At 61.2% G+C, this 55,526-nt stretch carries 55 protein-coding genes (2 of these 55 only partly in view); 20 read left to right on the top strand and 35 right to left on the bottom strand.

The features are described from left to right. From ispF to rpoS, 6 genes are all read left to right on the top strand, one after another. A protein-coding gene (gene ispF / locus CI807_RS13355; RefSeq protein WP_012722614.1) for a 2-C-methyl-D-erythritol 2,4-cyclodiphosphate synthase crosses the window boundary here: on the top strand, positions 1–458 show its 3' portion. It extends 16 nt beyond the left edge of the window; only the last 458 of its 474 coding nucleotides appear in the window; its start codon lies beyond the left edge, outside the window; it ends in the stop codon at positions 456–458. Continuing rightward, a complete protein-coding gene (gene truD / locus CI807_RS13360) occupies positions 455–1,513 on the top strand; it encodes a tRNA pseudouridine(13) synthase TruD (protein WP_095014970.1) in 1,059 nt (352 codons plus the stop codon). Before ispF ends, truD begins: the two co-directional genes overlap by 4 nt. Continuing rightward, on the top strand, positions 1,501–2,250 hold the full coding sequence (surE, locus tag CI807_RS13365) for a 5'/3'-nucleotidase SurE (protein WP_016976879.1): 750 nt from the start codon (positions 1,501–1,503) through the stop codon (positions 2,248–2,250). The genes truD and surE overlap by 13 nt, the downstream gene beginning before the upstream one ends. A gap of 41 nt (positions 2,251–2,291) precedes the next feature. Beyond that, on the top strand, positions 2,292–2,927 hold the full coding sequence (locus tag CI807_RS13370) for a protein-L-isoaspartate(D-aspartate) O-methyltransferase (protein WP_010212427.1): 636 nt from the start codon (positions 2,292–2,294) through the stop codon (positions 2,925–2,927). 209 nt (positions 2,928–3,136) lie between these two features. Beyond that, the gene (locus CI807_RS13375; RefSeq protein ID WP_095014971.1) at positions 3,137–3,973 is read left to right on the top strand and encodes a peptidoglycan DD-metalloendopeptidase family protein; all 837 of its coding nucleotides are present in this window, start codon (positions 3,137–3,139) and stop codon (positions 3,971–3,973) included. Between the two features lie 106 nt (positions 3,974–4,079). Then, positions 4,080–5,084, top strand: coding sequence for an RNA polymerase sigma factor RpoS (rpoS, locus tag CI807_RS13380; RefSeq protein WP_016976882.1), 1,005 nt, complete (start codon positions 4,080–4,082; stop codon positions 5,082–5,084). A 242-nt stretch (positions 5,085–5,326) separates the two neighbouring features. Here rpoS and CI807_RS13385 read toward each other — a convergent pair whose 3' ends face one another. Further along, positions 5,327–5,536: a cold-shock protein gene (locus CI807_RS13385; protein ID WP_002554837.1), complete on the bottom strand. Its 210-nt coding sequence runs from the start codon at positions 5,534–5,536 to the stop codon at positions 5,327–5,329. Between the two features lie 389 nt (positions 5,537–5,925). Here CI807_RS13385 and dcd point away from each other — a divergent pair, with 389 nt between their 5' ends. Both dcd and CI807_RS13395 read left to right on the top strand, forming a co-directional pair. Beyond that, a complete protein-coding gene (gene dcd, locus CI807_RS13390; RefSeq protein ID WP_010212421.1) occupies positions 5,926–6,492 on the top strand; it encodes a dCTP deaminase in 567 nt (188 codons plus the stop codon). Positions 6,493–6,600: 108 nt separating this feature from the next. Further along, positions 6,601–6,798, top strand: coding sequence for a hypothetical protein (locus CI807_RS13395; protein WP_095014972.1), 198 nt, complete (start codon positions 6,601–6,603; stop codon positions 6,796–6,798). A gap of 3 nt (positions 6,799–6,801) precedes the next feature. On the opposite strand, the gene pdeM is transcribed toward CI807_RS13395, so the two are convergent. The 16 genes from pdeM to CI807_RS13475 form a co-directional block, all read right to left on the bottom strand. After that, entirely contained in the window at positions 6,802–7,452 is a 651-nt protein-coding gene (gene pdeM, locus CI807_RS13400; RefSeq protein WP_095014973.1) for a ligase-associated DNA damage response endonuclease PdeM, read from the bottom strand. Further along, positions 7,452–9,932, bottom strand: a complete 2,481-nt coding sequence (locus CI807_RS13405) for a ligase-associated DNA damage response DEXH box helicase (protein WP_095014974.1) — start codon at positions 9,930–9,932, stop codon at positions 7,452–7,454. The genes pdeM and CI807_RS13405 overlap by 1 nt, the downstream gene beginning before the upstream one ends. Before the next feature lie 57 nt (positions 9,933–9,989). Beyond that, positions 9,990–10,754 carry an ABC transporter ATP-binding protein gene (locus CI807_RS13410; RefSeq protein WP_061435558.1) on the bottom strand — a complete coding sequence of 255 codons (765 nt, stop codon included), beginning with the start codon at positions 10,752–10,754 and terminating at the stop codon, positions 9,990–9,992. A 13-nt stretch (positions 10,755–10,767) separates the two neighbouring features. Further along, positions 10,768–11,886 (bottom strand): succinylglutamate desuccinylase/aspartoacylase family protein, encoded by a 1,119-nt coding sequence (locus CI807_RS13415; RefSeq protein ID WP_095014975.1) that lies wholly within the window; start codon positions 11,884–11,886, stop codon positions 10,768–10,770. Positions 11,887–11,895: 9 nt separating this feature from the next. Then, positions 11,896–12,606 (bottom strand): ABC transporter permease, encoded by a 711-nt coding sequence (locus CI807_RS13420; protein WP_028619222.1) that lies wholly within the window; start codon positions 12,604–12,606, stop codon positions 11,896–11,898. Next, positions 12,603–13,331, bottom strand: coding sequence for an ABC transporter permease (locus CI807_RS13425; RefSeq protein WP_010212412.1), 729 nt, complete (start codon positions 13,329–13,331; stop codon positions 12,603–12,605). The genes CI807_RS13420 and CI807_RS13425 overlap by 4 nt, the downstream gene beginning before the upstream one ends. Before the next feature lie 57 nt (positions 13,332–13,388). Further along, positions 13,389–14,168: a transporter substrate-binding domain-containing protein gene (locus CI807_RS13430; RefSeq protein ID WP_016975034.1), complete on the bottom strand. Its 780-nt coding sequence runs from the start codon at positions 14,166–14,168 to the stop codon at positions 13,389–13,391. A 200-nt stretch (positions 14,169–14,368) separates the two neighbouring features. Then, the gene (locus CI807_RS13435; RefSeq protein WP_095014976.1) at positions 14,369–16,003 is read right to left on the bottom strand and encodes an ATP-dependent DNA ligase; all 1,635 of its coding nucleotides are present in this window, start codon (positions 16,001–16,003) and stop codon (positions 14,369–14,371) included. Beyond that, entirely contained in the window at positions 16,000–17,004 is a 1,005-nt protein-coding gene (locus CI807_RS13440) for a ligase-associated DNA damage response exonuclease (protein WP_061435563.1), read from the bottom strand. Before CI807_RS13440 ends, CI807_RS13435 begins: the two co-directional genes overlap by 4 nt. Before the next feature lie 134 nt (positions 17,005–17,138). Beyond that, the gene (locus tag CI807_RS13445; protein WP_095014977.1) at positions 17,139–19,580 is read right to left on the bottom strand and encodes a penicillin acylase family protein; all 2,442 of its coding nucleotides are present in this window, start codon (positions 19,578–19,580) and stop codon (positions 17,139–17,141) included. Between the two features lie 102 nt (positions 19,581–19,682). After that, entirely contained in the window at positions 19,683–20,327 is a 645-nt protein-coding gene (locus CI807_RS13450; RefSeq protein WP_095014978.1) for a glutathione S-transferase N-terminal domain-containing protein, read from the bottom strand. 105 nt (positions 20,328–20,432) lie between these two features. After that, positions 20,433–21,218, bottom strand: a complete 786-nt coding sequence (locus CI807_RS13455) for an ABC transporter ATP-binding protein (RefSeq protein ID WP_038849698.1) — start codon at positions 21,216–21,218, stop codon at positions 20,433–20,435. After that, positions 21,215–22,273, bottom strand: coding sequence for an iron ABC transporter permease (locus tag CI807_RS13460; RefSeq protein WP_095014979.1), 1,059 nt, complete (start codon positions 22,271–22,273; stop codon positions 21,215–21,217). Before CI807_RS13460 ends, CI807_RS13455 begins: the two co-directional genes overlap by 4 nt. Beyond that, the gene (locus tag CI807_RS13465) at positions 22,270–23,382 is read right to left on the bottom strand and encodes an ABC transporter substrate-binding protein (protein WP_095014980.1); all 1,113 of its coding nucleotides are present in this window, start codon (positions 23,380–23,382) and stop codon (positions 22,270–22,272) included. Before CI807_RS13465 ends, CI807_RS13460 begins: the two co-directional genes overlap by 4 nt. A gap of 28 nt (positions 23,383–23,410) precedes the next feature. Further along, positions 23,411–24,091 carry a Fe2+-dependent dioxygenase gene (locus CI807_RS13470; protein ID WP_095014981.1) on the bottom strand — a complete coding sequence of 227 codons (681 nt, stop codon included), beginning with the start codon at positions 24,089–24,091 and terminating at the stop codon, positions 23,411–23,413. Positions 24,092–24,094: 3 nt separating this feature from the next. Continuing rightward, complete coding sequence (locus CI807_RS13475; protein WP_095014982.1) at positions 24,095–26,476, bottom strand: TonB-dependent siderophore receptor; 2,382 nt, start codon at positions 26,474–26,476, stop codon at positions 24,095–24,097. 198 nt (positions 26,477–26,674) lie between these two features. Here CI807_RS13475 and CI807_RS13480 point away from each other — a divergent pair, with 198 nt between their 5' ends. Together CI807_RS13480 and CI807_RS13485 are read left to right on the top strand one after the other, a co-directional pair. Further along, complete coding sequence (locus tag CI807_RS13480) at positions 26,675–27,385, top strand: response regulator (protein WP_095014983.1); 711 nt, start codon at positions 26,675–26,677, stop codon at positions 27,383–27,385. After that, entirely contained in the window at positions 27,382–28,767 is a 1,386-nt protein-coding gene (locus CI807_RS13485) for an ATP-binding protein (protein ID WP_095014984.1), read from the top strand. The genes CI807_RS13480 and CI807_RS13485 overlap by 4 nt, the downstream gene beginning before the upstream one ends. Before the next feature lie 92 nt (positions 28,768–28,859). Here CI807_RS13485 and CI807_RS13490 read toward each other — a convergent pair whose 3' ends face one another. The 4 genes from CI807_RS13490 to CI807_RS13505 are packed head-to-tail and all read right to left on the bottom strand — an operon-like array spanning position 28,860 to position 30,532. Then, on the bottom strand, positions 28,860–29,060 hold the full coding sequence (locus CI807_RS13490) for an SEC-C metal-binding domain-containing protein (RefSeq protein ID WP_095014985.1): 201 nt from the start codon (positions 29,058–29,060) through the stop codon (positions 28,860–28,862). Then, a complete protein-coding gene (locus CI807_RS13495) occupies positions 29,057–29,539 on the bottom strand; it encodes an LEA type 2 family protein (RefSeq protein WP_095014986.1) in 483 nt (160 codons plus the stop codon). Before CI807_RS13495 ends, CI807_RS13490 begins: the two co-directional genes overlap by 4 nt. Positions 29,540–29,559: 20 nt before the next feature. Next, positions 29,560–30,030 (bottom strand): YchJ family protein, encoded by a 471-nt coding sequence (locus CI807_RS13500; protein ID WP_095014987.1) that lies wholly within the window; start codon positions 30,028–30,030, stop codon positions 29,560–29,562. A 4-nt stretch (positions 30,031–30,034) separates the two neighbouring features. Then, positions 30,035–30,532, bottom strand: a complete 498-nt coding sequence (locus tag CI807_RS13505; protein WP_095014988.1) for a DUF6231 family protein — start codon at positions 30,530–30,532, stop codon at positions 30,035–30,037. A gap of 190 nt (positions 30,533–30,722) precedes the next feature. On the opposite strand from CI807_RS13505, the gene CI807_RS13510 reads away from it, so the two are divergent. Continuing rightward, positions 30,723–31,418, top strand: a complete 696-nt coding sequence (locus tag CI807_RS13510) for an OmpA family protein (protein WP_095014989.1) — start codon at positions 30,723–30,725, stop codon at positions 31,416–31,418. Positions 31,419–31,578: 160 nt separating this feature from the next. Continuing rightward, a complete protein-coding gene (locus tag CI807_RS13515; RefSeq protein ID WP_016975050.1) occupies positions 31,579–32,337 on the top strand; it encodes a hypothetical protein in 759 nt (252 codons plus the stop codon). Positions 32,338–32,394: 57 nt separating this feature from the next. Here CI807_RS13515 and CI807_RS13520 read toward each other — a convergent pair whose 3' ends face one another. Further along, positions 32,395–32,859, bottom strand: a complete 465-nt coding sequence (locus tag CI807_RS13520; protein ID WP_095014990.1) for a CopD family protein — start codon at positions 32,857–32,859, stop codon at positions 32,395–32,397. Positions 32,860–32,958: 99 nt separating this feature from the next. Between CI807_RS13520 and dinG the strand changes: the two genes are divergently transcribed. From dinG to CI807_RS13550, 6 genes are all read left to right on the top strand, one after another. Continuing rightward, positions 32,959–35,103 (top strand): ATP-dependent DNA helicase DinG, encoded by a 2,145-nt coding sequence (dinG, locus tag CI807_RS13525; protein ID WP_016975052.1) that lies wholly within the window; start codon positions 32,959–32,961, stop codon positions 35,101–35,103. Positions 35,104–35,192: 89 nt separating this feature from the next. Then, positions 35,193–37,490: a beta-galactosidase gene (locus CI807_RS13530; RefSeq protein ID WP_095014991.1), complete on the top strand. Its 2,298-nt coding sequence runs from the start codon at positions 35,193–35,195 to the stop codon at positions 37,488–37,490. Between the two features lie 82 nt (positions 37,491–37,572). After that, positions 37,573–38,718, top strand: a complete 1,146-nt coding sequence (locus CI807_RS13535) for a serine hydrolase domain-containing protein (protein ID WP_095017543.1) — start codon at positions 37,573–37,575, stop codon at positions 38,716–38,718. Positions 38,719–38,857: 139 nt separating this feature from the next. Further along, complete coding sequence (locus CI807_RS13540) at positions 38,858–40,009, top strand: OmpA family protein (RefSeq protein ID WP_095014992.1); 1,152 nt, start codon at positions 38,858–38,860, stop codon at positions 40,007–40,009. A 27-nt stretch (positions 40,010–40,036) separates the two neighbouring features. Next, positions 40,037–40,684: a pyridoxamine 5'-phosphate oxidase gene (pdxH, locus tag CI807_RS13545; protein ID WP_095014993.1), complete on the top strand. Its 648-nt coding sequence runs from the start codon at positions 40,037–40,039 to the stop codon at positions 40,682–40,684. Between the two features lie 269 nt (positions 40,685–40,953). Then, positions 40,954–41,418: a glycine zipper 2TM domain-containing protein gene (locus tag CI807_RS13550; RefSeq protein ID WP_003189251.1), complete on the top strand. Its 465-nt coding sequence runs from the start codon at positions 40,954–40,956 to the stop codon at positions 41,416–41,418. A 722-nt stretch (positions 41,419–42,140) separates the two neighbouring features. Here CI807_RS13550 and nhaA read toward each other — a convergent pair. Beyond that, positions 42,141–43,328 (bottom strand): Na+/H+ antiporter NhaA, encoded by a 1,188-nt coding sequence (nhaA, locus tag CI807_RS13555; protein ID WP_095014994.1) that lies wholly within the window; start codon positions 43,326–43,328, stop codon positions 42,141–42,143. A 216-nt stretch (positions 43,329–43,544) separates the two neighbouring features. On the opposite strand from nhaA, the gene CI807_RS13560 reads away from it, so the two are divergent. Then, the gene (locus tag CI807_RS13560; RefSeq protein WP_095014995.1) at positions 43,545–44,639 is read left to right on the top strand and encodes a PLP-dependent cysteine synthase family protein; all 1,095 of its coding nucleotides are present in this window, start codon (positions 43,545–43,547) and stop codon (positions 44,637–44,639) included. A gap of 94 nt (positions 44,640–44,733) precedes the next feature. Here CI807_RS13560 and CI807_RS13565 read toward each other — a convergent pair whose 3' ends face one another. From CI807_RS13565 to CI807_RS13575, 3 genes are all read right to left on the bottom strand, one after another. Next, positions 44,734–46,347: an NAD(P)/FAD-dependent oxidoreductase gene (locus tag CI807_RS13565; RefSeq protein ID WP_095014996.1), complete on the bottom strand. Its 1,614-nt coding sequence runs from the start codon at positions 46,345–46,347 to the stop codon at positions 44,734–44,736. A gap of 106 nt (positions 46,348–46,453) precedes the next feature. Further along, positions 46,454–47,125 carry a COG3650 family protein gene (locus CI807_RS13570; protein WP_016975060.1) on the bottom strand — a complete coding sequence of 224 codons (672 nt, stop codon included), beginning with the start codon at positions 47,123–47,125 and terminating at the stop codon, positions 46,454–46,456. Between the two features lie 96 nt (positions 47,126–47,221). After that, a complete protein-coding gene (locus CI807_RS13575) occupies positions 47,222–47,821 on the bottom strand; it encodes a short chain dehydrogenase (protein ID WP_095014997.1) in 600 nt (199 codons plus the stop codon). Between the two features lie 103 nt (positions 47,822–47,924). Here CI807_RS13575 and CI807_RS13580 point away from each other — a divergent pair, with 103 nt between their 5' ends. After that, the gene (locus CI807_RS13580; RefSeq protein ID WP_095014998.1) at positions 47,925–48,833 is read left to right on the top strand and encodes a LysR family transcriptional regulator; all 909 of its coding nucleotides are present in this window, start codon (positions 47,925–47,927) and stop codon (positions 48,831–48,833) included. Here CI807_RS13580 and CI807_RS13585 read toward each other — a convergent pair. The 9 genes from CI807_RS13585 to CI807_RS13625 form a co-directional block, all read right to left on the bottom strand. Then, positions 48,830–49,315: a DoxX family protein gene (locus CI807_RS13585; protein ID WP_095014999.1), complete on the bottom strand. Its 486-nt coding sequence runs from the start codon at positions 49,313–49,315 to the stop codon at positions 48,830–48,832. The genes CI807_RS13580 and CI807_RS13585 overlap by 4 nt on opposite strands. Further along, positions 49,312–50,088 (bottom strand): DUF2063 domain-containing protein, encoded by a 777-nt coding sequence (locus CI807_RS13590; protein WP_095015000.1) that lies wholly within the window; start codon positions 50,086–50,088, stop codon positions 49,312–49,314. Before CI807_RS13590 ends, CI807_RS13585 begins: the two co-directional genes overlap by 4 nt. Then, positions 50,085–50,963 (bottom strand): DUF692 domain-containing protein, encoded by an 879-nt coding sequence (locus CI807_RS13595; protein ID WP_095015001.1) that lies wholly within the window; start codon positions 50,961–50,963, stop codon positions 50,085–50,087. Before CI807_RS13595 ends, CI807_RS13590 begins: the two co-directional genes overlap by 4 nt. A 23-nt stretch (positions 50,964–50,986) precedes the next feature. Continuing rightward, a complete protein-coding gene (locus CI807_RS13600; protein ID WP_010212367.1) occupies positions 50,987–51,283 on the bottom strand; it encodes a DUF2282 domain-containing protein in 297 nt (98 codons plus the stop codon). A gap of 161 nt (positions 51,284–51,444) precedes the next feature. Continuing rightward, the gene (locus CI807_RS13605; RefSeq protein ID WP_095015002.1) at positions 51,445–52,146 is read right to left on the bottom strand and encodes an ABC transporter ATP-binding protein; all 702 of its coding nucleotides are present in this window, start codon (positions 52,144–52,146) and stop codon (positions 51,445–51,447) included. A gap of 1 nt (position 52,147) precedes the next feature. Further along, on the bottom strand, positions 52,148–52,915 hold the full coding sequence (gene livG, locus CI807_RS13610) for a high-affinity branched-chain amino acid ABC transporter ATP-binding protein LivG (RefSeq protein WP_016975067.1): 768 nt from the start codon (positions 52,913–52,915) through the stop codon (positions 52,148–52,150). Then, positions 52,912–54,165, bottom strand: coding sequence for a high-affinity branched-chain amino acid ABC transporter permease LivM (locus CI807_RS13615; protein ID WP_095015003.1), 1,254 nt, complete (start codon positions 54,163–54,165; stop codon positions 52,912–52,914). Before CI807_RS13615 ends, livG begins: the two co-directional genes overlap by 4 nt. Beyond that, a complete protein-coding gene (livH, locus tag CI807_RS13620; protein WP_028619257.1) occupies positions 54,162–55,085 on the bottom strand; it encodes a high-affinity branched-chain amino acid ABC transporter permease LivH in 924 nt (307 codons plus the stop codon). Before livH ends, CI807_RS13615 begins: the two co-directional genes overlap by 4 nt. Before the next feature lie 227 nt (positions 55,086–55,312). Next, positions 55,313–55,526: the 3' end of a branched-chain amino acid ABC transporter substrate-binding protein gene (locus CI807_RS13625; RefSeq protein ID WP_095015004.1), read on the bottom strand. It continues 914 nt past the right edge of the window; only the last 214 of its 1,128 coding nucleotides appear in the window; its start codon lies off the right edge, out of view; its stop codon occupies positions 55,313–55,315.

Below are 55,526 nucleotides of genomic sequence, written 5' to 3' on the forward strand. Positions count from 1 at the left end.
GCTACGATGTGCACCGTTTCGCTGAAGGCGATTTCATCACCCTGGGCGGCGTGCGCATTGCACACCACCATGGGTTGCTGGCTCATTCCGACGGCGACGTTGTATTGCATGCCTTGAGCGATGCCTTGCTTGGCGCGGCGGCGTTGGGCGATATCGGCAAGCACTTTCCGGACACCGACCCGACCTTCAAGGGCGCGGACAGCCGTGTACTGCTGCGCCATGTGGTTGGCCTGATCCATGCCAAAGGCTGGAAGGTCGGCAACGTCGACAACACCATCGTGGCCCAGGCGCCGAAGATGGCCCCCCATATCGAGTCGATGCGCGCGCTGATTGCCGCCGACCTGCAAATTGAACTGGATCAAGTGAACGTGAAAGCCACCACCACCGAAAAGCTCGGCTTCACCGGTCGGGAAGAGGGCATTGCGGTGCACTCCGTCGCCTTGTTGCTGCGCGCATGAATGACGTGCAACTGTTGGGGCCGCGGGCCTATGGCGAGGCCTTGGGCAGCGCGGTACTGAAAGCGACGGCTGAAGATTTCCAGGTCGACGAAGTGCTGGATATCCCGCTGACCGGCGAAGGTGAACACCTGTGGCTGTGGGTGGAAAAACGCGGGCTCAACACCGAAGAAGCGGCGCGGCGAATTGCCAAGGCGGCGGGCGTGCCGTTGCGCACCGTCAGCTATGCCGGGCTCAAGGATCGCCAGGCGTTGACGCGACAATGGTTCAGCGTGCAACTGCCCGGCAAGGCCGACCCGGACATGAGCGCAGCCGAAAACGACACCCTCAGGATCCTCAAGACCGCCCGCCACAAGCGCAAGCTGCAACGCGGTGCCCACTCAGCCAATGGTTTCACCTTGCGGCTGACCCAGTTGGCCGGTGACACCGCCGCCATCGACGCGCGGTTGCAACTGATTGCACAACACGGCATCCCCAACTATTTCGGCGCGCAGCGTTTTGGCCACAACGGCGGCAACGTGGTCGACGCCCGTGGGTGGGCCGCGCGCAAGGCCTTGCCGGAACAGCGCAACGTGCGATCGCGGTTGCTGTCCACGGCGCGCAGCTTCCTGTTCAACAAAGTGTTGGCGGCGCGTGTGGCCGACGGTTCATGGCAGCGCGCCCAGGTCGGCGACTTGCTGGCCTTTACCGACAGCCGCAGTTTTTTCCCGGCGGGGGAGGCTGAATGCAGCGACCCACGCTTGGCGATCCTGGACCTGCACCCGACCGGACCACAGTGGGGCGAAGGTGATTCGCCTGCCACGGGGGCAACTTTTGAGCTTGAACAAGCCGTCGCCGCCAGTGAAGCCGACCTGCGTGATTGGCTGGTGAATGCCGGCATGAGCCAGGAACGTCGCATTCTGCGACTGCCCATTGGCGGTTTGACGTGGCATTATCCCTCGCTGGACATTCTGCAATTGGAATTCGTCCTGCCGGCCGGATGCTTCGCCACTGTCTTGGTGCGCGAGCTTGTTGATCTGGTGCCGGTGGGGCAGACGGACAACCCATGCGTATTCTGATATCAAACGATGACGGTGCCACCGCACCCGGTCTTGCCGCGCTCTATGCTGCGCTGGAAGATTACGCCGAGTGCGTGGTGGTCGCCCCCGACCAGGACAAGAGCGGCGCCAGCAGTTCGCTGACGCTCGACCGTCCGCTGCACCCGCACGTCCTGGCCAATGGCTTTATCAGTGTGAACGGCACCCCTACCGACTGCGTCCATTTGGCGATCAACAGCCTGCTGGATCAGGAGCCGGACCTGGTGGTATCGGGTATCAACCTCGGTGCCAACCTGGGCGATGACGTGCTGTATTCCGGCACGGTGGCGGCGGCGCTCGAAGGCCGCTTCCTGGGGCGTACGGCGTTCGCCTTTTCGTTTGCTTCGCGCCAACTGGATAACTTGCCGACTGCTGCGTATTTCGCGCGCAAGCTGGTCGAGGCCCATGGTTCCCTGAGCCTGCCACCGCGCACGGTGCTCAACGTCAATATTCCCAACTTGCCCCTCGACCATATTCGCGGCATCCAGCTGACGCGCCTGGGCCATCGTGCCCGCGCGGCGGCGCCGTTGAAGGTGGTCGACCCGCGTGGCAAGGAAGGCTATTGGATTGCGGCAGCGGGTGATGCGGAAGATGGCGGTGAAGGCACGGACTTTCATGCCGTGATGCAAGGCTATGTGTCGATTACCCCGTTGCAATTTGATCGCACCTTCAGTGATGCCTTCAGTGGTCTCGATGGCTGGCTGGAGGGGCTGCGCTGATGGGCCGTGAACAAGACGACTTGCTGCGCCGGGGCATCGGGATGACGTCCCAGCGTACCCGCGAACGCTTGATCCAACGCCTGTACGAAGAGGGGTTGTCCAACGCTCAGGTGCTGGAAGTGATCCGGCGCACGCCTCGGCATCTGTTTGTCGATGAAGCCCTGGCCCACCGAGCCTACGAAGACACCGCGCTGCCCATCGGCCACAACCAGACCATCTCCCAGCCGTACATGGTGGCGCGCATGAGCGAGCTGCTGTTGGCGGCGGGTCCTTTGGACAAGGTGCTGGAGATCGGCACCGGCTCCGGCTACCAGACTGCCGTGCTGGCGCAACTGGTGGAGCGGGTGTTCTCGGTCGAGCGCATCAAGGTGTTGCAAGACCGTGCCAAGGAGCGCCTGGTGGAGTTGAACCTGCGCAACGTGGTGTTTCGCTGGGGCGATGGCTGGGAAGGTTGGCCGGCCCTGGCGCCGTACAACGGAATCATCGTCACCGCCGTAGCTACCGACGTGCCCCAGGCGTTGCTCGATCAACTCGCTCCAGGCGGACGTCTGGTCATCCCGGTAGGCTCCGGCGAAGTGCAACAATTGATGCTCATTATCCGTGAGGAAGAGGGCTTTTCCCGGCATGTACTCGGCGCCGTGCGCTTCGTGCCATTGCTCAATGGCCCGCTGGCCTGATCATTTGTTCGCGGGCAGTGAATTCTGTTGGCGAGGATGTGTCTTACGGCGGGGTCTATCGAGTCAACATGATCGGGCGTTGGCATTAAACACGATGAATTTTTCGTTTCAGTCGTGTGCCGGTAAAAAGCCAATGCCCAGTTATACTTGCGTCATATTTCAAGCCTGATACAGGCATTCATGTTCAGCCACCACAAAGGGAGCGGCGGGTGAGTCTCACAGGTCTTGCGCAGCGTATGAGTAAAACAAGCTTTCATCGACTGGTGCTTGGCCTCGTCTTCAGTTCCGTGTTGGTCGGGTGCTCCAGCTCGCCAAGCAGCGGCGCGCGCGTGGTTGACCGTAATAACGCCGCCCCGCAAAAGCCGACGGTGACTACCGGGCAATACGTGGTGCGCAAGGGCGATACGATGTTCTCGATCGCCTTCCGTTATGGCTGGGATTACAAGGCGCTCGCAGCTCGTAACAATATTCCTGTGCCATACACGATACATCCGGGTCAGACGATTCGCTTCGACGGACGCACCGGTTCGGCGCCTACGGCAGTTGTGACAAACACTGGATCTTCGCCGTCGTCTTCGAGCAAAACCACCATCATCACCCGGCCTGCAGGCACCGCCACACCGGCCCCTGCGACCAAGCCGGCACCCGCGCCGTTACCACCTGCCGGGCCTGCGCCGACCGGTTGGGGATGGCCCTCAAACGGAGTGTTGATTGGAAAATTCTCTTCAAACGGTAGTTTGAATAAAGGCATTGATATCGCCGGAGATTTGGGACAGCCTGTTTTAGCTGCGTCTGATGGGACAGTGGTGTACGCCGGGAGTGGTTTACGGGGCTACGGCGAGCTGGTCATCATCAAACACAGCGATACCTACGTCAGTGCTTACGGCCATAACCGTAGGCTGTTGGTTCGGGAGGGGCAGCAGGTCAAAGTCGGACAGACAATTGCCGAAATGGGGTCAACTGGTACAGACCGGGTGAAACTGCACTTTGAGATTCGCCGCCAAGGGAAACCTGTAGATCCGCTGCAATTCCTACCCCGTCGTTGATGTGTTGCACAGCCTGTTCCCTCACGTAGAAGGAACAGGCTCCAGCGTTGCCAAGGATAAAGGCGCCGCTTGAGCTTGAGGTCGAACTCACCAAAGGACTATAACAATGGCTCTCAGTAAAGAAGCGCCGGAGTTTGACATCGACGATGAGGTTCTCCTTATGGAGACCGGTATCGATACGGAATCGATGTCGAATGAGGGACCTGCTGTACCTTCAGTTCGCACCAAGTCCAAGAACTCCACCGCGTTAAAGCAACACAAGTACATTGACTACACGCGGGCGCTCGATGCGACCCAGTTGTACCTCAATGAAATCGGCTTTTCCCCGCTGCTTACCCCCGAAGAAGAAGTCCATTTTGCGCGCTTGTCGCAAAAGGGCGATCCGGCTGGGCGCAAGCGCATGATTGAAAGCAACCTGCGCCTGGTGGTGAAAATCGCCCGACGCTACGTCAATCGTGGGCTGTCCCTGTTGGACTTGATCGAGGAAGGTAACCTGGGCCTGATCCGGGCTGTGGAGAAGTTCGACCCCGAGCGGGGCTTCCGCTTTTCGACCTATGCCACCTGGTGGATTCGCCAGACCATCGAACGGGCGATCATGAATCAGACCCGCACGATCCGGTTGCCGATCCATGTGGTCAAGGAGCTCAACGTCTACCTGCGGGCGGCGCGTGAGCTTACCCAAAAACTCGATCATGAACCTTCGCCCGAAGAAATCGCCAACCTGCTGGAAAAACCGGTAGGGGAGGTCAAGCGCATGCTCGGTCTCAATGAGCGCGTCTCTTCGGTCGACGTCTCGCTGGGTCCGGATTCGGATAAAACCCTGCTGGACACCCTGACGGATGATCGTCCTACCGATCCTTGCGAGCTGTTGCAGGACGATGATCTTTCCCAAAGCATTGACCAGTGGTTGTCGGAGCTCACGGACAAGCAGCGTGAGGTGGTGATTCGCCGCTTCGGCCTGCGCGGCCATGAGAGTAGCACCCTGGAGGACGTAGGCCTGGAGATCGGCCTGACCCGTGAGCGGGTGCGGCAGATCCAGGTGGAAGGGCTCAAGCGCTTGCGTGAGATCCTGGAGAAGAATGGCTTGTCGAGTGAGTCGTTGTTTCAGTAACGATTGATTAGGCCGCTATGACAAAACGCCCGGTGCATGGGAATGCACCGGGCGTTTTGCTGTGCGCTGATCATTCGTTGGCAACACTTCCCCTGTAGGAGCCCGGCTTGCCGGCGATGAAGCCCTCAAGACCGCCATCGCCGGCAAGCCGGGCTCCTACAGGGGAGGGTGTAGCACCGAATCCCAGGCATAAAAAAACCCCGCTTTTAAGGGCGGGGTCTTTTCGACTAAGTCAGTACAAGTTAGATAACTTGAACTTCTTCAGCTTGCATGCCTTTCTGACCGCGGGTAGCGATGAAAGAAACCTGTTGGCCTTCTTTCAGGCTTTTGAAGCCGTCGGATTGGATAGCTTTGAAGTGAACGAACAGGTCGTCACCGGATTGTGGAGTGATGAAGCCGAAGCCTTTTTCATCGTTGAACCACTTAACGGTACCAGTTTGGCGATTAGACATGGTGTATCTCCTTGGACAAAGTTAACTGCGACTCAGGAAAAGCCCTGGCCGAGACTGAGTGCAAAGAGCAGGAAAAATTCTTGGAGATGGTTGGATCGAAATTCAACATATCGTGTAGAGATTCTCAGTGACACAAGCAGCACAGTGGCGCCACCTTAACCCTTTTTCCGGGACGTGCCAATGATATTTCCGAAGGTTTCTCCAAATTCGTGACTGGCGGTGGTATTTCCGCTCACTGGGCATGCCAATACAGGTCCCGGCCCCACTGGCTGCGGCTTATAGGAGCAGGCACATTCGTCAAGAAAAGCCCCGCGGCCTTTGAACCCCAACGCCAGCCCCGGTAAGATGCCCCACAGAATTTTTCCACCTCGCTATTCAGGACACCCGCCATGAGCATCAAATCGGACAAGTGGATTCGCCGCATGGCGCAGGAACACGGCATGATCGAACCGTTCGTCGAGCGCCAGATCCGTGGCCAGGGCGATGCGCCGGTGATTTCCTACGGCGTCTCCAGCTACGGCTACGACGTGCGCTGTGCCGATGAATTCAAGGTGTTCACCAACATCAATTCGGCGATCGTCGACCCAAAGAATTTCGACGAAAAGAGCTTCGTCGACGTCAAGAGCGACGTGTGCATCATTCCGCCGAACTCCTTCGCCCTGGCGCGCACCGTGGAGTTCTTCCGCATTCCCCGCGACGTGCTGACCATCTGCCTGGGTAAAAGCACCTACGCGCGTTGCGGCATCATCGTCAACGTGACACCGCTTGAACCCGAGTGGGAAGGCCACGTGACCCTGGAGTTCTCCAACACCACCACGCTGCCGGCGAAAATCTACGCCAACGAAGGCGTGGCGCAGATGCTGTTCCTGCAGTCCGACGAGGCCTGTGAAGTGTCCTACAAAGACCGTGCCGGCAAGTATCAGGGCCAGCGCGGCGTCACCCTCCCACGCGCTTGATCGAAAGCTCCTACGCGTAAAGGGAATTAGTCTGCATAAAGTGACTCTATCTAGGTGTACTGCCCCGGTGCGTGTAAAACGCGCCGGGCCACGCTTGAGGAGTACTTTATGAAGCTCGACCCGCGAATAAGCGCAGAAATTGCCCGGCTTGAACCCAATCAGATTGGCGTTCTGGCCTGGTCCCTGATGGCCGATCCTGCTTATGCGGGCGGCATCCCCGGCCAACCCGAGCCGGATTACCCACAACCGACCGAACCGGGTGAGCCGACCTTGCCGGACGAGCCGCCACCCGCGCCAGTTGCCTGATCCCTAGCCCACCGGCCAGACGTCATGATCGCCAATCACGTAGATTCGGCGGTCATTATCCTGCTCCACCCTATGCCCGCCGGTAAATGCGCCGAACGCCGGCAGCAGGCTGACTCGGGCACCGATCACAAAGCACGGCAGCCTTAAGCTCTGTCGTCCCTTTCCGCGTAACCGATACACCGGATGCACATGCCCCGCCAGCACGTGGTGGCTGGGATGGGCGTGCGGTTCGTGCTGCAGGGCGAAAGGGCCCATCAGCAGCGGCTCCGTGACCACGTCTATCCTCAAGTCCTCGGGCGGGTCGCCCGCGCGTTTATCGTGATTGCCGCGAATCAAGGTCATGGGCAGGTCAGGATTAAGCGCTCGCCAGCTTCTCAATGCGCCCAGCGTGCCACTGGCGTGCGATCCCGGGCCGTGCAGGAAATCGCCGAGAAAGATCACCTGAGCGCAGGGTAGCGCTGAGAGCAACCGGTCCAGGCGCTGCAAGTTCTCGGTGGTGGTGCCTTGCGGCACCGGCTGCCCCAGGCTGCGATACGCCGAGGCTTTGCCGAAATGTGCATCGGCAATCAACAGGCACTCGCGTGCAGGCCAGTAAATAGCCCTGTTCGCCAACAACCACAATTCTTCTCCCTCAAGCAATACCGAGCAAACCATCAGCGCTTCCCGTTATCCGCGACTTTTTCCAGGTCCTTGACCATGCGTGCGATGCGTTCCGAGAGTTTTTCCGAACTCAGGCTTTCGCGCATCCGTTCAACCAACAATGGGAAGGCCAGGGGCGTAGGTCGTTCGATCGGATGCAAGTCCAGTTTCAGCGCGCAAAGATGACGCAATGTCTCTTCCAGCCGACGAATATCCAGCTCATCGCGTAAGACTTCTTCACCTGCCTGAGTCAGCAACAGATTCTGCGGGTCGTACTGCTTGAACACCTCAAAGAACAAACCGCTGGAGGCCTGCACTTGCCGCGTGCTTTTTGGTGCACCCGGATAGCCGGCAAACACCAGCCCGGCAATGCGAGCGATCTCACGGAAGCGGCGCAGGGCCAGCTCCCCGGCATTCAGGCTGGCCGCCACGTCTTCCCGTAAATGTTCAGGGCTCAGTAGCGCATCATTCAGCAATGCCGGCCAGTCCACAGCAGTGGCACTCAATAACTCCAGCCCGTAATCATTGACTGCGATCGAAAATGTCACCGCCTGCTGTTGACTCACACGCCACGCCAGCAGGCTCGCCAAACCCAGGTGCACTTGGCGCCCGGCAAAGGGATAGAGGAACAGGTGCCAGCCTTCCCGTGACTTCAGCGCCTCTGCCAGCAGGTGTGCGCGCGTCGGCAAGCCAGACCAGCGTAACTGCGTTTGCAACAAAGGTTGCACCGACTGCATCTCCGGCCCCTCGAAGCGGCCATGGGCCGCTGCATCAAAGCGTTCCACCACCGCTTGCGCCAGCTCATTGGAGAGCGGCATGCGCCCGCCATTCCAGCGCGGCACGGCGGCTTTCTTGGCCGTGCTGCGACGTACATAGGCGGTCATGTTTTCCACGCGCACCAACTCCAGCAGGCGGCCGGCGAACAGGAAGCCATCTCCCGGCTTTAGCCGCGCAATAAACCCCTCTTCGACACTGCCCAGGTTCTTGCCGCCACCGCCCTTGCTCCAGAATTTCAAGTGGATGCTCGCATCACTGACGATGGTGCCCACGCTCATTCGATGGCGCCGCGCCAGCCGGGCATCCGGGACACGCCAGATGCCGTCTTCGTCCGGTTCCACCCGGCGATAATCCGGATAGGCGGTCAGCGACAGCCCACCATGCCGCACGAAACCCAGGGCCCAGGCCCAGTCTTCCTCCGTCAGGTCGCGGTAAGCCCAGGCACCGCGCACTTCCGTCAGCAAGGCCTCGGGCGTGAAGCCACCCCCCAATGCCATGCTGACCAAGTGCTGTACGAGTACATCCAAAGGCTTGTACGGCGATTCCCGCGCTTCGATACGCCGTTGCGCGATCGCATCCTGGGCGGCGGCGGCTTCAACCAGCTCAAGGCTATGGGTCGGCACCAGCGTTACCCGCGACGGCCGCCCCGGCGCATGCCCCGAGCGGCCGGCGCGTTGCATCAAACGCGCCACGCCTTTGGCCGAACCGATCTGCAGCACCCGCTCCACCGGCAGGAAGTCCACCCCCAGGTCCAGGCTTGAGGTGCACACCACCGCTTTGAGCTGGCCGTCTTTCAAGGCTCGTTCCACCCAGTCACGGGTCTCTCGGGACAGCGAACCATGGTGCAGCGCAATCACTCCAGCCCAATCGGGGCGGGCGTCCAGCAATGCCTGAAACCAAATCTCCGACTGCGCCCGCGTATTGGTAAACACCAGGCAACTGCTGCTGGCGTCCACTTCCGCCACCACCTGGGGCAGCATCTTCAAACCAATATGCCCGGCCCACGGAAAGCGTTCGGTCACGGGGGGCAATAAGGTGTCGATGACCAACTGTTTAGCCGTCTGCCCCTGCACATTGATCCCGTCGCCTTGTGGAACCAACACCTCCAGTGCATGGGATTGGTTACCCAAGGTGGCCGAAATCCCCCACACCATCAATTCGGGATGCCAGCGCCGCAGGCGTGCCAAGGCCAGTTGCAACTGCACGCCGCGCTTGTTGCCGATCAGCTCATGCCATTCATCCACCACCACCATACGCAGGTGCGCCAGGCTCACTTCGCTGTCGGCACGGGCCAGCATCAGCGTCAGGCTTTCCGGGGTGGTGACCAGTGCGGTGGGCTGGCGGCGGGTCTGGCGGGCGCGCTCGCTGTTGCTGGTGTCACCGGTGCGCAGGCCGACACTCCAAGGAATCTGCAACGCCTCAAGCGGGGCTTCAAGGGCGCGAGCAGTGTCGGCGGCCAGTGCACGCATGGGCGTGATCCACAGCACCGTCAGCGGCTCAGCGGGAGGTTTGCGTTTAGCGATTACAGGTGGGCGAGTGATGGCGAAGCGATTGAGGGCGGCGAACCACAGCGCATAGGTTTTACCTGCACCGGTGCTGGCATGCAGCAGCCCCGATTGGCCGCTTTTGACCGCCGCCCACACCTCTTTCTGGAAGGCAAACGGCTTCCAGCCTTTGGCGGCAAACCAGTGTTTGGCGAAATCGGTGGGTTTTGCCATGGGGCGGCTGACACTCTGGAAGGCCTATTCCACAGACCCTCCAGAGCGGCCAAAGGTTTACTTCAAATTGCCACTCAAAAACTGCTGCAAACGCTCGCTCTTCGGATTGCCCAGCACCTCCTCCGGCACACCTTGCTCTTCCACCAGGCCCTGGTGCAGGAACAACACCTGGCTCGACACCTTGCGTGCAAAGCTCATTTCGTGGGTCACCATGATCATGGTGCGGCCTTCCTCGGCCAAACCCTGGATCACCTTCAACACTTCGCCCACCAGCTCCGGGTCGAGGGCCGAGGTGGGCTCGTCGAACAACATCACCTCCGGCTCCATGGCCAAGGCGCGGGCGATGGCGACGCGCTGTTGCTGGCCGCCGGAGAGGAACGCCGGGTACTGATCGGCCACTCGGGCCGGCAAGCCCACCTTGTCTAAGTAACGACGGGCACGGTCTTCGGCGTCCTTCTTGCTGCAGCCCAGCACCCGGCGTGGGGCCATGGTGATGTTCTCCAGCACGCTCATGTGGCTCCACAGGTTGAAGTGCTGGAACACCATCGCCAGGCGCGTGCGCAGGCGCTGTAATTCGGCGTCGTCGGCCACGCGCATGCCGTGGCGGTCGCTAACCATGCGGATCGGCTGGCCGTCGAGGGTCATGGCGCCGTCGTTGGGGGTTTCCAGGAAGTTGATGCAGCGCAAAAAGGTGCTCTTGCCCGAGCCGCTGGCGCCGATCAAGCTGATCACGTCACCGGTCTTGGCCTTGAGCGAAACACCTTTGAGCACCTCATTGTCGCCATAGCTTTTATGCAGGCCTTCAACGGTCAATTTGTACATGGGGCGTGCATCCTCAAGGCGAAAGTAGATAGCCGCTGCGGTAGGCCTCTAAGCCTGCGACATGGGCGATGACCATCCCTGCAGTGGCCATGCGGCGCAGCGAACGGGCGTAAAGCAGGCCGGCATTGCGACAATGCACGGGCGTTACGCGGTCGGAAATGGGGTCGATGATTTCAGCGATCAGTTGTCCGGCTTCCAGGTATTCACCGGGCAGGGCACTGAACACCAGCAGGCCGCCTATGGGCGTCGCTACCGGCTCAACACCTGCCAGCGGTGTGGCCGGGTAGGGCAGGTCGGGCAATGGTGCGACTTCCCCGGCAATGGCGCCGAAGTGGATCAGGTAGTCAATGATCGCCTGGCAGTCGAGGGCGGCCAGGCCGTGGTTGACGTCGCCCTGGCCGCGCAGTTCGACGGTCACCGAAAAACTGCCCATGGGGATTGGGAAGCGCTCGCCGAAGCGTTGCTGCAATTGCCACCACACCAGGGTGAAACACTCATCGAAGGATTGCCCACCGGAGTCGGTCGCCAGCAGATTGGCCTCCGAGCCGATGTAACGCGCCAACGGTTCCACCTGCGGCCAGGCCTCGGGTGTGGTGTACAGGTGCGCCACGGCTTCAAAGTCGCAATGCAGGTCCAGCACCATGTCGGCATCGCACGCCAGGCGTTGCAGCACCAGGCGCTGGGATTGCAGTTGGGTCTCAGCGCTTTGCGCTGCGAGGGCGGTAGACAGCGCGGCGCGGATCAACTCGACGTTGTGCTGGGGATCGTCCCCCAGCAACTCCTCGACTTGATTTCCCACCGCCTCACTGAGGTCGACAAACAGGCGATTGAAGTTCTGCCCGCTTTCCAGCTCGTAGCGGCCCAGCGGGATATCCATCAATACCTGTTCCAGGCCGACCGGATTGGCGATGGGCACCAGCACAATCTCGCTGCGCAGGCGACCGGCTGCCGCCAGTTCAGCCAGCCGCACCTTCAGGTGCCAAGCCACCAGCATGCCGGGCAGTTCATCGGCATGCAGCGACGACTGGATATAGATCTTGCCTTCGGCCTGTTCCGGGCCGAAGTGAAAACTGTGAATCTGCCGCGCCGTCCCTGGCACCGGCGCGATCAGTTCATGAACCTGATGACGCATAAAAACTCCTTAATGACTCGGCCCGAGGAAGGCCAGCCAACGACGCTCCGCCAACCGAAACAGACCGACCAGGGCAAAGGTCACGGTCAGGTAGATCAGCGCAGCGATACCGAATGATTGAAAGGTCATGAAAGTGGCCGAGTTGGCATCCCGCGCCACTTTGAGGATGTCGGGGATCGTCGCGGTGAAGGCCACCGTGGTCGAGTGCAGCATCAGGATCACTTCATTGCTGTAGTAGGGCAGCGAGCGACGCAACGCCGACGGCATGATCACATAGGCGTACAACTTCCAGCCGCTCAAGCCGTAGGCCTTGGCCGCTTCGACTTCGCCATGGGCCATGCTGCGGATCGCCCCGGCGAAAATCTCCGTGGTGTACGCGCAGGTGTTGAGGGCGAAGGCCAGGATGGTGCAGTTCATCGCGTCGCGAAAGAACGCATCCAGCAACGGTTGTTCGCGTACGGCGGCGAGGCTGTAGATGCCGGTGTAGCAGATCAGTAGCTGGATATAGAGCGGCGTGCCCCGGAACAGGTAGGTGTAGAACTGCACCGGCCAACGCACCAGGCGCTTGCGCGACACACGGGCGATGGACAACGGGATCGATACCAGAAAGCCGATGACCAGCGCGGCAGTGAGCAACCACATCGTCATGGCCAGGCCGGTGATGTGTTGGCCGTCGCTATAAAGGAAGGGGCGCCAGTATTCCTGCAAGAGTTCGATCATCGCACGGCCTCCCGGGCACCAGCGGAGTAGCGACGTTCAAGGCGGCGCAAGACGAAGTTGGACGCGCTGGTGATCAACAGGTAGATCAACGCGGCGAGTACCAAAAAGTAAAACAGCTGGTAGGTGCTCTTGCCGGCATCCTGGGCGGCCTTGACCAGGTCGGCCAGGCCGATGATCGACACCAGCGCCGTGGCCTTGAGCATCACCATCCAGTTATTGCCGATTCCCGGCAGGGCAAAGCGCATCATCTGCGGGAAGGTCACGTAGCGAAACCGCTGGCCACGCTTGAGGCCATAGGCCGTGGCGGCTTCCAGTTGGCCACGGGGCACCGCGAGGATCGCGCCGCGAAAGGTCTCGGTGAAGTACGCACCGTAGATAAAACCGAGGGTGATCACCCCAGCGCTGAAGGGGTCGATCTCGATGTATTCCCACTCCATGAAGTCGGTCAAGCCGGTCAGCCAGGTTTGCAGGCTGTAGAAAATCAGCAGCATCAGCACCAGGTCGGGCACGCCGCGAATCAACGTGGTGTAGAGCTGGGCGGGGATGCGCAGGAAGGGCAGGCTGGAGAGTTTGGCGCTGGCGCCGAGCAGGCCCAGCAACACGCTGACGGCCAGGGACAGCACCGACAACTTGATGGTCATCCAGGTGCCTTGCAGCAACAGCGGGCCGAAACCCTTCAGGCTGAGCGCGCTCAACCCGAGGGTTTGCAATAATTCTTCGAACATAAATCAGGACCTATGGCGATAAAAAAGCGCCCCTCCAAAGGAAGGGCGCTCCAGGCATTATTTGCCGCTGTACAGGTTCAGATCGCCAAAGTGTTTCTTCTGGATGGTGGCGTAGGTGCCATCATCGTGTAACGCTTTGATACCTTTATCCAAAAGCGCCTTCAGTTCAGTGTTACCTTTTTTGATACCGACGGCGGTTTTCGACGGCAGCAACGGGTCGTCGATGGCCGCGCTGACTTCATAACCGGCACCGGCCGGCGACTTCAGGAAGCCCAGTTCGGCTTGCAGCATGTCCTGCACGGACGCGTCGAGACGGCCGGAGGTCAGGTCGGCGTACACCTGGTCCTGGTTGGCGTAGGCCTTGGTGGTCACACCGGCTTTATCCAATACGGCCTTGGCGTAGGCTTCCTGGATGGTGCCTTGCTCGTAGCCCACGGACTTGCCCTTGAGGGACTCTGGCGTCGAGTAGCCCGCGCCTTTCTTGAACACCAGCGAAGTCGGGCCGGAGAACAGTTCGCTGGAGAAGTCGATGGCCTTTTCACGCACCGGGGTCACGGTCATGGATGAAATCACGCCGTCGAACTTGTTGGCTTTGAGGCCCGGAATCATGCCGTCGAAGTCACTTTCAACCCACTTGCACTTCACTTTCAGCTCGGCGCAGATCGCATTGCCCAGGTCGATATCGAAACCCACCAGGCTGCCGTCGGCGGCCTTGGATTCGAATGGCGCGTAGGACGGATCGACACCAAAACGCAGTTCCTTGTATTCCTTGGCCAGCGCGGTACCGGCAGCCATGCACAGGGCCAGTGCAGAAAGGGTCAGCAATGCTTTTTTCATTATGTAATCCCTGGAAACCAAGATAAGCGCTTGTGGCGCGTTTAGGACTGTTACTGAACGGTGTCAGACGGATCACAAGTAGCAATTTCTGCACCATAGTTCCGAATGTAGTTCCGAATGAGCGTTTTAAAAGGTAGGGGAAGGGAGAGCTGAGTGTAGGAGATGCCCGAAAATGGGCATCGAAAAATGAGTGCACTGTTTCAGGTCAGAAGGTCTTGCAGGGTGGCGAGGTTGTCGGCGTCCTCGACTTTCTTGTCCTGCCGCCAGCGCAACATCCGTGGAAACCGCACCGCAATCCCACTCTTGTGCCGCTTAGACAAGGCAATGCCCTCGAACCCCAGTTCAAACACCATGCTTGGCGTCACACTGCTGACCGGGCCGAACTTTTCCACGGTGGTCTTGCGCACAATCGCGTCGACCTTGCGCATTTCTTCGTCGGTCAGGCCGGAGTAGGCCTTGGCAAATGGCACCAGCGTGCGTTCGCTGCCAGCCGGGCCGTCCCACACGGCGAAGGTATAGTCGCTGTACAGGCTGGCGCGCCGGCCGTGGCCGCGTTGGGCGTAAATCAACACCGCGTCGACGCTGAACGGGTCGACCTTCCACTTCCACCACACGCCCATGTCCTTGGTGCGGCCGACGCCGTAGAGGCCGCCGCGGGCCTTGAGCATCATGCCTTCTACGCCGAGGCTGCGAGAGGCTTCGCGTTGTTCGGCCAGGTCTTCCCAAGTCGCCCCGGTCAACAGCGGCGACGCCCGTAATACCGGCTGGTTGCACTGGGCGATCACCTGTTCAAGCTGCGTACGCCGCTCAGCCTGGGTGTGGTTGCGCCAATCGTCACCCTGATGTTCCAGCAGGTCATAGGCCAGCACCGCAACGGGAGCGTCCTCCAGCACTTTTTTGCTCAGGGTCTTGCGCCCAATCCGCTGTTGCAGCAGGGCGAAGGGTTGCACCGCGTCTTTCCACACCACGATTTCGCCGTCGATCACCGTGCCATCGGGCAATCCGCTTACCAGGCTGTGCAGTTCGGGGAAACGCTCGGTCACCAATTCTTCGCCACGGGACCAGATCCACAGGCGGCCGTCGCGTTTCACCAGCTGCGCGCGGATGCCATCCCACTTCCATTCCACTTGCCAGTCCGCGGGGGAGCCCAGCAAATCGTTGAATTGTTCCACCGGTTGCGCCAAGCCATGGGCCAGAAAAAACGGATAAGGCTGCCCGCCACGTTGGGCATGTTCGTCAGGCGATTCAGCGGCGATCAGCTTTAGATAGCCTTGGGCCGTAGGACGGTTGGACAGATCGGTGTAGCCCACCAGTCGCTGCGCCACGCGCTTGCTGTCCAGGTCGGCCATCGCAGCGAGAGCGCGGGTGACCAGCAGCTTGGACACGCCCACGCGGAAGCTGCCGGTGATCAACTTGATGCACACCATCAGGCTGGGTTGATTCAGTTGCGCCCATAACGCCGGCAGACGCTCGGCCAATTCCAATGGCGGCAAGCCACGCAGGGACAGGAGTTTTTCCTCCAGCCACACCGCCAGGCCGTCCTGCGAGGTGTAGGTGGATTCCGGCAGCAGCAGGGAAATGGTTTCCGCCAAGTCACCCACCGATTGATAGCTTTCTTCAAACAACCACGGCTCGATGCCGGATGCTTCGGTGGCCATGTCGCGCAACAGGCGCGTCGGCACCAGTTGCCGAGGGCGTCCGCCGGAAAGGAAATACACGGCCCAGGCCGCATCTTCCGGCGCAGCATCGCGGAAGTAGGCTTGCAGTGCGGCCAGCTTGGCATTGCTGGAAGTGGTGGCGTCGAGGTTGGCGTACAGCTCGGCAAAGGCCTTCATGCGCTGGCCTCTTCTTCGTCATCACCATATTCGGTGGTAAAGCCTTGGGCATCCAGGCCCTTTTCCCGCAGGTGACGCACCAGCACGCCGACAGACCCGTGGGTGACCATCACTCGCTCGGCGCCGGTTTGTTCGATGGCCCATAACAGACCCGGCCAATCGGCGTGGTCCGACAGCACAAAACCTCGATCCACGCCGCGCCTGCGCCGGGTGCCGCGCAGGCGCATCCAGCCGCTGGCGAAGGCGTCGCTGTAGTCGCCGAAGCGCTTGATCCAACTGCTGCCGCCGGCCGAAGGTGGGGCAATGATCAAGGCCTGGCGCAGCAGCGGGTCGGTCTTCTTGAAGTCACCGGCATAAAGGGTTTCGGGGATGTAGATGCCGGCCTCGCGGTACACACGGTTCAACGGTTCGACTGCGCCATGGCTGAGGATCGGGCCGATGCTGGCATCGATACCGTGCAGGATGCGTTGGGCCTTGCCGAAGGAATAACAGAACAGCACGCTGGCCTTGCCGGCGGCGATATTCGCCTGCCACCAATCGTTGATCCCGGCGAAGATCTGCGCCTGGGGCTGCCAGCGGTAGATCGGCAGGCCGAAGGTGGATTCGGTGATAAAGGTGTGGCAGCGCACCGGCTCGAAGGGCGCGCAGGTGCCGTCGGGTTCGACTTTATAGTCTCCGGATGCGACCCAGACTTCGCCCTTGTATTCCAGGCGCACCTGGGCCGACCCCAAGACATGCCCGGCGGGGTGAAAACTCAGGGTGACGCCGTGGTGGACCAGTTGCTCGCCGTAGGCCAGGGTTTGCAGGTTGATGTCCTGCCCCAGGCGCGAACGCAAGATACCTTCGCCGGGAGCCGCCGCCAGGTAGTGTTGGTTGCCGGTGCGGGCATGGTCGCCATGGGCGTGGGTGATGACCGAGCGTTCCACCGGGCGCCAGGGGTCGATGTAGAAATCTCCGGCGGGGCAGTAGAGGCCTTCGGGGCGGGCGATGACAAGGTCCATGGACGTGCCGGGGGCGATGGGCTTATCAGGTAGGAGGCGGGCGGGCGAGCAGAAGTTCGATTAACTATTGTAGTGAGCGGGCTTGTTGTGGCGAGCCCGCTCGCCACAGTAAAAGCCAGCCCCACGCTTTCCGGTTATTTGCCCGGCGTCAGGGTCAACCGAGCCTTCCCATACACCTTCTCGAAGTTCTGCGGCTGCATCGGGAAGCTCAGGTATTGCGCCTTGAGCGACGGGTCGATGCCATTGGCATAGTTCGGGCTGGCCGGGTTGCCGGACTGGCCGATGCCGCCCTGGCCCATCATCGGTTCCACCTGGCCGAAGTCGACGATCATGCGCAGCGCCGGCACCTGGATGGTGGCGAAGTCCTGGCCCCAGCTATACGGCGCAGGGTTCAGTGTGTTGTGGTCGCCACCGGACGCCAGCGGACCGCGAATCACCTGGCCGTCGGTGTTTTTCCAGGTGGTGGTATGCAACTTGCCCCACTGCCAGGCCTTGTGATCGGCACCCAATTGACTCTCACCCGCGCTGATCGCGGCGGCCAGGCTGCGGGCGAGGATCGCCGGTTTTTCTTCTTTCTGCGGGGTGCGCACGTCATCCCAGAATGGGCTGTCTTCGCGACCCAGCAAGTGGTCGGCCTGGGCGGCGTAGGACAGGTTGGCATTGCTGACAAACGCCTTCCAGCTAGCACTGTTTTCCGGGCCGAGTTCGTCGAGGAAGATCTGCTGGGTGCTTTCCTGCAGGAACAGTTCATAGATCGCCGCGTCGGCGGAGGTGGACACCAAGCGACCATCAAAGGCCATCAGGCGAGCCAGGGCTTCACGTGCCTTGGCCTGTTCGGCCGCCGGCAGCGCGTCAATCGCCTGTTTCAGCGGCTGGGCCATGCCTGGCGCCTGGAACATGGTCTTGAGCTTGGCGGCGAAGGTGGTGGTCTGGTCGTACTGCATGGTGATCATGCTGCGGCTGTCATGCTTGCCGGCATTGGCCAGTTGCGCCAGACGCTCGCTACGTTCCGGCGCATCCCAAGAGTTGGACAGTTGCATGCCATAACCGCGCGGCGCGGTGCGCTGGTTGGCGGTGCCGATCCAGCCTTGGGCCGGGTCCTGGTCATACGGGTGCAGCATCGCATCGGCGTAACCGTCCCAGTCAAAACGTGTGTCCCAGCCCGGCGACGGCAGCAGGCCCTCACCTTCACGGCGGTTGGGGAAGCGCCCGGTGACTTGCCAGCCAATATTGCTGGCGTCGGCGAAGATCATGTTCAGCGCAATGGCGCGAATTTCGCGGGTGGCGTCCGAGGCCTTGCCTGCGTTTTTCGCACGGGACAGGTCGAAGAACGCATCCAGGCTCTTGTCGTCCTTGAAGTCGGCGGTTTGCAGTGCCAAACCCAGGCCGGTGGTCAGCGCCTGGCTGCTGTTGAGCAGGGCGCCGTGGCGGGTTTCGTACACCACTTCGCGAATGGAGCGTTGGCCTTTGACGAAGAAGGTTTCGTTACGCACCCCGGCGGGTAGCCATTTGCCGTTGTTCTCGTAGTACAACGCGCTGCCCTGGCGTTTGACCTTTTCCAGGAACAGGTCCTGCGTGTCGCCCTTGACCGTGCTCATGCTCCACGCGACGTTACCGTTGAAGCCGGACAACAGTGTCGGCAGGCCGGCAATCGAGGCGCCCACGGCCTGGTATTTCGGTGCGCGGATCTGCACGTAGCTCCACGGCGACGGCGCTTGCGGCTGGGCGGCAAGGTCGCCGGCCAGCAGGCTTTTACCGCTGCGGCTGCGTTGCGGGCCGATGGCCCAGTTGCTTGAAGTGGTCACTGCCAGCGAATTGAGGCTGCTCAGTTGCTGGCTGACCGCGTCCAGCCCGGCCAGACCTGTGATCTGGCCCAGGTTCACGCCCTTGAGCTTCTCGGCCTCGGCCAACGGGATCGCTTCGTCCGGCGCACTAGGCGTGAGCCACGCGAGTTTGTCGACGCCGACTTTCTGCGCCAGCACCAGCGAGGCAATTTCTTCCTGCAGGTTGGCCGACTCGCTGAAATTCAGCAGGCAGAACAGCAGTGCCGAATCTTCCGGCTTCCAGTACTCGGGCTTGTAGCCGGTCTGGGCCAGGTCCGGCGGCAGCTTGTCGCGGTAGCGGAACAGGTAGGCGTTGACGCCACGCGCATACACTTCGAAGAAACGCTTGAGGCGCGGGCTTGAGGCGTTGTACAGCTCGCCGGCGCTTTTCTTCAGGTTGACCGCGCGCATGAACCGGTCGACATCCAGCACCTCGGGGCCGGACATTTCTGCCAGGCGGCCCTGGGCCAGCAGGCGCAGGGTGACCATCTGCGTGATGCGGTCACTGGCGTGCACATAACCGAGGCTGAACAGCGCGTCATGGAAGGTGTTGCTTTCGATCAGCGGCATGCCCTGGGCATTGCGGCGCACGGACACATTCTGTGCCAGGCCTTTGATCGGCTGCACGCCGGCGACCGGGGGCAGGGTGTCCTGGGTGCTCTGGAGCTGGCAACCGGCCAGGCTTAACGCACTGGCCACTGCCGCGGCAACGCCGAACCGGGGAAGAAAATGTGAGAGGGCTGGCGAGGCCATGGCAAAGCTCCTGCGGGGGGTAGCGTCAGTAAAGGCGCTACGTTAGTGAGCGCGGCGAAACGACGCAAGCAGGAGCTATGCCTTATTTTCAGGAATTGCGTATCAAGACTTGGGCGGGTTCACTTTCTGCACCAACTCATACGCGCGCACTGTTGCCGGCCGCTCCTTGATGCTGTTGAACCAGCGGTGCAGGTGTGGGAAATCTTCCAGGCGTTGGCTCTGCCACTTGTGGGAAACAATCCACGGGTAGATCGCCATGTCGGCAATGCTGTAGTCCTCACCCGCCACGAATGCACGGTCCGCCAAACGTCGGTCCAACACGCCGTAAAGGCGGGCGGTTTCGTCCACATAACGCTTGATCGCGTAGGGGATTTTTTCCGGTGCGAACTGGCTGAAGTGATGGTTCTGACCCGCCATCGGCCCCAGGCCGCCCATTTGCCAGAACAGCCATTGCAGCGCTTCCTGGCGACCGCGCAGGTCTTTTGGAAGGAACTGGCCGGTTTTTTCCGCGAGGTACAGCAGGATCGCGCCGGATTCAAACAGCGAAATCGGCGCGCCGCCGTCGGTCGGGTTCTGATCGACGATGGCCGGAATACGGTTGTTGGGAGCGATCTTCAGGAAGTCAGGCTTGAACTGGTCGCCCTGGCCGATGTTGATCGGGTGCACCTTGTAGGGCAGGCCGGCTTCTTCCAGGAACAGCGATACTTTGTGACCGTTAGGGGTAGTCCAGTAATACAGGTCGATCATGAAGCTCTCCAAAAGTGGTGATGCTTGAGCGGATGCCTGTAGGTATAGGTAATGTTGGGCGTGCGAAATTTCAATGAAACATTTGCGCATACCCTTAGAAGCAAATCAAAAAGCGCCATCCACCAACACCTGCAGTGATTGCTGCGAACAGCGCTCGATGCGCGCCCGCACGCGATACACCTCGGCAAATAGCAGTGGGTTGAGCACCTCGTCTGCCGCACCGCTGGCGTACAAACGGCCCTGGCGCAGCACGGCAATATGGTCGGCGAAGCGCGCAGCCAGGTTGATGTCGTGCAGCACCACCACGGCGATCAGGTTGTGTTCGCGCACCAGGCCGCGCACGCAGTCCATCACCTTCAGTTGGTAATTGAGGTCGAGGGCACTGGTGGGTTCGTCCAGCAGCATCACCTGGGGACGACGGGCGATGAGCTGCGCGAGGCTGACCAATTGGCGTTGGCCGCCGGATAGGGTGCTCAGCAACTGATCAGCCAAATGCGCGATGCCAATGCGCTGCAAGGCGTCGAAGGCCTCACGCAGGCAGGCGTCGCTGGACAAGGGAATGCCCTCGACATTCGCTACGCGCAGGGCGGCGATCACACTTTCCATCACACTGAGGCTCAAGCCTGGCGGCAGGTTCTGCGGCATGTAGGTCACGCGCCGCGCGCGCTCGGCGACAGACATGGCCGACAGGTCAAGGTCACCCAATCGCACGACGCCTTGCATCTTTTCCAGCCCGGCGACGGCACGCAGCAGGGTGGATTTACCGGCGCCATTGGGGCCGATCAGGGCAGTGAGGCTGCCGTGGGGCAGGGTGGGCAGGCTCAGGTCGTGCACGATCTGCCGGCGCCCGTAACTCACCTGGGCGTTGTGTACACTCAAACCTTCGCTCATAACTGCCTCCCCCGCTTGAACACCAGCACCACAAAAATCGGCACGCCCACCAACGCGGTGACGATGCCCACCGGCACAATCACGCCGGGCATGATCAACTTGCTGGCAATCGACGACAGCGCCAGCAGCAACGCACCGGTCAAGGCGCTGGCCGGCAGCAGGAAACGTTGGTCTTCGCCCACCAGGATCCGCGCGATATGCGGACCGACCAGGCCGATAAATCCGATGGTGCCTACAAAGGCTACGGCCGTGGCCGACAGCAGGCTGATGCGCAGCAACGAGAAAAACCGCAGCCGCTTCACGTCCACGCCAAAGCTTTGGGCGCGGTCCTCACCCATGCGCAACAGGGTCAGGCGCGGCGCGGCGGCAAAGGAAAACGGCATGACGACGGCGACCACCAGGGCCAGGATGCCAAGCTTGTCCCAGTTGGCGCGGGTCACGCTGCCGAGGGTCCAGAACACCAGTTGTTGCAGCACGTCTTCGGTGGCGACCAGTTGCAGCAAGGCCACCACCGCGTTGCAACTGAACACCAGGGCAATGCCGAACAGCACCAGGCTTTCCACCCCGGCCCCCCGCAGGCGCGACATGGCTTGCAGCAAAAACACCGAGGCCGCCGCGAAGATGAAGGCCGAGAGGGAAATCGCCGTGTTGGCCGACACCCACAGGGTTGTCACCGGAAACACAATCACCAGGGACGCACCCAACGCCGCCGCCGACGACACGCCCAAGGTAAATGGGCTGGCCAGCGGATTGTTCAGGATCGCCTGCATCTCGGCCCCGGCCAGCGATAACGCGCAACCCACCAGCACCGCCATCAGTGCGTAGGGGAGGCGCACGTTCCAGATGATCACCTGGTCGGTGGCGCTCAGATGCGACGGGTGCAGGATACCGTCGAGCAAGGCCAGCAGGCCCATGCCCGACGGGCCGCTGGCCAGGTCCACCAGAATGGCGCAAACCAGTGCGGTGCCGAGCAGGCCCAGCAGCCAGGTACGCCGCGCCAGCAGGCGGCGGTAGCCGTGTGTGGCGCTGGCGAGGTCGAGGGATTGGGTGGTCATTTAGGGGCGTCGATCCAATAGGCGCCCTGCAACGGCATCCCCAGGAACTGCGCGTTGATCTGGTCCATGGTCGCCTTCGGATCCAGCTTGGTGAACAGTTCTGGATGCACCCATTTGGCCAGCGACTCAATCGCCAGCAGGTTGTACGGCGAGTTGTAGAAGTCATGCCACAAACCGTGGGCATTGCCTTCGCGGATGGCACGAAGATTGGCGAATTCCGGGCGCGCCAGCACACGGTCGAAGGCTTCACGCGCCTCGTCGTTGCTGACGCCAGCCCCCAGGATCAGCCCAGGCTTGTGGTTACCGGTGGCCACATAAATATCCGGATCCGCTTTCAGCGCGTACTCCACACTGATATCCCCCAGCGCCCCCGGCACCACGTCGGCGGCGATGTTGCGCCCGCCCACCAGCTTGATCACTTCACCCATGCCGCTTTTGCCGGTGGTGTGCCCCGGCGCTTGCCAGGCACCGGCCAGCAGTTCAAGGAACACACTCGGGCGCGGCCCCGCCGGCAAAGTGGCGACCGCATCGGTGATGACTTTGATGTGCTGGTCATAGAAACCCAGGAACGCCTTGGCCTGGGCTTCACGCCCCAATGCCTGGCCCAGCGCAGTCATGCTGGTGTGAGTGCCTTGCACCGGATTGATACGGAAGTCGACGAACAGCACCGGAATGCCCGCCTTGGCCAGCACATCGGCGACCGGGCTGTGTTCGGTCGGGCCGTGACCGGAAATGCTGAACACCGCCAGGTCAGGTTTCAACGAGAGGATTTCCTCGGCGCTGACGCTTTGTTCCGACGCTTGCCCGATCAGCGGGATGTCTTTCACTGTGGGAAATTTCGCCACGTAGGCGTTGTAGGTGTGTTGGTCGAGCAGGCGCAAATCGTTCTGCCAGCCGACGATGCGCTGGAAGGGCGCGTCCTTGTCCAGCAACGCAAACGCCGAAATCAACCGGCCTTCACCTAGGACAACGCGCTTTACGGTGTCAGCCACTTCGACCTTGCGGCCCAGCACGTCGGTGACTTCATGGGCGGCAGCGGTTTCAGCGTGGCCGAGGACCAGGGCGCCGAACAGCACGCCCAGCTTGAGCAGGTGACGGGGTTTCAACATGGCAGGGGCTCCAGGTGAGGGCGGCGCATCAGACATCGCTCCAGCGCCGCAACAGGTTGTGATAGGCGCCGCTCAGTTGCAGCAGCGCGTGGTGGTCGGCGTCTTGGGCGGTGAGGGTCTGGATCGCCACATCCATGTCCAATAGCAACTGGCGCTGGCTGTCTTCGCGCACCAGGCTTTCGATCCAGAAGAAACTCGCGATGCGTTCACCGCGGGTCACTGGGTTGATCTTGTGCAAGCTGCTGCCGGGGTAGATCAGCACGTGGCCGGCGGGCAGCTTCACCGCGTGCTCGCCGAAGGTGTCGCGGATCACCAGTTCACCGCCGTCGTAGCTGGCCGGGTCGGCCAGGAACAGCGTGGCGGAGATGTCGGTGCGCACCCGCTCGCGCACGCCCTTGATGCCGCGAATAGCGTTGTCGATATGCCAGTCGAACGCTTCACCGCCGCTGTAGCGGTTGAACAGCGGCGGGTAGATGCGCTTGGGCAAGGCGGCCGACATGAACAGCGCGTTGTCCGACAGCCGCGCCAGAATCTGCTCACCGATGCGCAGGGCCATTGGCGAATTTTCCGACAACTGTCGGTTGTTTTTCGCCATGGCCGAGCGCTGTCCGGCGGTCACCTTGCCGTCAACCCAGGGTTGATCGAGCAAGGTGGCCACGGTGGTTTCGACTTCGCTGGCGCTGAGCAGCGCCGGGATTTCGATCAGCACGGTTCAGAACTCATAGTCGACGCTGGCGGTGAGGGTGCGCCCGGCACCGGGGATGCCGTAGAGCTGGAAGCCATCGAGGGAGGCGCCGACCTGGCTGTAGTAGAACTTGTTGAATACGTTGTTGAGGTTGAGGTTGACCGTGGTGTCCTTGTTCACTTTGTATTGCGCGGCCAGGTTGCTCAGCCAGTAGCCGGGTGCTTTTTCGTGGTCGCGGGTGTAGATCGCGTACACGCCGGACGGGCCATTGGCGTAGCTGCTGTTGTTGTTCAAGCCGCCGACGTATTTGTTGTCGGTGTAGCGGCGGCGGCCCACGTATTGCTCGCCGTAGCTGAGGCTCAGGGCGTCGGTGACGGCGTAGGTGGTCCACAGGTTGGCGGTCAGGTCGGGGACGTTCTTGGCTTCGGCGCCCTTGTTGATGCCTTTGGTCTGGGTGCTTTTGAGTGCCGAGAAACCACTGTAGGCGGTCCAGCGCGGGGTGATATTGCCTTGCAGGCCCAGTTCGATGCCGTCTACACGCTTGGCGGGCAACGCGCGTACCGGGGCGGATTCGCCGTCCTGGTATTCCCAGGCGTTGTCCAGTTCGGTGCGGAAGATCGCCGCCGTGACATTGAGCCTGTCGTGGGCAATGTCCCACTTGGTGCCCAATTCATAGGTCTTGGACTTGGCCGGGCTGTAGTTGCTGGTGCTGGCTGCGCCGTAGATCTGGTTATTGGTCGACGCGCCCAGTGCCGACGGCTGTGCCGCTTCGCTGTAGGACACATAGATGCTGCCGTTGGGCAATGGCTTGAACACCGCACCGACCCGCCCGCTGACGGCACCGTCAGTGCTGCTGATGCTGGCCTGGCCGCGTTGGCTGGTTTGTGCGCGCCAGTTGTCATAGCGCAGCGAGCCCAGCACTTGCCATTGCTCATTAAGGGTGATGGTGTCGCCCAGGTAGATCCCGGCGTTGTCGATCACCGAACGCGGGTCTCCTTCGCCTTTGGTCACGTAGGTGCTGGCGAAGCTGTGGCTGGGGTCGTTCATGTCGAACAGCATGTTGCCAGCCGGCACTTTGGCGTTGCGTTTCAGGCCGCCGTAGGTCTCGTGATAGAACTCCAGGCCGCTGACCACGGCGTGCTGCAGGCTGCCAGTGGTGAGGTTGAAGTTGAAGTCGGTCTGGTTGTCGAGGATGGTGTAGCGCTTGGACAAACCGAAGTCACTGCCGCGCAGGATGCCGTAGGCGGTGTTGCTGTTGTTCACGTAGTCGGTGTAGGCATTCACCGTGCTGCCCGGCACTTGGCTGATAGGGCCTACACCGGTGTAGCCCAAGGTCGCACAGCGGGTGCCGGTGCAGGTTTTCTGGCCGTTGGCGCTGGCGGCGAAGAAGCGCGCCGGGGAGAGCACGGCAAAATTGTCGCTGCGTTCCCAACGCGTCTGGTTGCGCAGGTTGGCGTCATTCCAGTCGAAGTCATGCTCGAAGCGCGCCGTGAGCGAGGTGGTTTTGTTCTCCTGAGTGTAGAGGCTCGAGTCGCCGTACCAGTTGGAGCGCTTCACGCCGGGCATCCGATCGCCATTCGTCCCACGCTGAATCGGCACGCCGCCGTCCGGGGTGTTGGTGTCTTTCTGGTAGAAGGTGTCGACGAAAAAGCGCGTGTCGGTGCCGAGGCCGAAGCCGAACGAGGTGGCAATGCCCCAGCGGTCGTAGTCCACGTCGTCGCGCTCGGCCACCTGGTTGTAGTGCTTCATCAGGTTGACGCGTACGGCGGTGGTGTCGTTGATCTGTTTATTCAGGTCGGCGGTGAGACGTCGGTAGGCATCGGTGCCGATACCGGCGGAGACGCGGTTGGCGTCGCCCAGGTGCGCTTCTTTACTCACCAGGTTGACGCTGCCACCCACGGCCGACACGCCGGATTCGATGGAGCCGGTGCCCTTGAACACTTCCGCCTGTTGCAGGTTGAAGGTGTCGGTGCGCGTGGACATGCCCGCATCGCGCACGCCGTCGACGGTCAGGCTCTGTTCGGAAGAAAACCCGCGAATCGAAAACAGATCGCCCCACCCCAGGTTGCCCTCGCCGGACATGAAGGTAATGCCCGGCACGTTGCGCAGCACTTCCTGCAAGGTCTGCGCGTTCTGCTCCTTGAGTACCTGCTGCGGCACGATGGTCACGCTTTGCGGGGCGTCCAGCAGCGGTTGGCTGATTTTTGCCGAGGTCACCCGGTCCACTTTGAACGTGGAGGTGGCTTCGCCATCGACCTTGATTTCCGGCAGGCTCAGCACCGAATCGTTGGACTTGGCCGTTGGCGCATCGGCAAAGGCGACCGGGGCGACGCTGCCGGCAGCCAGCAGGCCGAACATCGGTGCCAGGGTAGTGTGCAGGGTATGGCTGCGAGGTGTGGGCAATGACATGAGTGGCTTCCGAGTCTAAATTACAATTACTCTCATTTAGGTTCGGTAGTCTAAAGAGCGATTCCGCCTGTCATCCCTCGGGTTTGTATCGCGGGTGCGTGATTATGGTTTCCTACAACATTCCATTACATTTGCCTGCACGGCTGGCTGAACTTTCGGCTATTTGCTGCGTTTCATTGTTTTTCGGATTGACTGCCCATGGCCAAGCAAGACCACCTGCTGATCGTTGATGACGACCCGCAAATCCGCCAGTTGCTCTGCGACTACTTGAGCGACGCCGGCTTCCAGGTGTCCACGGCGGCCGACGGCAAGGAAATGCGCCGCCGCCTGGCGCTGAATGTCATCGACCTGATCGTCCTCGACCTGATGCTGCCTGGCGAAGACGGCCTGAGCCTGTGCCGCGAACTGCGGGTGAACTCCAACACGCCGGTGGTGATGCTCACGGCAAAAGGCTCGTTGATCGACCGCATCGTCGGCCTGGAAATCGGCGCCGACGATTACCTGCCCAAACCGTTCGACCCGCGCGAGCTGCTGGTGCGGATCAAGGTGGTGTTGCGCCGAGTGCAGAGCTTTCCCGACCGCGCGCGCCTGGATGAAGCGCCGAGCATCCGTTTCGCCGGCTGGCAGCTCGACACGCGGGCGCGGCAGTTGCTGTCGCCGGAGGGTGTGGTGGTCAGCCTGGGTAACTCCGATTACCGTGTGTTGCGCCTGCTGTTGCAGCACCCCAATCGCCCGCTGAGCCGCGACTTTTTGCTCAACCACGTGTTCGACAAGGACAGCACACCGTTCGACCGTTCCATCGACGTGTGCGTCAGCCGCTTGCGCTCGCAACTGCCGGCCAGCTTGATCAAGACCGTGCGCAACGAAGGCTACATGCTCACCGCCGATGACGTGGTGCTGGAGTCGTGAGACTGCTGCCGCGTTCCTTGTTCGGGCGGCTGGTGCTGATTCTGGTCAGCGGCATGCTCGCGGCGCAGGCGCTGACCAGCAGCATCTGGTACGACCGGCGCCATGGGCAGGTGCTGGAAATCCCCGCGCGCTTGATTGCCACGCGCCTGGCTGACGTGGTGCGGCTGGTGCACAGCGATCCGCAACAGGCGGACCTGCTGATCAAGATGCTCGACACGCCGACCTTCCGCCTGACCCTCAGCGACCAGGCCAGTAATACGCCCAGCACCTTGCAAGACAGCGATCGTCCCACCGAACGGTTGATCAAGAAGGTATTGTCGGAAAAAACCGGTTACGCCCAGACGCTGATCCTGTTGCGCCTGTCGTTGGTGGATGGCGAAGGGCAAACCGCCGGGTTGCCGACCCTGCTGGGTTCCAAGCCGGTGGTGGGGCAGTTTCTGATCGACCTGCGCTTGCCCGACGGCCGCTGGTTGCAGGTGGATGCCAGCGAGGAACAGGGTTGGACCAGCACCTCACCGCTGGACCTGTTGTTCGATTACGTCATGCGCATTTATTTGCTGCGGGTACTGGTATTGGTGCTGATCGCTCTGGTGGCGGTGCGCCTGGCGATCCGTCCGCTCAACGCGTTGGCCAAGGCGGCCGAAGCCCTGGGCCGGGATATCCAGCGTCCGCCGTTAGCAGTGGATGGCCCCACCGAAGTGCGTCGTGCCGCCCAGGCGTTCAATGCCATGCAACAGCGGCTGATCGCCAACATCGCTGAGCGCACGCGGTTTCTTGCGGCTATTTCCCACGACCTGCGTTCACCGATCACACGCCTGCGCCTGCGCACCGAGATGCTCGAGGACAACCGCACGAAGGAGCGTTTTCGCAGTGACCTGGAGGAAATGGAGCACATGGTCGCCAGCACTTTGGATTTTGTCAGCAGTGGCGAAATCAACGAGGCGCGGCAGAACATCGACATCAATGCGTTGTTGCAAAGCTTGCAGGCGGATCTGCAGGACGTGGGCGAACACGTGGTGATCGAAGGCCGGGCAAGACAGCCACTGCCAGGGTACGCCCGCAGCCTCAAGCGTTGTGTGCAGAACCTGCTGGAGAACGCGGTGCGTTATGGCAGTGAGGTGGTGGTGCGTGTCGAGGACCAGGCGGATAGCTTGAAGATCGTCATCAGCGACCGAGGGCCGGGGATTCCCCAGGCACAGCTGGAGCAGGTGATGGAGCCGTTTTATCGGGTGGAAGGCTCACGCAATGCCGAGACTGGCGGGTATGGCTTGGGGTTGAGCATCGCTCACACCATCGCCAAGGCGCATGACGGGCGATTGAGTTTGCGTAATCGGGAAGGTGGGGGGCTGGAAGTGGAGTTGCAGTTCCAACGCAGATCCTGATGTGAGAACACAACCTGTAGGAGCCGGCTTGCCGGCGATGGCGGTCTTGAGAACGTCATCGCCGGCAAGCCGGCTCCTACAGGGTCAGGGCATCAAGCCCCGTGGCACTTCTTGAATTTCTTCTCGCTGCCGCACGGGCAAGGATCATTGCGACCCACGTCCTTCAAGGCATTGCGCACCGGCTCCTGGTGAGCGTGGCCGCAGTTCGGGCCGTGGACATGGCCGTGGTCGTGATCATGCTGATCGTGATCGTGGTTGCAGTCAGGACCATGGACATGGGGTTGCTGAGTCATCGATGTCGCTCCGGAATAAAATCGCCGGGGATTATCTCGCCATTGTGGTTCACCTGCACGTCATAACCGATGAATAATCCGGTTTTCAGCTCACCTTCCAGGCGATAGGGCACCGGCCGGTCAGGATTTTTCAGCATCTGCACCACATCGCGAATCTGCGGCCAGAGGTTGGTGCGCACGGACACCCGGAAAAACTTATGACTGCGCGGCGGTACGGTGAGCCATTCGTTGGACTCACCTTTGGTGAGCACAAAATCATCCAGGGTCACTTTGTAGATCAGGCCGCGTACGGTCAGGTCGGCGTCGTCGCGGTTGTCCACGCGAAAATACAGCTTGAATTTCTGCTCCAGCAACTTGGCGCGAACCACTTCGACTTTGACCAGGGAGACATGGGGCGGCGGGGAATCATCTTCGAACCACGACGCGCAGCCGGTCAGGCCGAGGGTCAACGCCAGCAGCAAGCTGTATATCCGGAGCATGGCGTTAATCCTTTGAGATTTTAGAGGTAGCTGGAGCAGCACTTCTTGAATTTCTGCCCACTGCCGCACAGGCAGGCATCGTTACGCCCGGCCTTCACTTCTACCGTCGGGTCGATGAAGTACCAGTGCCCTTCATTCTGTACGAAAGAGGACTGCTCGCGGTGGCTATGTTCGCCAGTGCTGTCATGCCAACGCGCGGTGAAGGTCACGAAAGCGTGTTCCGGCTGGCCGCCGAACACCTCGGAGCTTTCCACCTCCAGGCCGAGCCAGGTGCTTTGGGCGCTCCAGGCGCCGATGGCATTTCGGTCCAGACCAGCCTGTTGCGCGGGCAGCGTGGTAGCGACCAGGTAGTCCACCAGGCCCAGCACGTAGGCGCTGTAGCGCGAGCGCATCAACGCGGTGGCGCAAGGTGCCGGATGGCCGGCGTGATAATGACCGCAGCAGGCATCCAGCAGGTTGCCACTGCCGCAGGGGCAAATGGATGTACTCATCGGGTTACCACCAATACTTTCCGAAGTTTTCCGGGTTGGCCCAGAAGCGGGCGTTGAGCCAGTCCGGCACCTGTTTATAGTCAAGCAGATCATAGGTAAACAGCGTCAGAACCTGCTCATCGCGCTGGAAGCGCTCGCCGGCCTGCAGGGCCAGGGAGAAGAAATCGGTGTCCTTCCAGTAGCAGGCGCCCAGGTCCACCAGCACCGCGATGCGGCTGGCATTCAGGTTGCGGATACCGCCCAACAGGGTCAGGCCTTGCGGTTTTGACAGGTGCTCCAGGCAGTCCACCACCAGCGCCAGGTCAAACCGCTGTGCGGCAAGCTCCGTGGGCAACGCACCTGGCTGCGCGACGGACACTTGGGTATCCGGGTGGGCTTTTTGAAAAGCCTCCAGCGCCGGGAACTGGCTGGCGCCCAACAGCAGCAGGCGTTTGGGCTGGTGCAGATCGAGCAAGGCGGCCAAGGCTTGCTGGGGCGTACGGGCAGAAATACCGGCGGTCATCAGAGATCCTCACATCAGGACCGTAGAGACTAGCGCGGCTGAGCGTGCGGGCCTAGAGCGGGCGGCTGTGAAAAGTCCTGCGAATGCGGCGATCCTCAATGAATACAGGGGCGCGGCGTAGTGGCGCAGATGAAAAGAGCCGTCTTTACTCCACCCATCGGCCCCCGCCGATCCCCTCAGGAGAAATCAGATGAGCATCATGCGGACAGCTCTACCCTTGGTTCTGCTAACCGGAGTATTGACAGGTTGCGCAGGTTTGCAAAAAACCGATTGGCCCACCTGCGCCGCCCTTGGCGGTGTGACCGGTGCGGCGATCGGTGCCACTGAAAGCTCGGCCTACGCGGGCGCTGGTGCGCTGCTGATCGGCGGCATGGCCGGCGCCTATTGCTGGGTACACGGCGATGGTGACGAAGACGGCGATGGTGTGCCGGACAGCCGTGACAAGTGCCCAGGCACGCCAAAAGGCGTGCAGGTGGATGCCAATGGTTGCCCACCCACACCGCCAGCGGCCGTGGTTGAGGAAGTGGTCGTGGTCAAGGAGGAAACCATCGTGATCCGCGATGTGCACTTCCAGTTCGACTCGGCCAAGCTGACGGCGGCGGACAAAACCAAGCTCGACACCATCGCCACGCGCTTGAAACAAGAAGCCCCGAGCGCCCAGTTGCGGGTCAGTGGCCACACCGACAGCGTCGGCAAAGACGCCTACAACCAGAAGCTTTCGGAAAAACGCGCCCACTCGGTCACGGACTACCTGATCGGTGCCGGTGTGCCGCGCAGCAATGTTGTCTCGGTGACCGGCGCAGGTGAAAGCCATCCGGTCGCGGATAACAAAACCGCCGACGGCCGCGCCTTGAACCGTCGCACGGAAATCCAGATCAACCGCTGACGGCCCTTGCCCCTGTGGGATCCACAGGGGCATTGCTGCCAATCCTCCCCCTTTATCAACTTTTTTGATCCTTCACTGGCAAAGCGCCTGTGGAAGTCGTTACTGTGCGTCCAAAGAAAAACTAGAAATAATTTTTGAAAATTTTCAGGGGAGCTCCACGATGCGTAAGGTTTTACTGCTGGCCCTGTTGGTCAGCCCCGTTGCCCTGGCTCAAAGCGTCAGTGTGGAACCCAACTCATTGATGCGTCTGCCCAATAGCACCAGCGTGCTGCAACTGGAGCGTCTGGAAGTGGCGGACTACGGCACCTTGCTGATCCCCGCCAACATCAGCCAAGTCACGGTAGATGAACTGCACCTGGGCCGCGAAGCACGCATCGCCATTGTGCCCGGCAACACCGCGCTGCAATTGCAGGTGCGCCATGCGCAGTTGGACCACGGCAGCCAGATCACCTCGCGCGGCGCGCCCGGCACCCACGAAAAACCGGCCAAGGCCGGGCGTGACCTGACGTTGCGCATCAACTCATTGACCGCTGAAGAACTCTCGGTAGACGCCCGTGGTGGCGCTGGTGCACAGGGTTATTCCGGGTTGGACGGAGCCAATGGCGTGGATCCAGGCTGCACCTGGGGTTCGGCCGGTCGCGGTGCCAATGGTGATAACGGCGGTGATGGCTTGCCTGGCGCGTCCGGCGCGCAGGTGCGGGTCGAGTTGCCGCAGGACTTCCCGGCGCAGCAGATCAAGGTCTGGGTGGACGGTGGTCCCGGTGGTTTGGCCGGTACTGCTGGCAAACCGGGCAAGGGTGGCCAGTCCAAAGGCTGCCTGGTGTACCGCGCCGATGGTGGCGAGAAGGGCCGCCCAGGGTTGGAAGGGCAGCCGGGGCCGGCTGGGCCTGCGGGGACTGTGACTATTCAGCGGCTGTGAGTCGTTTGGGCTGACGTCTTCGCGGGCTTGCCCGCGAAGAGGCCCTAAAGAACACCCTTAGAACATCGGTCGAGCCGAAGCAATCGCCACCACCACCAAACCCACGATCAAATTGATCCCCACCAACCGGCGGATCTGCCCCAGCACCGCAGCACCCGCCGGCCAATCCTCAGCCGCCACCGCCGTGCGCAACTCCGGGAATTTCAACGCTTGGATACGGATAAACAACGCCGTCATCACCAGGTACAACCCCATCATTACCTGCACATAACGCGGCGCCGTCTCAAACCCATTGAAGCGCAATTGCAGCAGGCCAATGCCGCTGATCGGCAAAATCGCCACCGCGACCCACACCCACACGAAAAAACGTTGAAACACATTCACCCACAACCTGAGGCGGGCAGGGCCCTCAAGTGCCGCCACAGCGGCGGGGCGCAGGATCATCCAGGCGAAAAACATACCGCCGACCCATACCAGGGCGGCCAATACATGCAGGGTGTAAGCGAGGCTAAACGCGGTCATTGTGGTACTCCGTTCTGCGCGGGATTCATTAGCGGGGTATGATAGCCGCCGATCCGAACCACTGAAAATTTATCCAGCGTTTTTTGCGCCCGACTATCCATGATCAGCACTGAACTCAAAACCACGATCCAGGGCGCCTACTCGCGTTTTCTCGAAGCCAAGAGCTTGAAACCGCGCTATGGCCAACGCCTGATGATCGCCGAAGTGGCCAAGGTCCTCGGGGATATCGACACCGACGACGAAGGTCGCCGCGAGGGTGAGCCCGCGGTCGTGGCCGTCGAGGCCGGCACCGGTACCGGCAAGACCGTGGCCTACAGCCTGGCCGCGATCCCCACCGCCAAGGCCGCCGGCAAGCGCCTGGTGATCGCCACCGCCACCGTCGCCCTGCAAGAGCAGATCGTCTACAAAGACCTGCCCGACCTGATGCGCAACAGCGGCTTGAACTTCACGTTCGCCCTGGCCAAGGGCCGTGGCCGCTACATGTGCCTGTCCAAGCTCGACGTACTGCTACAGGAAGGCCACGCGCAAACCGCCACCGCGTCACTGTTCGAAGAAGAAGGCTTCAAGATCGAGGTGGATGAAGTCAGCCAGAAGCTGTTCACCAGCATGATCGAGAAACTGGCCGGCAATAAATGGGACGGCGACCGCGACAGCTGGCCCACCGCCCTGGAGGATTCCGACTGGGCGCGCCTGACCACCGACCACAGCCAGTGCACCAACCGTCATTGCCCCAACTTCGGCCAGTGCGCCTTCTACAAGGCCCGCGAAGGCATGGGCAAGGTCGACGTGATCGTCACCAACCACGACATGGTCCTGGCCGACCTGGCCCTGGGCGGCGGCGCCGTGCTGCCCGACCCGCGTGACACGCTCTACGTTTTCGACGAAGGCCATCACCTTCCCGACAAGGCCATCGGGCACTTTGCCCACTACACGCGCCTGCGTTCCACTGCCGACTGGCTGGAAACCACCGCGAAGAACCTGACCAAGTTGCTGGCCCAGCACCCGCTGCCCGGCGACCTGGGCAAGCTGATCGAACAGGTGCCGGAGCTGGCTCGGGAGATCAAGACCCAGCAGCAATTCATGTTCAGTGCCTGCGAACAGGTGGCGGATTTCAAACCCGGCGAAGACGTCGAAGGCCGTGAGCGGCCGCGTCATCGGTTCGTCGGCGGTTTGATTCCCGAGCACATGCGCGAAATGGGCATTGAGCTGAAGAAGGGTTTCTCACGCCTGACCGATCTGTTCACCCGCCTCACCGACCTGCTCAAAGAGGGCATGGACGGCGAGGTCAATATCGGCATCGCCAGCAACCAGGCCGAGGAATGGTACCCACTGTTCGGCAGCCTGTTGTCGCGTTCCCAGGGCAACTGGGAGTTGTGGACGGCCTTCACCGTTGAAGACCCGGAAGACAACCCGCCGATGGCGCGCTGGCTGACCCTGTCGGAAAGCGGTGCGCTGTTCGACATCGAGGTCAACGCCAGCCCGATCCTGGCGGCGGAAATGTTGCGCCGCAACCTATGGAACGTGGCCTACGGCTGCCTGGTGACCTCGGCCACGCTGACCGCCCTGGGCACGTTCGACCGCTTCCGCATGCGTGCCGGCCTGCCGAAAAAGGCCGTCACTGCGGTGGTGCCGAGCCCGTTCCATCATGCCGATGCCGGTGTGTTGCGGGTGCCGGACCTCAAGGCTGACCCACGGGATGCGGCGGCTCACACGGCTGCGATCATCCGTGACCTGCCGGAGCTGGTAGAAGGTTCACGCGGTACGCTGGTGCTGTTCTCGTCGCGCAAACAGATGCAGGACGTGTTCGACGGCCTCGACCGTGACTGGCGCAAGCAAGTGTTTATCCAGGGCAACCTGTCCAAGCAGGAAACCCTCAACAAGCACAAGGCGCGGGTGGATGGCGGGGATTCCAGCGTGCTGTTCGGCCTGGCGAGCTTTGCCGAAGGGGTGGACTTGCCCGGCGCCTACTGTGAACACGTGGTGATCGCCAAGATCCCGTTCTCGGTGCCGGATGATCCGGTCGAGGCGGCGTTGGCCGAATGGATCGAAGCACGGGGCGGTAACCCGTTCATGGAGATCTCGGTGCCGGACGCTTCCTTGAAGCTGGTCCAGGCTTGCGGTCGTTTGCTGCGTACCGAAGAGGACCGAGGCACCATCACCTTGCTCGACCGCCGATTGGTCACCCAGCGCTATGGCAAGGCTATCCTGAATGCCTTGCCGCCGTTCAGGCGCGAAATTTCTTAAGCCACCGTGGGCGGATTCGCCCACTTCGTGGTCTATCTCACTGTATTTCATCAGGCCATTCATCGGCCGTCTGGGAGAACCTTGCTCGTATGATTCGCACGCTGCCCGCCCTTTTTGCCCTGCTGTTCGCCGCGCCCTTGATGGCCGCGCCTGCCGGGCAACAGACCTTGTTCAACTTCGTCCGGCCCGCTGATGTGGTCAAGGTGGCGACCCAGGACGCCAGCCTGCCGCAGTACAACGCCGAGCAGACCCCCGAAGGCGAAGTGTTGCGCCGCATCACCTTCAACCCTGCTGCCGAACCGAGCCTGGTACTCAGCCCACAAACCGGTGCCTGGGACTGGTCCCAGTCGGGGGCCATGAGTTTGCGCATCCAGAGTGCGATGGATTGGGCGCTGACGCTCTACGTGAAAGTGCAGAGCAGCGACGGCCGTACCCTGGTCAGTCGCATCGACCTGCCGGCGGGCCCGGCGCAGACTCTGCTGGTGCCGTTGCAGGCCAACTCGCCGTTGAGCCAGGGCATGAAGGCCGGCCCGCCGATGCCGATCACCCTAGACGGCCAGCGCGTCTTGCTGGCCAGCAGCGCGGGTGAAATCGACCGTAGCCAGGTGGTCTCGGTGACGCTGTCGATGATCAAGCCCAACGCCGCCCAAAGCATCCTGCTGGAGCGCTTCGGCGTGCAGGACAGCGAGCCGGTGCTGAAGGCTGCGTACAGCGAATTGGTGGATGCCTATGGTCAGTCCACCCGTGCGCGCTGGCCGGAAAAAGTCAGCAGCGACGAACAACTCAAGGCCGCCGCGGCCAAGGAGCAACAGCAGCTCCAGGGCTGGCTGGCCACGCGAGAAAAATCCTCGTTGGATAAGTACGGTGGCTGGAACAAAGGTCCGGCGTTCGACGCCAGCGGGTTTTTCCGCACCGAAAAGCGCGATGGGCGCTGGTACCTGGTGACGCCGGAGGGGCATCCGTTCTATTCGCTGGGCGTCAATACCGTGGCTCCGGACAACAACCAGACCTACGTGTCCGGCCGTGAATGGATGTTCGCGGCGCTGCCCAAGGCCGGCGAACCGTTCGACAAGTATTACGGCAGCGGCGACAACCGCACCGGCAACGGCGCGGGTGAAGGCCGCAGCTTTGGCGCCGGGCGCTGGTACGATTTCTACGGCGCCAACCTGCAACGCACCTATGGCGGTGACGGGTTTGACCAGAAGCGCTGGACCGCTCACACCCTTGATCGCCTGCAAGCCTGGGGTTTCAACACTGTGGGCAACTGGAGCGATGACGACTTGACCCGTGCCGATCGCGTGCCCTACACCTTGCCGCTGTCGATCGTCGGCGACTACACCAGCATCAGCACCGGTACAGACTGGTGGGGCGGCATGCCCGATCCGTTCGACCCGCGCTTCGCCATGGCCACCGAGCGCGCCGTGGCCATCGCTGCCCGCGATCACCGTGATGATCCGTGGTTGATCGGTTTCTTTGCCGACAACGAGTTGGCCTGGGCCGGCCCTGGCGATGATCCTAAATCCCGCTACGCCTTGGCTTACGGCACCTTGCGCATGACCACCGACGTCCCGGCCAAGCGCGCGTTCCTTAAGCAACTGCGCGACAAGTACCGTAACGAAGAAGGCCTGTCGAAAGCCTGGGGCATCGAATTGAAAGGTTGGGAGCTGATGGAAGACCCAGGCTTCGAACCGCCGATGCCCAACGCCGAGCACCCGGAAATCGAAGCAGACTTCAAGTATTTCCAGAAGACCTTCGCCGATGCTTACTTCAAGACCATTTCCGACTCGCTGAAGTGGCATGCGCCCAACCAACTGCTGTTGGGTGGTCGTTTTGCGGTGAGCACGCCGGAAGCCGTGGCGTCCTGTGCCCAGTATTGCGATGTGCTGAGCTTCAACATGTACACCCTCAAGCCACAGGACGGTTATGACTTCGCCGCCCTGCGTGCGCTGGACAAGCCGGTGCTGATCACCGAATTCAACTTCGGCTCGGCTGACCGTGGGCCGTTCTGGGGGGGCGTGACGCAGTTGGCCCGGGAGGAAGATCGCGGCGCGGCCTACGGCAACTTCCTCAAGCAGGCCATGGCCGAGCCGTCGATTGTCGGCGTGCATTGGTTCCAGTATCTGGATCAGCCGGCAACCGGGCGTTTGCTGGACGGTGAAAACGGCCACTTTGGCCTGGTGGGCATCACTGACGTGCCGTTCCAGGGCTTTGTCGACAGCGTGCGCAAAAGCAACCTGGCGGCGGTCGATCAGCTGGGCAAGGCAGCAGAAAAGGCCAAGGCGGCGGGCGCCGTGCGTGAAAGCGAAGGCGGCAGGGCCGGGCACGAAGGCAAAGGCCCGGGGCAGGGCGCCGGGCATGCGGGCGGGCACTCAGGGAATGGTCATTGATTGAGGGCTGACGGGTTCACAAAACCCACCAGTACTGGAACAATGTCGGCCACTTTTTGCTGTGTTGTCCGAGGGTGTTCAGGTGCAGATCCAGGGTCATTACGAACTCCAGTTCGAAGCGGTACGTGAAGCCTTTGCCGCGTTGTTCGATGACCCGCAGGAGCGTGGTGCCGGGCTGTGTATCCAGATAGGCGGCGAAACCGTCGTCGACCTGTGGGCCGGCACCGCCGACAAGGACGGTGCCGAGGCTTGGCACAGTGACACCATCGTCAACCTGTTCTCCTGCACCAAGACCTTCACCGCTGTGACGGCCCTGCAATTGGTGGCCGAAGGCAAGTTGCAACTGGATGCACCCGTTGCCAACTACTGGCCCGAATTTGCTGCAGCGGGCAAAGAAACTATTACCCTGCGGCAGTTGCTCTGCCACCAGGCCGGGTTGCCGGCGATCCGCGAGATGCTGCCGACCGAGGCGCTGTACGACTGGCAACTGATGGTCGACACCCTCGCGGCCGGAGCCCCGTGGTGGACGCCCGGCCAAGGTCATGGCTACGAGGCGATCACCTACGGCTGGCTGGTGGGTGAATTGCTGCGTCGCGCCGATGGGCGTGGGCCGGGAGAATCCATCGTGGCGCGGGTTGCGCGGCCGTTGGGGCTGGACTTTCATGTTGGCCTGGCGGATGAAGAGTTTTATCGCGTGGCGCATATAGCACGCAGCAAAGGCAATATGGGCGATGAAGCGGCACAACGTTTACTGCAAGTAATGATGCGTGAACCTGCGGCCATGACCACACGTGCATTTGCCAATCCGCCGTCTATTCTGACCAGCACTAATAAACCTGAATGGCGCCGTATGCAGCAGCCGGCGGCAAATGGTCACGGTAATGCACGCAGCCTGGCGGGCTTTTATAGCGGTTTATTGGACGGTAGTTTGCTTGAAGCCGATATGCTTGAACAATTGACCCGCGAACACAGTGTCGGGCCGGATAAAACGTTATTGACACAAACCCGCTTTGGCCTGGGCTGCATGCTGGATCAACCGCAGTTGCCCAATGCCACCTTCGGTCTGGGCCCACGTGCATTCGGGCATCCCGGCGCGGGCGGCTCGGTCGGATTTGCCGATCCTGAGCATGATGTAGCATTTGGTTTCGTCACTAATACATTGGGACCTTACGTACTTATGGACCCGCGGGCACAGAAGTTGGTCAGAATATTGGCCGGTTGTCTGTAAACCCCTTGCTGTTTCACGTTTTTTTGTTACAAAGGCAACTATAAGAAGATGCTGTAGGAAAAGATTTAACTTTACGCTGCAAGCATCTGTTTAACGGATCATTCAGATCCCTGGTTTTTTCTCATTTTGTGGATATCTCATGTTATCGAACAAGTCCTTGGCACTGGCGCTATGCCTCACTATTACCGGCTGCGCACAAACTCCGCAAAATGATGCCGAGGGCGGGCATTGGTGGTCATTTGGATCTGATAAGGCCGCGACCAAGGACGCAGTGACCCAAACCGATGCCAAGCCGGACGCTAAACCGGACGCCAAGCCCGCTGCCGGCGCCAAGCCTGCCGCCCCGGTAGCCGCCGCTGCAGCACCCGCCGCCAAGGCTGACACCGGCTCCAGCTGGTGGCCGTTCTCTTCCAAGACTGCCGACGAAAAGGCCGCCGATGCCAAGGCCGACCTGAAAGCCGACCTCAAGGCCGCCGAGCCCGCACCTGCCGCCACTCCAGCCGTCGCCAAGAACGACACCGAAACCAAATGGTGGTGGCCGTTCGAAAGCAAACCCAAGCCATTGGCCAAGGTCGACGTGACCAACGTGCCGATGCCTGACCCGAAAATCACCCAGGCCTGGTTGGACGATTATGAGCCACGCCTGCGTGCGGCCATCAAGGACAGCAACCTGCAACTGGAGCGTCGCGACAACGTGCTCGTCGTGATTGCCCCGGTAGACGGCTCCTACAACCCGAAACGCCCGGCCATGTTGCTGCCGGTCACCCTGGGCCCGTTCACCCGCGTCGCCAAGGCTGTTGAAGCCGATCCGAAGACTGCCGTACTGGTACTGGGTCATGTCGACGCAACTGGCACCGCCCCAGCCAGCCAGGTACTGACCAAGGAACGTGCACAATCCATCGCGTCGATCTTCAGCCTCAGCGGCCTGAAGCAGGACCGTCTGATGCTGCGTGGCATGGGCGACCTGATGCCACGTGCTGCCAACGACAGCAACCAGGGCCGTGCCCTGAACCGTCGTATGGAGATCATGTTCACTCAGCGCACCACCATGCTGGCGCTGTTGAGCAAGTACCAGTCGGGCAAGACTCCGCCTGTCGCCGAGATGGTTGCAGTGCAGGACGTTCCGGCCCCGGCCCCAGCCGCCAAAGCCGCCGCTAAAAAGGCGCCAGCCGCCAAGAAAGCCGCCGCCAAGCCAGCCGCTAAAAAGGCGCCGGCCAAGCCCGCGGCCAAAAAGCCAGCGCCGGCCAAAGCCAAGGCTGCTGCACCGGCCAACGACCAGGCGAAAAACTGATCCGCTGAACCAGAAGGATAAAGCCGCATGACCCAGGCACTGGCCGATATGCGCCGTGACTACACACGGGATGGTTTGAGCGAGGCCCAGGCCCCGGGCGAGCCGTTTGCCTTGTTCCACCAGTGGTTTGCCGACGCGGTGAAAACCGAGCAGCCACCGGTGGAGGCCAATGCCATGACTTTGGCCACGGTCGACCAGGACGGTCGCCCGCACTGTCGCATCCTGTTGCTCAAGGGCCTGGACGCGCAGGGCTTTACCTTCTTCACCAACTATCAGAGTGCCAAGGGCCAGCAGCTCGCGGCGCGGCCGTTTGCGGCCATGACTTTCTTCTGGCCGACCCTGGAGCGCCAAGTGCGTATCGAAGGGCGGGTGGTGAAGGTCACGGCTGAAGAGTCGGACGCTTATTATCAGGTCCGCCCCCTGGGCAGCCGCCTGGGCGCCTGGGCGTCCCCGCAGAGCCGGGTCATTCGTGACCGCGAGGAACTGCAGGATCTGCTCAAGGCCACCGAGCAGCGTTTCAGCGACACCCAGCCCGACTGCCCCGAGCATTGGGGTGGCTACCGCTTGCTGCCGGAGCGCATCGAGTTCTGGCAAGGTCGTGCCAGCCGCTTGCACGACCGCCTGAACTATCGCCTGCAAGGGGCCGATTGGGTGCGCGAGCGCCTGGCGCCCTGAGCGGCACCTTTCGTCACTTCATCTGAATGTTGCCCATCACGCCGAAGTCTCTATACCAGAGGCTTCGGGCGTGTAGTGCTGCGCCGTGTTCCTGGCGACTGTCGCGACTACAATCAAAGCAATCCTTGAAGGTAACGCTACCGTTCGTCGATTTTTCTGGTGCGGACAGTCTGTACTAAGGCTGAATGAAAGCAATTTTCTCCGCAGCTTGCCGTGACAGGCGTCAAGCTGCGGCGTCTAATGAACACCTGTCCTTTGGAGTTGATGCTATGCGTAAGTCCGTTTTACTGGTTGCCTGCTTTACCACCCTGTCGTTGCTGCTGGGTGGCTGCGCCTCGAGTCTGACCGGCGACTCGTATTCCCGTGATGAAGCGCGTCGTGTACAGACCGTGCGCATGGGGACCATCGAATCCCTGCGTCCGGTGAAAATCGAAGGCACCAAGACCCCAATCGGTGGCGCTGCCGGTGCCGTCATCGGCGGCGTTGGCGGCAGTGCCATCGGCGGCGGCCGTGGCAGCATCGTGACCGCCGTGATCGGTGCTGTTGCTGGCGGCCTGTTGGGTTCGGCCACCGAAGAAGGCCTGACCCGCACCCAAGGTGTGGAAATCACCGTTCGTGAAGACGACGGCAGCATGCGCGCCTACGTGCAGGCCGTGCAGGAGAATGAAATCTTCCGCATTGGTGACCGCGTGCGCATCATGACCGTTGATGGCACCAGCCGCGTTACTCGCTAAGCGCTGGTTGTAGAAACACAAAACCCCAACCGGGTGACTGGTTGGGGTTTTTGGTTTTATGGGCGGCGGCCAGGTTAAAAGCAAAAAACGCAGGCAATAAAAAACCGCCTTAGTAGGGCGGTTTTTTATTGCATACCCAACTATCGGCTGGGGATGCGACTCAAAGATGCATTGACCTGCAGCCCGATATTACCCCTGGTCATACTGTCATGCAAGGTTGGGAGATAGTCCACGAGGGCAATTCCTGCAGCTTTTCTGTTTTTGATTCCACTGCAAAAACTTGCAATAGATCTCACAAGAGTACTGGATATTTGACCACTGTTCGTCACACCTTCATTCGGGATATCCGTTAGGCTCTTCCCTGTTCTACATTTGTTGCTTTTAGGTGAGCCGGGTACGCGCGCGAATTTTTGGACTGACCGCCACGGGCTAGTAATCCGTGCCGGATTCACGCGGAAGGCCCATCAACCCGGCCGCCTCAAAGATGCATTGACCTGCATCCAAAGGCCACGTGTTCCGGTAAGTGTGCTGGAGGTAGGCCCAACGTAATGGGGCCGAGTATGTCGAAGTTTGCACGACGTATGTGGAACCTCGTAGTGAACTGCCTGCGTGCTTATCACGTATGGAAGTTCCTGCGAGACAGCTTCGATGACCTGTAAGGTCTGAGAAGCGGAGCCGCCTCGGTCAAGCCGAGGCGGCTTTTTGGTTTTCGGTCTGTCAGTTCAACCCTGAAGCGTGGCCTTCTTACGACTCGCCATCGCCGTCACCGCATAACCAATACACGCCGCCAGAATCGATCCCGTCAAAATCCCCATTCGGTCCTCACCCGCAAACTCACTGGCACCCGGCACAAACGCGAGCGAACCGACAAACAGGCTCATGGTAAAGCCGATCCCACACAGGATCGCCACACCAAACACCTGCCCCCAATTCGCGCCGCTGGGCAGGGAGGCAAGGCCGGTCTTGATGGCCAGCCAGGTGAGGCCAAATACACCCACGGTCTTGCCGATCAGCAGGCCAGCGGCGATGCCCATGGGCACGTGGTGGGTGAAGCTTTCCAGGCTGACGCCGGTCAGGGACACACCGGCATTGGCGAAGGCGAACAGCGGCAAGATGCCGTAGGCCACCCACGGGTGCAAGGCGTGTTCCAGCGTAAGCAGTGGCGAGGGTTCGGCGTTTTTGGTGCGCATCGGGATGCAGAAGGCCAACGTCACACCGGCCAGCGTCGCGTGGACACCACTCTTGAGTACGCACACCCACAGGATCAGCCCTATGATCAGGTACGGCCCGAGCTTGATGACGCCCAGGCGGTTCATGGCAATCAAGGCAATCAAGCAGGCACCCGCGCCCGCCAGGGCAGCGCCGGACAGGTCGGCGGAATAGAACACGGCAATCACGATGATCGCCCCCAAGTCGTCAATGATTGCCAGGGTCATCAGGAACAGCTTCAGCGACACCGGCACACGCTTGCCCAGCAAGGCCAGCACGCCCAATGCGAAGGCGATGTCGGTGGCCATGGGGATCGCCCAGCCGGAGAGTGCGGCAGGGTAGTCCTTGTTGATCGCCCAGTAGATCAGCGCCGGCACGACCATGCCGCCGATAGCGGCTGCGCCTGGCAGGACCACTTGCGAGGGCTTGGACAGGTGGCCGTCGAGCAACTCGCGCTTGACCTCCAGGCCGATCAGCAGGAAGAACAGGGCCATCAGGCCGTCGTTGATCCACAGCAAGGCCGGCTTGGCGATTTTCAACGCGCCGATCTGCGCCACCACCGGTACGTCGAGAAACGCAGCGTACAGGTGCGACAAAGGTGAATTGTTGATGATCAACGCCAAGGCGGCAGCCGCGATCAACAACAGACCGCTGGCGGCTTCCAGCTGGAAGAAACGGGTAAAAGTGCTACGCAGAGGCAAGGGATGCTCTCCAATCCAGATTCAATAGGTGGGTACCCTAACCCGTACCGTTAGTTGTTAAAACAAAAGTTATATTCTTATTTGTTATAAGCAGCTGTTTGGCATGACGCTGCGCCTAAGCCTAGCAATTGTGTGTCCGATTGAGTCGGTACTGTATCTGTGTGAGGCGTAGGAAACCCCCTAAAATCAGGGCTTACACCTTCAGAGAAACCCTCCATGAGCGACCACCGTCCCTGGGCCCGCGAAGCCATTCGCATTATTGAAGCCGACTTCCAGCGCAGCGCCGACACGCACCTGATCCCGTTGCCGTTGCCGGGGTTGCCGGGTATCGAGTTGTACTTCAAGGATGAGTCCAGCCACCCCACTGGCAGTCTCAAACACCGACTTGCCCGGTCGCTGTTTCTCTACGCGCTGTGTAACGGTTGGCTCAAGCCGGGCGCGCCGGTGATCGAGGCCTCCAGCGGTTCGACGGCAATTTCCGAAGCCTACTTCGCGCGTTTGCTTGGTTTGCCGTTTATTGCGGTGATGCCGGCCACCACCTCCCAGGAAAAGATCGCGCAGATTGCCTTTTACGGTGGCAAGAGCCACCTGGTTCAGGATCCCACGCAGATCTACGCCGAATCCGAACGCCTGGCGCGGGAAAGTGGCGGTCACTTCATGGACCAGTTCACCTACGCCGAGCGGGCCACCGACTGGCGGGCGAACAACAACATCGCTGAGTCGATCTTCCAGCAGATGCGCTTCGAGCAGCATCCGGAACCGAGCTGGTTGATCTCCAGCCCCGGCACTGGCGGCACCACCGCGACCCTCGGTCGTTATGTGCGTTATCGCCAGCATTGCACCCGCGTGTTGTGTGCCGATGCCGAGCGTTCGGTGTTCTTTGATTTCTACCAGAGTGGCGATGCCAGCTTGCGCCTGGACTGTGGTTCGCGCATCGAAGGCATTGGCCGGCCACGGGTCGAGGCGTCGTTTCTGCCCAAGGTGATCGATGCGATGGTCAAGGTGCCGGATGCGCTGTCGCTGGCGGCCATGCACTACCTGGCCGAGCGGTTGGGGCGGCGGGTCGGTGGTTCCAGCGGGACCAACCTGATCGGCGCTTTGGTGGCGGCGCAGCAGATGAAAGCGGCGGGGGAGTCGGGTTCGATCGTGGCGATCTTGTGTGATGGCGGTGAACGCTACGCCACGACTTACTACGATCAGACGTGGTTGGCAGGGCAGGGGTATGTGTTGGACGACTTGATTGCGGCCGTTGCGGCCAGTGTCGAGCGGGGCGAACCGTTGCCGGACAGCATCCTGCGCGCGAATATCTGACACCCGGCAAAAACCAGTGTGGGAGCTGGCTTGCCTGCGATAGCGTCCTCAAGATCGCCATCGCCGGCAAGCCGGGCTCCTACAAGGGAACGTGTCAGGCCTCGATGCCCAACATGTCCCGTGCCAACGCCTCGGCAATCCGAATCCCATCCACGCCCGCCGACAGAATCCCACCGGCATAACCGGCACCTTCCCCGGCCGGGAACAGGCCTTTCACGTTCAGGCTCTGCATCGATTCGTTACGGGTGATCCGCAGCGGAGACGAGGTGCGCGTCTCAATACCGGTCAACACCGCGTCGTGCAGCGAATAACCCTTGATCTGCTTTTCGAACGCGGGCAGGGCTTCACGGATCGCTTCAATGGCAAAATCCGGCAAGGCCAGCGCCAAGTCGCCCAGGGACACGCCAGGCTTGTAGGAGGGTTCCACACTGCCGATCACCGTGGACGGCTTGCCCGCGATGAAGTCACCCACCAGTTGCGCCGGCGCCTCGTAGTTGCTGCCGCCGAGGACATAGGCGTGGGATTCCAGGCGTTCCTGTAGCTCGATACCCGCCAACGGACCACCCGGGTAATCCACCTCAGGCGTGATACCGACCACGATGCCGGAGTTGGCATTGCGCTCGTTACGCGAGTACTGACTCATGCCGTTGGTGACGACACGGCCCGGCTCGGAAGTCGCCGCGACCACGGTGCCGCCGGGGCACATGCAGAAGCTGTAGACCGAGCGGCCGTTCTTGGCGTGGTGCACCAGCTTGTAGTCGGCGGCGCCAAGTTTTGGGTGGCCGGCGTATTTGCCCAGTCGCGCAGCGTCGATCAAGGATTGTGGGTGTTCGATACGGAAACCCACCGAGAACGGCTTGGCTTCCATGTACACACCACGGCCGTGGAGCATGCGGAAGGTGTCGCGCGCGCTGTGGCCCAGGGCCAGGATCACGTGCTTGGACAGGATCTGCTCGCCGCCATCGATGACCACGCCGTTCAACTGGCCATCTTCGATCAACACGTCGGTCACGCGCTGCTCGAAGCGCACTTCACCGCCGAGAGCGATGATCTGCTCGCGCATGTTCTCTACCACGCCGGTCAGGCGGAACGTACCGATGTGCGGTTTGCTGACGTAAAGGATCTCTTCCGGCGCACCGGCCTTGACGAACTCGTGCAGGACTTTGCGGCCGTGGAATTTCGGGTCCTTGATCTGGCTGTACAGCTTGCCGTCGGAAAAGGTCCCGGCGCCGCCCTCACCGAACTGCACGTTGGACTCGGGGTTGAGCACGCTTTTGCGCCACAGGCCCCAGGTATCCTTGGTGCGCTGGCGCACTTCCTTACCGCGTTCGAGGATGATCGGCTTGAAGCCCATCTGCGCCAACAACAAGCCGGCGAAGATCCCGCACGGGCCGAAACCCACTACGATCGGCCGCTCCGTCAGGCCTTGCGGCGCCTGGCCCACGACTTTGTAGCTGACATCCGGCGCCGGGTTGACGTTGCGGTCATCGGCAAACTTGAGCAGCAGGGCGGCCTCACCCTTCACGTTCAAGTCGATGGTGTAGATGAAGCACAGCTCCGAGGATTTCTTGCGGGCGTCGTAGCTACGCTTGAACAGGGTGAAATCGAGCAAGTCATCACTGGCGATGCCCAGGCGCTGCACGATGGCGGGCCGTAGGTCTTCTTCGGGATGGTCGATGGGCAGCTTGAGTTCGGTGATTCGTAACATGACAGGATCCGGTAGGCGGCGGGCTCGGAGGCCGGCTGTTTTGCAAACCGGCGATTATAAGCCCCAATGGCGGTTTCCCGTCATGTTAAAACAGCACGACGTGACGTCAGTCGTCGCGCGAGCCGCCGAACGATGCGCAGCCGCGCTGCACCTGGCCGTTGACGCGCAGCTCGGCGGTCATGTGTTGCAGGCTGCCGCTGACCGGGTCGACGCAACGCTGCGGGGCGACCCACAATTCCACGTGCTGGTTGTTGGCTTCGGTCATCAGGTTGAAGCGGCCGTCGCCGATTTGCTCTTCCACATAGGGCACCGCCAATGGCGGCTGGCCTTCGCGTTCCAGCACCAGGCCCTTGGCGGTGACATTCATCACCCAGGTCGGCTTGTGGCCGTTGGCGCGCAGGATCATGCGCTTGAAGTCCGGGTCGTCGCAGGCCGAGGTCGAGCGCTCGACGCGGTAGAGCTGTTGCAGGTCGACGCTACCCTGAGTGCCGCTGGCAACCCCGGAAAACTTGCCGCGCAGGTCGGCAAACAACGCACCTTGCTGGCCGGCCAGAGAGGCGGCTTCCTGCAGGATGCTGGTGCCGCCGGTGTCATTGACCACGTAGTTGCGTTTGTCGCCACACGGCTGGAACAGCAGCTTGCCGCCGACCGCCGTGAGTTCGCCCTGCATGCGGGTCAGCCCGGCGATAGAAGGCTTGGCCGGATCGTTATCGAACATCTGGCAGGCGCCAAACAGGGGAAACAAGGCAAGTAGAGCAAGGGTATGGGCGGCACGCATGATCGGGTCTCCAGGCAAGTGCCGCCACGTTACGCAGGCCTGCGTCGCACCACAACCCCGCCCGCCAGCTTCAGGCGATTCTGACAGACAGCCTGATCACCCCACGATAAAGGTCTGACCGGTTTGCAGGCCTTCCACGCTTTTTGCGTAGGCCAATGCCACGTCGGCGCCCGGAGCCGGTTTGTAGCCACGGAAGTACGGCGCGTAGCTGTCCATGGCTTCAAGCAGGACCGTCGGGCTCACGGAGTTGATACGCAACCCGCGCGGCAACTCGATTGCCGCGGCTTTGACGAAGGCATCAAGTGCGCCGTTGACCAGCGCCGCCGAGGCGCCGGTGCGGATCGGGTCGCGGTTCAGAATGCCACTGGTGAAGGTGAACGAGGCGCCATCATTGGCGTAATCGCGGCCGATCAGCAGCAGGTTGACCTGACCCATCAGTTTGTCACGCAGGCCCAGTTCGAAATCGCTTTCAGTCATGTCGCCCAAGGGTACGAAGTTCACGCTGCCCGCCGCACAGACCAGGGCATCGAACTTGCCGGTCTGCTCGAACAGTTTGCGGATCGACGCGCTGTCGCTGATATCCACCTGGAAGTCGCCGCTGTTGCGGCCGATGCTGACCACGTCGTGACGCTGAGCCAGTTCTGCCTTGACTGCCGAACCGACAGTGCCGCTGGCGCCAATCAATAGGATTTTCATGATGCTGTTCCTCCAGGGGTAAGTGAGGGTTCAGTCTAGAGTGGCTTTTTCTGTGGATAAACGCACTAATAGGCAACCTTTGGTTTTCAAATGGAAACAATCCATGAGCGAGATGGATGACCTGGCGGCCTTCGCCGTGCTGATCGAAGCCGGTAGTTTTACCGTGGCCGCTGAGCAACTGGGCTGCAGCAAAGGGCAGTTGTCCAAGCGGATCAGCCAGTTGGAAGCACAGTTTTCCGTGGTGCTGCTGCACCGCACCACGCGAAAGCTCAGCCTGACCGCGGCCGGCGCAGCGTTGCTGCCCCAAGCCCAGGCATTGGTGGTGCAGGTGGATCGGGCGCGACAGGCATTGGCCCGGCTCAAGGACGACCTGGCGGGGCCGGTGCGCATGACGGTGCCGGTGTCGTTGGGCGAGACTTTCTTCGACGGATTGTTGCTGGAGTTTTCCAAGCAATATCCACACGTGCAGATCGAGCTGGAGCTCAACAACAGCTACCGCGACCTGGCGCGGGATGGCTTTGACCTTGGCGTACGCTCAGGCGCGATCGAGAACGAGCGCCTGGTCGCCAAGCCATTGCTGGCCTGGCATGAGATGACCTGCGCCAGTCCGGCCTACCTTGAGCAGTATGGCGGGCCCCAAACGCCAGCCGATCTGGCCACTCACACCTGCCTGCTCAACAGCCATTACAGCGGTCGTGAAGAGTGGCTGTACCACCAGCAGCACGAATTGCTGCGGGTGCGGGTCAGCGGCACATTTGCCTCCAACCACTACAACCTGTTGAAAAAGGCCGCGCTGGTGGGTGCCGGTATCGCGCGGCTGCCGTCCTATGTGCTTCCTGCAGAATTGGCTGACGGCCGCTTGCGCTGGCTGCTGCGCGATTATCAGACGCGGAGCATGCCGATGTACCTGGTGCATCCTTATCAGGGCGGTTTGCCGCGCCGCACCCAAGTGTTGGCCGACTACCTGGTGGATTGGTTCAAGCGCAGCGGCGAGGCGCTGGATCGGCTTTAAGCGCAGCGACGGGCGATCAGATGATCGATGGACAGACGTCCCGGCCCTTTGGCCACAAGCAGCAATAGCAACGCGATCCAGGTGCCATGAGTCGGGTAGGCGTCCGGGTAGACGAACAGCTGGATCACCAGGGTCATACCGATCAGGGCCAAGGCCGAGAAACGTGTAGCGAAGCCCACCAGGATCAACACCGGGAAAAAGTGCTCGGCAAATGCCGCCATGTGCGCCGCGATTTCCGGTGACAGCAACGGCACGTGGTATTCGCTGCGAAACAACGGCAATGTCGAGGCGGCTAATTTAGGCTCGCCGAGCTGGAAGGTGCCGCTGATCAAATCAATCGCGAAACCTTCGACTTTGGTTTGCCCGGATTTCCAAAACACAGCTGCAATGGAAAAACGCGCGAGAAAGGCGATCAGGCTGTAAGGAACTTGTTCGAAAAGTGCGATGACCCGACTGATCAGGCACGACGGGCGAGTACTCATGGCGATACCTTTTGTTCTGGATGTAAATGAGTGATGGCGTTGTGGCTGATCAGCAGCGTCAGGCATTGATGCAGGTCGAACTCGGCTGACGCTTCAAGCGCCTGTTCCACGGCTTTTTCCAAGGGCGTGCCATGGGCCAGGCTGTCGATAAACGCGACCGCGCCGTGGTCGATAGCAAAGACCTGAACCTCCAGGCCCTGACGCATGACCAGCGCACCCTGGGCGTGCCAGGGATTCAGCGTGGCCAGGCCACCTTCGATCTGATGCGCGGCCCAGATGGCCACCACCGCATAGGTGGAATTCAACGTGGAAAGGGAGGGATGCAGTTGCAGGCGTAACGTCCCCAGGTCAGCCTGGCCTTGCAGGGTCTGGAGAACCGTCTGCTGGTCCAGAGGCTGGGTATCCGCGGCGTGATAGGCACGCACACGCAAGCGTTCCAGCCGTGCGACATCGGCCAGGTAGGGCACGCTGGCGGCAGGCTCGAAGTCCTGGATAAACGCCGCGAACGCACTGCCATACTCGCTGATCAATGGGCTGGCGGGTGGGCAAGCCTGCACAAACAGGCCAGCCATGGCGCGAAAGAATTCGTCGCCGACCAGTTGCAGTGTCACGGGGTAGGCCGCCACCAATGCGTTGATCAACGAACTGTGCACATTGTTGCGATACACCACAAAGCGGCTGGCAGGGTCGGCGCCGTTGCTGCTGAACAGGCCATCGGGGCAGGACAGGTCCGGCGCCAATAATGCCTCGGCAAAATCGTCATGCAGGCTCATGGGGTCACCTGCGACAGATGCCAGTCGGCCTGTTGAGCCTCGGCCAGCAGTACGCCGAACGCTGGCACCTGGTTATCTCGCTCGATCAGGGTCGCCACTGAACCGACCTGCGCCAGTACTTTTTCGTACAACTGCCACACGGCGTTGTCGATAGGTGCGCCGTGATCATCGATCAGCAGGCGATCACCGAGGCTGTCGGTGTCTTCGGCAAAACCGGCCAGATGCATCTCGCCCACCGCGTGCAACGGCAAGGCATCGATGTAGGCAAGTGGATCTCGCTGGTGGTTGATGCACGATACATAGACGTTGTTCACGTCCAGCAGCAAACCACAGCCGGTGCGGCGAATGATTTCGCTGATGAAGTCGGTCTCGTCCAGGGTTGAGCGCTGGAATTGCAGATAAGTCGACGGGTTTTCCAGCAGCATCGGGCGCTTGAGGGTGCTCTGCACTTGGTCAACGTGTTCGCATACCCGTTGCAGGGTCGCGCTGTCGTAAGCCAGGGGCAGCAGGTCATTGAGGAACACCGGGCCGTGGCTTGACCAGGCCAGGTGTTCGGAAAAAGAGTGGGGTTGATAGCGTTCGATCAGCGCGGCCAACCGTGCCAGATGGCCACGGTCCAGCGGGCCTTCGCCGCCGATGGACAGGCCTACGCCGTGCAAGGACAGCGGATACTGTTCGCGGATCAACCCCAGGTAATGATGAAACGGGCCGCCGGCCACCATGTAGTTCTCGGCGTGCACTTCAAAAAAACCGATGTCGGGCGAGGTCTCCAGCACTTCAAGGAAATGCTCATGCTTGAGCCCCAGCCCGGCCCGGCGTGGGAGGCCGGGCGCCTGAGCCTGGGAGACGGCTTGCAGGGATGAAAGAGTCATCATCAGTACTCAGGTTTTGCGAGGTTTCAGGACTTGGCGGTGAAGGCTGCTTCCTGGCCGAAACCGGTCGGCGAGGTGGAGCTTGGGGTCTTGAGGCAGGTGCCGGCCGGGACCAGTTTCCAGGCGTTGGCCTGATCCTTGGTTTTTGAAGTGCCGGCGCAGGAAGTACCAGCACCTGCGGCGCAATCGTTCTTGCCGGCTTCAGCGACGCCGAAGCATTTCTGCATGTCGTCGGCAGCGTGGGCGGTGGTAGCCAGGGTGGACAGGCTCAGGGCGGAACCGAGGGCCAGGACGAGGGTGGCGGCGGACAGTTTGGTAGTCATGGTGTATCTCCAGCAGTGGGTTGAGAGGGCGGGCTTGAATGCCTGCTTGTACCACTAGAGAGCGTGGGTGGGAATTCGTTACAGGTCATCAAAAAAACTCTGAATAAAAAAAGGGGAGTCGGTTTCCCGTCTCCCCTTGTGTCCAGCATCCGTGGGCTTTTTCAGCCGCCCAAGTACGCCTCACGCACCTTCGGATCGGTCAGCAACTGCTCGCCAGTGCCTTGCATCACCACCCGGCCGTTTTCCAGCACATAGGCACGGTCAGCGATCTTCAAGGCCTGGTTGGCGTTCTGCTCCACCAGGAACACCGTCACACCGTCCTTGCGCAGTTGTTCGATGATGTCGAAGATCTGCTGGATGATGATCGGTGCCAGGCCCAGGGAGGGTTCGTCCAGCAGCAACAGCTTGGGTTTGCTCATCAGCGCCCGGCCGATGGCGAGCATTTGCTGCTCACCGCCGGACATGGTGCCGCCGCGCTGGCTGAAGCGCTCCTTGAGCCGGGGGAACAGGTGCAGCACCTTATCCATCTGCTCCTGGTAATCGCCCTTGTCGGTGAAGAACCCGCCCATGGCCAGGTTCTCCTCCACGGTCAGGCGTGAGAACACACGACGGCCTTCGGGCACCACCGCAATGCTCTTGCGCATGATCTGCGACGACTGCTGGCCCACCAGTTCTTCACCCATGTAGCGGATACTGCCACTGTAGGCCTGGGGCGAACCGCACAGGGTCATCAACAGGGTCGATTTGCCGGCACCGTTGGCGCCGATCAGCGTGACGATCTCACCCTGGCGCACTTCGACGTTGACGCTGTGCAGGGCCTGGATCTTGCCGTAAAAAGTGGAAACGTTTTCGAATTGCAGCATTTTACGCTTCCCCCAAATAGGCTTTGATCACTTCAGGATTGTCGCGGATCTGCTCCGGCGTCCCGTCGGCCAGAGGCGTGCCCTGGTTGATCACCACGATGTGGTCGGAAATGCTCATGACCAGTTTCATGTCGTGTTCGATCAACAACACGGTGGCGTTGTTTTCTTCACGCAACACGCTGATCAGCGCCTTGAGGTCTTCGGTTTCCTTGGGGTTCAGGCCGGCGGCTGGTTCGTCGAGCATGAGGATCCGCGGACGGGTCATCATGCAGCGGGCGATTTCCAGGCGACGTTGCTGACCGTAGGCCAGGGTGCCGGCCGGGCGGTTGGCGAACTCGGTGAGGTTGACCTTGTCCAGCCAGTACTCGGCGTATTCCATGGCCTCGCGTTCGCTCTTGCGGAACGCCGGGGTCTTGAACAGGCCCGCGAAGAAGTTGGTGTTCAGGTGACGGTGCTGGGCAATCAGCAGGTTTTCCACCGCCGTCATGTCCTTGAACAACCGCACGTTCTGGAAGGTCCGCACCACGCCCTTGCGGGCGATCTCGTGACCGGCCAGGCCCTGGATCGGCTGGCCGTCCAGCAGGATGCTGCCACCGCTCGGCTTGTAGAAACCGGTGAGGCAGTTGAACACCGTGGTCTTGCCGGCACCGTTGGGGCCGATCAACGCTACGACTTGTTTCTCTTTCACGGTCAGGGCCACGCCGTTGACCGCCAGCAAGCCGCCGAAGCGCATGCTCAAGTTTTCGACTTTCAGGATCTCGCGGCTCATTTGCGCAGCTCCATATGGGGACGTTGCATGGGCAGCAGGCCTTGAGGACGCCAGATCATCATCAGCACCATCATGGCGCCGAACATCAACATGCGGTATTCGCTGAACTCACGCATCATTTCCGGCAGCAGGATCATCACGATCGCCGCCAGGATCACGCCCAGTTGCGAGCCCATGCCACCCAGTACCACGATGGCGAGGATGATCGCCGACTCGATGAAGGTGAACGACTCCGGCGTCACCAGGCCTTGGCGAGCGGCGAAGAAGCTGCCAGCGAAACCGGCGAAGGTTGCCCCGAGGGTGAAGGCCGAAAGCTTGATGACTGTCGGGTTCATGCCCAGAGCACGGCAGGCGATTTCATCTTCGCGCAGCGCTTCCCACGCACGGCCGATCGGCATGCGCAGCAGGCGGTTGATCACGAACAGGGCGGCCAATGCCAGCAACAGCGCCACCAGGTACAGGAACACCACTTTGCTCACCGGGTTGTAGTTGATCCCGAAGTATTCGTGGAACGTCTGCATGCCTTCTGCGGCGCTACGGTCGAACGTCAGGCCGAAGAACGTCGGCTTGGGGATGCTGCTGATACCGTTTGGGCCGCCGGTGATATCGGTGAGGTTACGCAGGAACAGACGGATGATTTCACCGAAGCCCAGGGTCACGATCGCCAGGTAGTCACCGCGCAAACGCAGCACCGGGAAGCCCAGCAGGAAGCCGAAAGTGGCCGCCGCCATGCCCGCCAAGGGCAGGCAGATCCAGAAGCCCCAACCCAGGTAGTGCGAGAGCAGCGCGTAGGTGTAGGCACCCACGGCGTAAAAGCCCACGTAACCCAGGTCGAGCAAGCCGGCCAGGCCGACCACGATGTTCAGGCCAAGGCCCAGCAACACGTAGATCAGGATCAGGGTGGCGATATCGACCGCACCGCGCGAGCCGAAGAACGGCCAGATCAACGCGGCCACGATCAGGCCGATGATGATGTAGCGCTGGGTGCGCGGCAGGGTCAGGAATTGGCTGACCCTGGGCGATACCAACGGGCCACGGTTGCCCTTGAACAGGGCGCCGACCTGCTGGGTGAACAGCACGCGCAGGAACATCAGCACCGAGCACAGGGCGATGATGGTCAGGGTCACGGGACCGGTGCCATGCACTTCCAGGTTGATGCCGACAATGCTCAGCTTGAGGCCGAGCACGGGGAACGCAACCGCCCACACCAACAGCGCGCTGAAAAACGCCGATTTAAGATATCTGCTCATACTTTCTCAACCTCCGGGCGGCCCAAAATGCCGGTCGGACGGAACAACAGCACCAGAACCAACAGGCCGAACGCCACGACGTCCTTGTACTGGTCGCCGAAGATATCGGCGCCAAAGGCTTCGGCCACACCCAGCACCAGGCCACCGAGCATCGCGCCCGGGATACTGCCGATGCCGCCCAAAACCGCCGCGGTAAAGGCCTTGAGGCCTACCAGGAAACCGGCGTTGGGGTTGATCACGCCGTACTGCATGCTCAGCAGCACCGCCGCAACGGCAGCCAGTGCGGCACCGATCACGAAGGTCAGGGCGATGATGTTGTTGGTGTTGATACCCAGCAGGTTGGCCATCTTGATGTCTTCGGCGCAAGCCCGGCAGGCGCGCCCCAGACGGGAGCGGGAGATGAACAGGGTCAGGCCGAGCATCGCCACCAGGGTGACGACGAAGACCAGGATCTGCATGTACGAAATCAGCACTTCTTGTGCGCCGCCTGGGCCGAAGGAGATGCTCCCCGGGATCAGGTTGGGAATGGACTTGTCCTTGGAGTCCTGGGACAGCAATACGGTGTTCTGCAGGAAAATCGACATGCCGATGGCGGAAATCAGTGGGATCAAACGGTTGCTGCCACGCAAGGGACGGTAGGCAACACGCTCGATACTGTAGCCATAGGCACTGGTCACGACGATCGACGCCAGGAACGCGGCGGTCATCAACAGCGGCAGGGAGTGGATACCCATCATGGCCAACCCGGCAAGGGCGATAAAGGCCACGTAGGAACCAATCATGTACACCTCGCCATGGGCGAAGTTGATCATTCCAATGATGCCGTAAACCATTGTGTAGCCAATGGCTATCAAGGCATAGGTGCTGCCAATGGTCAGGCCATTAACCAGCTGTTGGAAAAAATGATAGATCTCAGGCATTACAGCGCTCCTAAAAACCCGATACGCATTTCACTGGTGGAGTCATTTCCGGCTCGGTGCCCTGTTCTGTGACCAGGTTGCACAAAGCGTTTGCCAGCGAACCGCTGGTGACGGTTTTAAGATTTTCAGGTGAGCCAGCGCCCGGATCGCGGGTGACAGGCCCATAAACCTCGTAAAACAAAGCCCACTGCTCTCACAGTGGGCTTGTTGGACCAGTAACGCCTGGCTTACTGAGGGGAAACTTCGGTTTTTGGTTTACCGAAGTGCCATTCGTAGACCACGAACTTGAAGTCCTTCAGGTCGCCCTTGGCGTCGAAGCTCAGCTCGCCTGTAGGAGTCTTGAAGGTACCAGCGTGGATAGCCGCAGCCACTTTGGCGGTGTCTTCGCTCTTCGCTGCGGCGATACCGCCAGCGATCACTTCAACTGCCGAGTAAGCCGGG

It is taken from the genome of Pseudomonas sp. NS1(2017) (assembly GCF_002269425.1).
In the GTDB taxonomy this organism is placed as follows: Bacteria; Pseudomonadota; Gammaproteobacteria; order Pseudomonadales; family Pseudomonadaceae; genus Aquipseudomonas; species Aquipseudomonas reactans.

What these genes read in the sequence shown, in the direction of transcription:
- truD (WP_095014970.1), top strand. Translation starts at nt 455, where the DNA reads ATGAATGACGTGCAACTGTTGGGGCCGCGGGCCTATGGCGAGGCCTTG.
- surE (WP_016976879.1), top strand. Translation starts at nt 1,501, where the DNA reads ATGCGTATTCTGATATCAAACGATGACGGTGCCACCGCACCCGGTCTT.
- CI807_RS13370 (WP_010212427.1), top strand. Translation starts at nt 2,292, where the DNA reads ATGACGTCCCAGCGTACCCGCGAACGCTTGATCCAACGCCTGTACGAA.
- rpoS (WP_016976882.1), top strand. Translation starts at nt 4,080, where the DNA reads ATGGCTCTCAGTAAAGAAGCGCCGGAGTTTGACATCGACGATGAGGTT.
- CI807_RS13385 (WP_002554837.1), bottom strand. Translation starts at nt 5,536, where the DNA reads ATGTCTAATCGCCAAACTGGTACCGTTAAGTGGTTCAACGATGAAAAA.
- dcd (WP_010212421.1), top strand. Translation starts at nt 5,926, where the DNA reads ATGAGCATCAAATCGGACAAGTGGATTCGCCGCATGGCGCAGGAACAC.
- CI807_RS13395 (WP_095014972.1), top strand. Translation starts at nt 6,601, where the DNA reads ATGAAGCTCGACCCGCGAATAAGCGCAGAAATTGCCCGGCTTGAACCC.
- pdeM (WP_095014973.1), bottom strand. Translation starts at nt 7,452, where the DNA reads ATGGTTTGCTCGGTATTGCTTGAGGGAGAAGAATTGTGGTTGTTGGCG.
- CI807_RS13405 (WP_095014974.1), bottom strand. Translation starts at nt 9,932, where the DNA reads ATGGCAAAACCCACCGATTTCGCCAAACACTGGTTTGCCGCCAAAGGC.
- CI807_RS13410 (WP_061435558.1), bottom strand. Translation starts at nt 10,754, where the DNA reads ATGTACAAATTGACCGTTGAAGGCCTGCATAAAAGCTATGGCGACAAT.
- CI807_RS13415 (WP_095014975.1), bottom strand. Translation starts at nt 11,886, where the DNA reads ATGCGTCATCAGGTTCATGAACTGATCGCGCCGGTGCCAGGGACGGCG.
- CI807_RS13420 (WP_028619222.1), bottom strand. Translation starts at nt 12,606, where the DNA reads ATGATCGAACTCTTGCAGGAATACTGGCGCCCCTTCCTTTATAGCGAC.
- CI807_RS13425 (WP_010212412.1), bottom strand. Translation starts at nt 13,331, where the DNA reads ATGTTCGAAGAATTATTGCAAACCCTCGGGTTGAGCGCGCTCAGCCTG.
- CI807_RS13430 (WP_016975034.1), bottom strand. Translation starts at nt 14,168, where the DNA reads ATGAAAAAAGCATTGCTGACCCTTTCTGCACTGGCCCTGTGCATGGCT.
- CI807_RS13435 (WP_095014976.1), bottom strand. Translation starts at nt 16,003, where the DNA reads ATGAAGGCCTTTGCCGAGCTGTACGCCAACCTCGACGCCACCACTTCC.
- CI807_RS13440 (WP_061435563.1), bottom strand. Translation starts at nt 17,004, where the DNA reads ATGGACCTTGTCATCGCCCGCCCCGAAGGCCTCTACTGCCCCGCCGGA.
- CI807_RS13445 (WP_095014977.1), bottom strand. Translation starts at nt 19,580, where the DNA reads ATGGCCTCGCCAGCCCTCTCACATTTTCTTCCCCGGTTCGGCGTTGCC.
- CI807_RS13450 (WP_095014978.1), bottom strand. Translation starts at nt 20,327, where the DNA reads ATGATCGACCTGTATTACTGGACTACCCCTAACGGTCACAAAGTATCG.
- CI807_RS13455 (WP_038849698.1), bottom strand. Translation starts at nt 21,218, where the DNA reads ATGAGCGAAGGTTTGAGTGTACACAACGCCCAGGTGAGTTACGGGCGC.
- CI807_RS13460 (WP_095014979.1), bottom strand. Translation starts at nt 22,273, where the DNA reads ATGACCACCCAATCCCTCGACCTCGCCAGCGCCACACACGGCTACCGC.
- CI807_RS13465 (WP_095014980.1), bottom strand. Translation starts at nt 23,382, where the DNA reads ATGTTGAAACCCCGTCACCTGCTCAAGCTGGGCGTGCTGTTCGGCGCC.
- CI807_RS13475 (WP_095014982.1), bottom strand. Translation starts at nt 26,476, where the DNA reads ATGTCATTGCCCACACCTCGCAGCCATACCCTGCACACTACCCTGGCA.
- CI807_RS13480 (WP_095014983.1), top strand. Translation starts at nt 26,675, where the DNA reads ATGGCCAAGCAAGACCACCTGCTGATCGTTGATGACGACCCGCAAATC.
- CI807_RS13490 (WP_095014985.1), bottom strand. Translation starts at nt 29,060, where the DNA reads ATGACTCAGCAACCCCATGTCCATGGTCCTGACTGCAACCACGATCAC.
- CI807_RS13495 (WP_095014986.1), bottom strand. Translation starts at nt 29,539, where the DNA reads ATGCTCCGGATATACAGCTTGCTGCTGGCGTTGACCCTCGGCCTGACC.
- CI807_RS13500 (WP_095014987.1), bottom strand. Translation starts at nt 30,030, where the DNA reads ATGAGTACATCCATTTGCCCCTGCGGCAGTGGCAACCTGCTGGATGCC.
- CI807_RS13505 (WP_095014988.1), bottom strand. Translation starts at nt 30,532, where the DNA reads ATGACCGCCGGTATTTCTGCCCGTACGCCCCAGCAAGCCTTGGCCGCC.
- CI807_RS13510 (WP_095014989.1), top strand. Translation starts at nt 30,723, where the DNA reads ATGAGCATCATGCGGACAGCTCTACCCTTGGTTCTGCTAACCGGAGTA.
- CI807_RS13515 (WP_016975050.1), top strand. Translation starts at nt 31,579, where the DNA reads ATGCGTAAGGTTTTACTGCTGGCCCTGTTGGTCAGCCCCGTTGCCCTG.
- CI807_RS13520 (WP_095014990.1), bottom strand. Translation starts at nt 32,859, where the DNA reads ATGACCGCGTTTAGCCTCGCTTACACCCTGCATGTATTGGCCGCCCTG.
- dinG (WP_016975052.1), top strand. Translation starts at nt 32,959, where the DNA reads ATGATCAGCACTGAACTCAAAACCACGATCCAGGGCGCCTACTCGCGT.
- CI807_RS13530 (WP_095014991.1), top strand. Translation starts at nt 35,193, where the DNA reads ATGATTCGCACGCTGCCCGCCCTTTTTGCCCTGCTGTTCGCCGCGCCC.
- CI807_RS13540 (WP_095014992.1), top strand. Translation starts at nt 38,858, where the DNA reads ATGTTATCGAACAAGTCCTTGGCACTGGCGCTATGCCTCACTATTACC.
- pdxH (WP_095014993.1), top strand. Translation starts at nt 40,037, where the DNA reads ATGACCCAGGCACTGGCCGATATGCGCCGTGACTACACACGGGATGGT.
- CI807_RS13550 (WP_003189251.1), top strand. Translation starts at nt 40,954, where the DNA reads ATGCGTAAGTCCGTTTTACTGGTTGCCTGCTTTACCACCCTGTCGTTG.
- CI807_RS13560 (WP_095014995.1), top strand. Translation starts at nt 43,545, where the DNA reads ATGAGCGACCACCGTCCCTGGGCCCGCGAAGCCATTCGCATTATTGAA.
- CI807_RS13565 (WP_095014996.1), bottom strand. Translation starts at nt 46,347, where the DNA reads ATGTTACGAATCACCGAACTCAAGCTGCCCATCGACCATCCCGAAGAA.
- CI807_RS13570 (WP_016975060.1), bottom strand. Translation starts at nt 47,125, where the DNA reads ATGCGTGCCGCCCATACCCTTGCTCTACTTGCCTTGTTTCCCCTGTTT.
- CI807_RS13575 (WP_095014997.1), bottom strand. Translation starts at nt 47,821, where the DNA reads ATGAAAATCCTATTGATTGGCGCCAGCGGCACTGTCGGTTCGGCAGTC.
- CI807_RS13580 (WP_095014998.1), top strand. Translation starts at nt 47,925, where the DNA reads ATGAGCGAGATGGATGACCTGGCGGCCTTCGCCGTGCTGATCGAAGCC.
- CI807_RS13585 (WP_095014999.1), bottom strand. Translation starts at nt 49,315, where the DNA reads ATGAGTACTCGCCCGTCGTGCCTGATCAGTCGGGTCATCGCACTTTTC.
- CI807_RS13590 (WP_095015000.1), bottom strand. Translation starts at nt 50,088, where the DNA reads ATGAGCCTGCATGACGATTTTGCCGAGGCATTATTGGCGCCGGACCTG.
- CI807_RS13595 (WP_095015001.1), bottom strand. Translation starts at nt 50,963, where the DNA reads ATGATGACTCTTTCATCCCTGCAAGCCGTCTCCCAGGCTCAGGCGCCC.
- CI807_RS13600 (WP_010212367.1), bottom strand. Translation starts at nt 51,283, where the DNA reads ATGACTACCAAACTGTCCGCCGCCACCCTCGTCCTGGCCCTCGGTTCC.
- CI807_RS13605 (WP_095015002.1), bottom strand. Translation starts at nt 52,146, where the DNA reads ATGCTGCAATTCGAAAACGTTTCCACTTTTTACGGCAAGATCCAGGCC.
- livG (WP_016975067.1), bottom strand. Translation starts at nt 52,915, where the DNA reads ATGAGCCGCGAGATCCTGAAAGTCGAAAACTTGAGCATGCGCTTCGGC.
- CI807_RS13615 (WP_095015003.1), bottom strand. Translation starts at nt 54,165, where the DNA reads ATGAGCAGATATCTTAAATCGGCGTTTTTCAGCGCGCTGTTGGTGTGG.
- livH (WP_028619257.1), bottom strand. Translation starts at nt 55,085, where the DNA reads ATGCCTGAGATCTATCATTTTTTCCAACAGCTGGTTAATGGCCTGACC.